This is a genomic window from Clostridium akagii DSM 12554 (assembly GCF_000686725.1).
Taxonomy (GTDB): Bacteria; Bacillota; Clostridia; order Clostridiales; family Clostridiaceae; genus Clostridium_I; species Clostridium_I akagii.
This window is the reverse complement of record NZ_KK366009.1, coordinates 57,672-115,342: the sequence shown is the minus strand read 5'-3', so window position 1 is coordinate 115,342 and position 57,671 is coordinate 57,672. Positions and strand designations below refer to the sequence as shown.

61 protein-coding genes, 1 pseudogene and 1 riboswitch (1 of these 63 only partly in view) are annotated in these 57,671 nt (G+C 30.2%); of the genes and pseudogenes, 10 read left to right on the top strand and 52 right to left on the bottom strand.

The features are described from left to right. From BR66_RS0121600 to BR66_RS0121580, 5 genes are all read left to right on the top strand, one after another. Positions 1-191, top strand: the end of a protein-coding gene (locus BR66_RS0121600; protein ID WP_026884779.1) for a response regulator transcription factor. 514 nt of this gene lie to the left of the window's left edge; the window shows 191 of its 705 coding nt (coding positions 515-705); its start codon lies beyond the left edge, outside the window; its stop codon occupies positions 189-191. Beyond that, entirely contained in the window at positions 192-1,127 is a 936-nt protein-coding gene (locus BR66_RS0121595; protein WP_026884778.1) for a sensor histidine kinase, read from the top strand. It abuts the gene before it with no gap. A gap of 191 nt (positions 1,128-1,318) precedes the next feature. Next, on the top strand, positions 1,319-2,242 hold the full coding sequence (locus tag BR66_RS0121590; protein WP_026884777.1) for an ABC transporter ATP-binding protein: 924 nt from the start codon (positions 1,319-1,321) through the stop codon (positions 2,240-2,242). Then, the gene (locus BR66_RS0121585; RefSeq protein ID WP_026884776.1) at positions 2,235-2,933 is read left to right on the top strand and encodes an ABC transporter permease; all 699 of its coding nucleotides are present in this window, start codon (positions 2,235-2,237) and stop codon (positions 2,931-2,933) included. The genes BR66_RS0121590 and BR66_RS0121585 overlap by 8 nt, the downstream gene beginning before the upstream one ends. A 64-nt stretch (positions 2,934-2,997) precedes the next feature. Then, positions 2,998-3,696, top strand: coding sequence for an ABC transporter permease (locus BR66_RS0121580; protein ID WP_026884775.1), 699 nt, complete (start codon positions 2,998-3,000; stop codon positions 3,694-3,696). A 154-nt stretch (positions 3,697-3,850) separates the two neighbouring features. On the opposite strand, the gene BR66_RS0121575 is transcribed toward BR66_RS0121580, so the two are convergent. From BR66_RS0121575 to BR66_RS0121545, 7 genes are all read right to left on the bottom strand, one after another. Beyond that, positions 3,851-4,453, bottom strand: a complete 603-nt coding sequence (locus BR66_RS0121575) for a DUF975 family protein (RefSeq protein ID WP_242841202.1) — start codon at positions 4,451-4,453, stop codon at positions 3,851-3,853. Between the two features lie 795 nt (positions 4,454-5,248). Further along, positions 5,249-6,604 carry a (R)-1-hydroxy-2-aminoethylphosphonate ammonia-lyase gene (pbfA, locus tag BR66_RS0121570; RefSeq protein WP_026884773.1) on the bottom strand — a complete coding sequence of 452 codons (1,356 nt, stop codon included), beginning with the start codon at positions 6,602-6,604 and terminating at the stop codon, positions 5,249-5,251. Beyond that, the gene (gene phnX / locus BR66_RS0121565) at positions 6,594-7,409 is read right to left on the bottom strand and encodes a phosphonoacetaldehyde hydrolase (protein WP_026884772.1); all 816 of its coding nucleotides are present in this window, start codon (positions 7,407-7,409) and stop codon (positions 6,594-6,596) included. The genes pbfA and phnX overlap by 11 nt, the downstream gene beginning before the upstream one ends. After that, the gene (phnW, locus tag BR66_RS0121560; protein WP_026884771.1) at positions 7,406-8,500 is read right to left on the bottom strand and encodes a 2-aminoethylphosphonate--pyruvate transaminase; all 1,095 of its coding nucleotides are present in this window, start codon (positions 8,498-8,500) and stop codon (positions 7,406-7,408) included. Before phnW ends, phnX begins: the two co-directional genes overlap by 4 nt. A gap of 25 nt (positions 8,501-8,525) precedes the next feature. Continuing rightward, positions 8,526-9,509, bottom strand: coding sequence for an ABC transporter substrate-binding protein (locus tag BR66_RS26545; RefSeq protein ID WP_026884770.1), 984 nt, complete (start codon positions 9,507-9,509; stop codon positions 8,526-8,528). A 1-nt stretch (position 9,510) separates the two neighbouring features. Continuing rightward, positions 9,511-11,121, bottom strand: coding sequence for an ABC transporter permease (locus BR66_RS26540; protein ID WP_026884769.1), 1,611 nt, complete (start codon positions 11,119-11,121; stop codon positions 9,511-9,513). Then, the gene (locus BR66_RS0121545; protein ID WP_026884768.1) at positions 11,114-11,866 is read right to left on the bottom strand and encodes an ABC transporter ATP-binding protein; all 753 of its coding nucleotides are present in this window, start codon (positions 11,864-11,866) and stop codon (positions 11,114-11,116) included. Before BR66_RS0121545 ends, BR66_RS26540 begins: the two co-directional genes overlap by 8 nt. A 229-nt stretch (positions 11,867-12,095) precedes the next feature. On the opposite strand from BR66_RS0121545, the gene BR66_RS0121540 reads away from it, so the two are divergent. Then, positions 12,096-12,866, top strand: a complete 771-nt coding sequence (locus BR66_RS0121540) for a DeoR/GlpR family DNA-binding transcription regulator (protein ID WP_026884767.1) — start codon at positions 12,096-12,098, stop codon at positions 12,864-12,866. 382 nt (positions 12,867-13,248) lie between these two features. Here BR66_RS0121540 and BR66_RS0121530 read toward each other — a convergent pair whose 3' ends face one another. From BR66_RS0121530 to BR66_RS0121500, 7 genes are all read right to left on the bottom strand, one after another. Then, positions 13,249-13,623: a hypothetical protein gene (locus BR66_RS0121530; RefSeq protein WP_026884766.1), complete on the bottom strand. Its 375-nt coding sequence runs from the start codon at positions 13,621-13,623 to the stop codon at positions 13,249-13,251. A gap of 181 nt (positions 13,624-13,804) precedes the next feature. After that, positions 13,805-15,130, bottom strand: a complete 1,326-nt coding sequence (locus BR66_RS0121525) for a replication-associated recombination protein A (protein WP_026884765.1) — start codon at positions 15,128-15,130, stop codon at positions 13,805-13,807. 100 nt (positions 15,131-15,230) lie between these two features. Then, positions 15,231-15,743, bottom strand: a complete 513-nt coding sequence (locus BR66_RS0121520) for a flavin reductase family protein (RefSeq protein ID WP_026884764.1) — start codon at positions 15,741-15,743, stop codon at positions 15,231-15,233. Between the two features lie 146 nt (positions 15,744-15,889). After that, positions 15,890-17,566 (bottom strand): glycoside hydrolase family 13 protein, encoded by a 1,677-nt coding sequence (locus BR66_RS0121515; protein ID WP_026884763.1) that lies wholly within the window; start codon positions 17,564-17,566, stop codon positions 15,890-15,892. 324 nt (positions 17,567-17,890) lie between these two features. Then, the gene (locus tag BR66_RS0121510) at positions 17,891-18,157 is read right to left on the bottom strand and encodes a YggT family protein (protein ID WP_026884762.1); all 267 of its coding nucleotides are present in this window, start codon (positions 18,155-18,157) and stop codon (positions 17,891-17,893) included. Between the two features lie 149 nt (positions 18,158-18,306). After that, the gene (locus BR66_RS24505) at positions 18,307-18,948 is read right to left on the bottom strand and encodes a DeoR/GlpR family DNA-binding transcription regulator (RefSeq protein ID WP_051624343.1); all 642 of its coding nucleotides are present in this window, start codon (positions 18,946-18,948) and stop codon (positions 18,307-18,309) included. 31 nt (positions 18,949-18,979) lie between these two features. Continuing rightward, positions 18,980-19,765 (bottom strand): HAD family hydrolase, encoded by a 786-nt coding sequence (locus tag BR66_RS0121500; protein ID WP_026884761.1) that lies wholly within the window; start codon positions 19,763-19,765, stop codon positions 18,980-18,982. Positions 19,766-19,924: 159 nt separating this feature from the next. On the opposite strand from BR66_RS0121500, the gene BR66_RS0121495 reads away from it, so the two are divergent. After that, positions 19,925-20,689, top strand: a complete 765-nt coding sequence (locus BR66_RS0121495) for a DeoR/GlpR family DNA-binding transcription regulator (RefSeq protein WP_026884760.1) — start codon at positions 19,925-19,927, stop codon at positions 20,687-20,689. A 150-nt stretch (positions 20,690-20,839) separates the two neighbouring features. Here BR66_RS0121495 and BR66_RS0121490 read toward each other — a convergent pair whose 3' ends face one another. Together BR66_RS0121490 and BR66_RS0121485 are read right to left on the bottom strand one after the other, a co-directional pair. Continuing rightward, the gene (locus BR66_RS0121490; protein ID WP_026884759.1) at positions 20,840-21,901 is read right to left on the bottom strand and encodes a MerR family transcriptional regulator; all 1,062 of its coding nucleotides are present in this window, start codon (positions 21,899-21,901) and stop codon (positions 20,840-20,842) included. Between the two features lie 73 nt (positions 21,902-21,974). Next, entirely contained in the window at positions 21,975-23,396 is a 1,422-nt protein-coding gene (locus BR66_RS0121485; protein ID WP_026884758.1) for an ATP-binding response regulator, read from the bottom strand. Between the two features lie 297 nt (positions 23,397-23,693). Between BR66_RS0121485 and BR66_RS0121480 the strand changes: the two genes are divergently transcribed. Then, positions 23,694-24,860 carry an iron-containing alcohol dehydrogenase gene (locus BR66_RS0121480; protein ID WP_026884757.1) on the top strand — a complete coding sequence of 389 codons (1,167 nt, stop codon included), beginning with the start codon at positions 23,694-23,696 and terminating at the stop codon, positions 24,858-24,860. A 287-nt stretch (positions 24,861-25,147) separates the two neighbouring features. On the opposite strand, the gene BR66_RS0121475 is transcribed toward BR66_RS0121480, so the two are convergent. From BR66_RS0121475 to BR66_RS26180, 8 genes are all read right to left on the bottom strand, one after another. Next, positions 25,148-25,393: a hypothetical protein gene (locus tag BR66_RS0121475; protein ID WP_026884756.1), complete on the bottom strand. Its 246-nt coding sequence runs from the start codon at positions 25,391-25,393 to the stop codon at positions 25,148-25,150. 592 nt (positions 25,394-25,985) lie between these two features. Further along, on the bottom strand, positions 25,986-26,432 hold the full coding sequence (locus BR66_RS0121470; protein WP_207641277.1) for a DUF2000 domain-containing protein: 447 nt from the start codon (positions 26,430-26,432) through the stop codon (positions 25,986-25,988). Beyond that, entirely contained in the window at positions 26,425-27,264 is an 840-nt protein-coding gene (locus BR66_RS0121465; RefSeq protein WP_026884754.1) for an AraC family ligand binding domain-containing protein, read from the bottom strand. The genes BR66_RS0121470 and BR66_RS0121465 overlap by 8 nt, the downstream gene beginning before the upstream one ends. Before the next feature lie 90 nt (positions 27,265-27,354). Then, complete coding sequence (locus BR66_RS0121460; protein WP_026884753.1) at positions 27,355-27,966, bottom strand: LysE/ArgO family amino acid transporter; 612 nt, start codon at positions 27,964-27,966, stop codon at positions 27,355-27,357. Between the two features lie 33 nt (positions 27,967-27,999). Further along, complete coding sequence (locus BR66_RS0121455) at positions 28,000-28,389, bottom strand: ACT domain-containing protein (RefSeq protein ID WP_026884752.1); 390 nt, start codon at positions 28,387-28,389, stop codon at positions 28,000-28,002. 162 nt (positions 28,390-28,551) lie between these two features. Beyond that, positions 28,552-28,962, bottom strand: a complete 411-nt coding sequence (locus BR66_RS0121450; protein ID WP_026884751.1) for a hypothetical protein — start codon at positions 28,960-28,962, stop codon at positions 28,552-28,554. Positions 28,963-29,051: 89 nt separating this feature from the next. Beyond that, positions 29,052-29,669, bottom strand: coding sequence for a hypothetical protein (locus BR66_RS0121445; RefSeq protein WP_026884750.1), 618 nt, complete (start codon positions 29,667-29,669; stop codon positions 29,052-29,054). Between the two features lie 256 nt (positions 29,670-29,925). Continuing rightward, complete coding sequence (locus BR66_RS26180) at positions 29,926-30,066, bottom strand: hypothetical protein (RefSeq protein WP_169738177.1); 141 nt, start codon at positions 30,064-30,066, stop codon at positions 29,926-29,928. A 543-nt stretch (positions 30,067-30,609) separates the two neighbouring features. Between BR66_RS26180 and BR66_RS0121430 the strand changes: the two genes are divergently transcribed. Beyond that, positions 30,610-30,888 carry a hypothetical protein gene (locus BR66_RS0121430; RefSeq protein WP_242841201.1) on the top strand — a complete coding sequence of 93 codons (279 nt, stop codon included), beginning with the start codon at positions 30,610-30,612 and terminating at the stop codon, positions 30,886-30,888. Between the two features lie 95 nt (positions 30,889-30,983). On the opposite strand, the gene BR66_RS25920 is transcribed toward BR66_RS0121430, so the two are convergent. The 13 genes and pseudogenes from BR66_RS25920 to BR66_RS24490 all read right to left on the bottom strand — a co-directional run. Next, the gene (locus BR66_RS25920; RefSeq protein ID WP_156946349.1) at positions 30,984-31,133 is read right to left on the bottom strand and encodes a hypothetical protein; all 150 of its coding nucleotides are present in this window, start codon (positions 31,131-31,133) and stop codon (positions 30,984-30,986) included. Between the two features lie 99 nt (positions 31,134-31,232). Continuing rightward, a complete protein-coding gene (locus BR66_RS0121420) occupies positions 31,233-31,862 on the bottom strand; it encodes an alpha/beta hydrolase (RefSeq protein WP_026884748.1) in 630 nt (209 codons plus the stop codon). A gap of 148 nt (positions 31,863-32,010) precedes the next feature. Then, complete coding sequence (locus BR66_RS0121415; protein WP_026884747.1) at positions 32,011-33,084, bottom strand: S66 family peptidase; 1,074 nt, start codon at positions 33,082-33,084, stop codon at positions 32,011-32,013. A 76-nt stretch (positions 33,085-33,160) separates the two neighbouring features. Beyond that, positions 33,161-34,009, bottom strand: coding sequence for a pentapeptide repeat-containing protein (locus BR66_RS0121410; protein ID WP_026884746.1), 849 nt, complete (start codon positions 34,007-34,009; stop codon positions 33,161-33,163). Between the two features lie 216 nt (positions 34,010-34,225). Beyond that, positions 34,226-34,465, bottom strand: coding sequence for a YdbC family protein (locus tag BR66_RS0121405; protein ID WP_026884745.1), 240 nt, complete (start codon positions 34,463-34,465; stop codon positions 34,226-34,228). Positions 34,466-34,574: 109 nt separating this feature from the next. Beyond that, a complete protein-coding gene (locus tag BR66_RS25915; RefSeq protein WP_156946348.1) occupies positions 34,575-34,751 on the bottom strand; it encodes a hypothetical protein in 177 nt (58 codons plus the stop codon). A gap of 104 nt (positions 34,752-34,855) precedes the next feature. Then, positions 34,856-35,218, bottom strand: coding sequence for a VOC family protein (locus tag BR66_RS0121395; protein ID WP_026884744.1), 363 nt, complete (start codon positions 35,216-35,218; stop codon positions 34,856-34,858). Positions 35,219-35,269: 51 nt separating this feature from the next. Further along, positions 35,270-35,989, bottom strand: coding sequence for a DUF4430 domain-containing protein (locus BR66_RS0121390; RefSeq protein ID WP_026884743.1), 720 nt, complete (start codon positions 35,987-35,989; stop codon positions 35,270-35,272). Positions 35,990-36,049: 60 nt separating this feature from the next. After that, positions 36,050-38,092: a hypothetical protein gene (locus BR66_RS0121385; protein ID WP_026884742.1), complete on the bottom strand. Its 2,043-nt coding sequence runs from the start codon at positions 38,090-38,092 to the stop codon at positions 36,050-36,052. Further along, positions 38,089-38,790 (bottom strand): ECF transporter S component, encoded by a 702-nt coding sequence (locus tag BR66_RS0121380; protein WP_026884741.1) that lies wholly within the window; start codon positions 38,788-38,790, stop codon positions 38,089-38,091. Before BR66_RS0121380 ends, BR66_RS0121385 begins: the two co-directional genes overlap by 4 nt. Next, the gene (locus BR66_RS0121375; RefSeq protein WP_026884740.1) at positions 38,787-40,418 is read right to left on the bottom strand and encodes an ABC transporter ATP-binding protein; all 1,632 of its coding nucleotides are present in this window, start codon (positions 40,416-40,418) and stop codon (positions 38,787-38,789) included. Before BR66_RS0121375 ends, BR66_RS0121380 begins: the two co-directional genes overlap by 4 nt. Then, a complete protein-coding gene (locus BR66_RS24500) occupies positions 40,405-41,277 on the bottom strand; it encodes an energy-coupling factor transporter transmembrane component T (protein WP_051624342.1) in 873 nt (290 codons plus the stop codon). The genes BR66_RS0121375 and BR66_RS24500 overlap by 14 nt, the downstream gene beginning before the upstream one ends. A gap of 104 nt (positions 41,278-41,381) precedes the next feature. Continuing rightward, positions 41,382-41,581, bottom strand: a riboswitch (cobalamin riboswitch). A gap of 579 nt (positions 41,582-42,160) precedes the next feature. After that, positions 42,161-44,044, bottom strand: a pseudogene (locus BR66_RS24490) (bifunctional metallophosphatase/5'-nucleotidase); the annotation flags it as partial. Positions 44,045-44,917: 873 nt separating this feature from the next. On the opposite strand from BR66_RS24490, the gene BR66_RS0121350 reads away from it, so the two are divergent. Continuing rightward, a complete protein-coding gene (locus BR66_RS0121350; protein WP_026884739.1) occupies positions 44,918-45,130 on the top strand; it encodes a hypothetical protein in 213 nt (70 codons plus the stop codon). A 201-nt stretch (positions 45,131-45,331) separates the two neighbouring features. Here BR66_RS0121350 and BR66_RS0121345 read toward each other — a convergent pair whose 3' ends face one another. The 15 genes from BR66_RS0121345 to BR66_RS0121270 form a co-directional block, all read right to left on the bottom strand. Then, complete coding sequence (locus BR66_RS0121345; protein WP_026884738.1) at positions 45,332-45,628, bottom strand: hypothetical protein; 297 nt, start codon at positions 45,626-45,628, stop codon at positions 45,332-45,334. Positions 45,629-45,709: 81 nt separating this feature from the next. After that, entirely contained in the window at positions 45,710-46,147 is a 438-nt protein-coding gene (locus tag BR66_RS0121340; protein ID WP_026884737.1) for a 2-thiouracil desulfurase family protein, read from the bottom strand. 18 nt (positions 46,148-46,165) lie between these two features. Then, complete coding sequence (locus tag BR66_RS0121335) at positions 46,166-46,867, bottom strand: aspartate/glutamate racemase family protein (protein ID WP_026884736.1); 702 nt, start codon at positions 46,865-46,867, stop codon at positions 46,166-46,168. A gap of 215 nt (positions 46,868-47,082) precedes the next feature. Next, the gene (locus BR66_RS0121330; RefSeq protein ID WP_026884735.1) at positions 47,083-47,682 is read right to left on the bottom strand and encodes a nitroreductase family protein; all 600 of its coding nucleotides are present in this window, start codon (positions 47,680-47,682) and stop codon (positions 47,083-47,085) included. 224 nt (positions 47,683-47,906) lie between these two features. Next, the gene (locus BR66_RS0121325) at positions 47,907-48,215 is read right to left on the bottom strand and encodes a PTS sugar transporter subunit IIB (protein WP_026884734.1); all 309 of its coding nucleotides are present in this window, start codon (positions 48,213-48,215) and stop codon (positions 47,907-47,909) included. A 234-nt stretch (positions 48,216-48,449) separates the two neighbouring features. Then, positions 48,450-50,441, bottom strand: coding sequence for a methyl-accepting chemotaxis protein (locus BR66_RS0121320; RefSeq protein ID WP_026884733.1), 1,992 nt, complete (start codon positions 50,439-50,441; stop codon positions 48,450-48,452). 230 nt (positions 50,442-50,671) lie between these two features. Further along, entirely contained in the window at positions 50,672-52,663 is a 1,992-nt protein-coding gene (locus BR66_RS0121315) for a methyl-accepting chemotaxis protein (RefSeq protein ID WP_026884732.1), read from the bottom strand. Positions 52,664-52,866: 203 nt separating this feature from the next. Continuing rightward, a complete protein-coding gene (locus BR66_RS0121310; protein ID WP_026884731.1) occupies positions 52,867-53,367 on the bottom strand; it encodes a GNAT family N-acetyltransferase in 501 nt (166 codons plus the stop codon). 31 nt (positions 53,368-53,398) lie between these two features. Further along, a complete protein-coding gene (gene arsM / locus BR66_RS0121305; protein WP_026884730.1) occupies positions 53,399-54,205 on the bottom strand; it encodes an arsenite methyltransferase in 807 nt (268 codons plus the stop codon). 12 nt (positions 54,206-54,217) lie between these two features. Further along, positions 54,218-54,658 carry a MarR family winged helix-turn-helix transcriptional regulator gene (locus BR66_RS0121300; RefSeq protein ID WP_026884729.1) on the bottom strand — a complete coding sequence of 147 codons (441 nt, stop codon included), beginning with the start codon at positions 54,656-54,658 and terminating at the stop codon, positions 54,218-54,220. An 86-nt stretch (positions 54,659-54,744) separates the two neighbouring features. Beyond that, the gene (locus BR66_RS0121295) at positions 54,745-55,497 is read right to left on the bottom strand and encodes an HAD-IA family hydrolase (RefSeq protein WP_035796851.1); all 753 of its coding nucleotides are present in this window, start codon (positions 55,495-55,497) and stop codon (positions 54,745-54,747) included. A 164-nt stretch (positions 55,498-55,661) separates the two neighbouring features. Beyond that, a complete protein-coding gene (locus BR66_RS0121290; protein WP_026884727.1) occupies positions 55,662-56,042 on the bottom strand; it encodes a hypothetical protein in 381 nt (126 codons plus the stop codon). A gap of 121 nt (positions 56,043-56,163) precedes the next feature. Continuing rightward, positions 56,164-56,730: a GNAT family N-acetyltransferase gene (locus BR66_RS0121285; protein WP_026884726.1), complete on the bottom strand. Its 567-nt coding sequence runs from the start codon at positions 56,728-56,730 to the stop codon at positions 56,164-56,166. Between the two features lie 68 nt (positions 56,731-56,798). Further along, on the bottom strand, positions 56,799-57,143 hold the full coding sequence (locus BR66_RS0121275; protein ID WP_026884725.1) for a cupin domain-containing protein: 345 nt from the start codon (positions 57,141-57,143) through the stop codon (positions 56,799-56,801). A 26-nt stretch (positions 57,144-57,169) separates the two neighbouring features. Then, on the bottom strand, positions 57,170-57,664 hold the full coding sequence (locus tag BR66_RS0121270; protein WP_026884724.1) for an SH3 domain-containing protein: 495 nt from the start codon (positions 57,662-57,664) through the stop codon (positions 57,170-57,172). Between the last annotated feature and the right edge of the window lie 7 nt (positions 57,665-57,671).

The following is a 57,671-nucleotide window of genomic DNA, read 5'->3' as shown; positions in this document are numbered from 1 at the left end:
TCAAAAATCCAAATAGAGTTTTTACTAAATCTCAACTTTACAATTTTATTTGGAAAGATGAGTACTTTGGTGATGAAAATGTAATTAATGTACACATAAGACGACTAAGAGAAAAGATAGAAGATGACCCATCAAACCCACAGTATATAAAGACATTATGGGGCATTGGTTATAAACTGGAGGTCACCTAAGTGATTACTTTATTATTAATTATAATAGTTATTTTAGTCCTAATAATAATTTTTCAATACAGATCTAAAAAGCAAATAAGTAAGGACTTAATATATATGAGAACTAAATTAGATAAAATCATAAATGAAGATACTAACGAAAAGCTTCTAGTCGTTACTGGTAACACTGAGCTTAAAAAATTACTTATAACGATTAATAGTCTTTTAGATTTCAGTCATAAAATACTAGTAGGATATAGAAAAAAAGAAATATCAATGAGCAAAATGCTTTCAAATATATCTCATGATTTAAAAACTCCCCTTACCGTAATCCTTGGATATATAGAAACTATAAAACTAGACAATGATATGTTAATGGAGGAAAGAGAACTCTTACTTACTAAAGTTCACAATAAAACTCTTGAAGTAATTGAACTTATAAATAAATTTTTTGATTTAGCAAAACTAGAATCAGGAGATAAAGAAGTTCCGTTAACAAGAGTAAATATGAATGAAGTTTGTATGAAAAATATATTAGACTTTTATGATAATTTAACAACAAAAGGTTACGAAGTGAATATTAGTATTCCTGAAACAAATATTTTTGCCTTTGGAAATCTAGAGGCACTAGAAAGAATAATGAACAATTTGATTTCTAATGCCATTAAGTATGGAAATCATGGCAAGTACCTTGGCTTAACTTTAAGTTATGATAAAAATTTTTGTTATGTGGAAGTTTTAGATAAAGGCAAAGGTATTGATGAAATTAATATAGATAAGGTATTTGAGAGGATCTACACTCTAGAAGACTCTAGGAATAAATTGTATCAAGGCAGTGGCCTAGGGCTCACTATAACTAAAAGGCTTGTTGAAAAATTGGGGGGCAAAATCTCTCTTAAGAGCAAACCCTATGAGAAAACTAGCTTCACCTTTAAATTGAAGAGAATAACTTATTAGTTTGAGATTACTTAATAAATTTGAGAGTAGCATGGATATGCACGTTGGGATGCTACTCGCTAAACTTAACTTTTGCTGAACTTAAGAATTTTGTAAGATTTGCTTAATAAAAAAGACAAGTCCATGCCATACAATGAAACTATAGTAATAACAAGATGAGGATGCCTTAAATAAGAAAGGGGTAATGCGGTATGGAATATATATTAAGAACAACTAATTTAGTGAAAAATTTCAAAGATAAACATGTGGTATCTGATGTAAGTATGAATGTTAAAAAAGGAGAAATTTATGGTTTTTTAGGTCCTAATGGGGCAGGCAAAACCACAATTATGAAGATGATAGTGAATCTTATTAAACCTAGTAGCGGCGAAATTGAAATTTTTGGTGATAAACTTAACAACAAATCCTATGAAACTTTGAAACGAATAGGATGCATAATTGAATATCCTGTATTTTATGATAACCTCACCTCTAAAGAAAACCTAGACCTTCATTGTGAGTACATGGGATATTACGATAAAAGTGCCATAGATAAAGCGCTGGACCTTGTAAATTTAAAAGGTATAGATGATAAGGCAGTTAAAGACCTTTCTCTAGGTATGAAGCAGCGGCTTGGAATAGCTCGTGCTATTCTAACTAAACCTGATTTATTAATACTAGATGAACCCATCAATGGTCTTGATCCAATAGGAATTAAAGAAGTTAGGAATCTATTCAAAATGTTAAGTAAAGAATATGGCATAACAATTTTAATATCTAGCCATATTTTAGTTGAAATCGAGCAAATTGCTGACACTATAGGAATAATTAATAAAGGAATGTTAATTAAAGAAGTTTCCATGGCAAGCATAAGAGATGATCATACTGATTATATCGAAATAATTACTAAGGATTATACCCAGGCTGCCTTTATTTTAGAAAATGATTTAAATATTTCTAACTTTAAAATTATAGACAATTCCATAATAAGAATATATGACTTGACACAACCTCAAAAGGATATTTCAAAAGCTTTAATTTTAAAAGGTATTGAGATTGAAGCTATAAATAAGAAAAATACTTCCTTAGAAGATTATTTCTTAAAACTTTTAAATGGTGGTGATTTAAGTGCTTAAATTGATGAAACTGGAAATTAAGAAGTTCAAATTTGGTGGAACCATAAAAGGAGTTATAATTGCAAATTTATTTATGTTATTTATTTTACTTATTTCTATTTATGCCTCGCAAACGGATAAGGAAATGACCCTTAATACTTATAATAATATTTTTTTATTTACAGGTATTTTGGTAAGAGCTACTTTCTCAATTTTTGCAGCTGTATTGATTTCAAAACTAATAATTGGTGAATACAAAAACAAAACAATAAACATTTTGTTTACCTATCCAATAAACAGGAAAAAGATGATGGTAGCAAAGTTAGCTATTGTATTGATATTCGCTTTTACAGCTATGATAATCTCAAATATTTTCCTGAACTCCAGTCTATTCATTTTAAATATCTTTACGCCTTTTATTAAAGATTCATTGACACCTAGTATTTTAATGAAAATTTCAATTAATACTGTTATATACTCAGTAGCATTTTCCTTTGTGAGCTTAATTCCTGTATATGTAGGTATGCAAAGAAAATCTGGCTCAGCTACATTAGTAACCTCAATTATAATCATAAGTTTATTAAATAGTGGATTTAAGGGAAATTCCTTAAGCTCCATTATCATAATTCCAATAATCCTTGCACTAATAGGAATTGTTGCTGCATATTTGTCCATAAAAGATGTAGAAAAATCAGATGTGGTGAATTTCTAATTGAAATAAAATATATATTAAGGACAACTAATTTAGTGAAAACTTTTAACTGGGAGTTGTTTAAGTGCTTAAATTAATGAAACTAGAAATTAAGAAGTTTAAATTTGGTGGAACAATAAAAGGAGTTATAATTGCAAATTTAATTATGTTATTTATTTTATTTATGAGTCTATTGCAATCGAAAACCACTCATGATATAGCACTTAGAACGTATACTGATGTTTTTTTGACTACAGGTATTTTAGTAAGGGCTACTTTCTCAATTTTTGCAGCAGTATTGATTTCAAAATTAATAATTGATGAATACAAAAACAAAACAATAAACATTTTATTCACTTATCCAATAAACAGGGTAAAACTTATGGTAGCAAAATTAACTATTGTTTTAATATTCTCTTTTGTCGCTATGATAATCTCAAATTTTTTTTTGGATTCCAGTATGTTTATTTTAAATGTATTTGTGAATTTTATTCACGATCCTTTTAAAATTTATACTTTAGTAAAATCATTAACTAATATTCTTATATACTCAATTTCATTTTCCTTTATTAACCTAATTCCTGTATATATCGGTATGATTAAAAAATCAAGTTCAGCCACAATTGTATCTTCTATTATATTGGTAACTCTACTCAACAATGGCAATAGTCAAAATTCCTTAAGCTCCATTACCATAATTCCAATAATCCTTGCACTAATAGGAATTGTTGCTGCATATTTGTCCATAAAAGATGTAGAAAAATCAGATGTTACTAATTGCTAGATAAAATACCCAAAATAAAGGCTATAGATATTAGCCTACTTGAAGAAGGTAATATTAAGGAATACTTGGAATGAGTGGATTTATTGTTGTAGCTTCTGTTTGCTTATTAAAATTTAAAAAAATCGAGCATAACATAAGTTATACTCGATAAATTTTATAATGTTTCAGCATTGTCACCGTTAACCATTTTTAAATTTTCATAAAAATCTGTGACAGCTGTCGTAATATATGGTGTTAACCATAGGAATCCAATCCCCAAAGTAATTATACTCAATAAATACCAACCTATAAAACTAAAGTAAAGACAAAATAGTTGCCATTTATGCCCAATCATCATTTCTTTGCTTAATCTTATTGATTCTAAAGCTCCTATTTTAGGACTATCGTTTAAAATATAATTTGCCATGGAATATCTAAAAGATGCTATAATTCCTGGTACTATCAAAAGTAATGACCATAAAAAAACAAATATTCCTCTAACAATATTTAATAAAAGAGCAGAAGCAAAATTATTAAAACCGCTAAACATGTCTTCAATTTTAAATTCCTCACCTCTAACTAATTTCATAAAACAAAGAGTAACTCCAAGTGCCAATGCTCCACCAATTACTATCTCAACAATTGCTCCAATATATGGGATTGCTGATATTCCAAGCAATATTCCATATATAAGCGTTATTAAAACAGCTGGTGTCCAGTTTCCTCTTAACTGATTACGTGCCTCGCTTCTAAACTCATGACTTTTTTTGATTTGCAAAATATTCCCCCTATGAATCTAATGTGTTTATTTCGACATAATATTTACATTACATCCTAAATTGTATACTAAGTTCCATGTTTTTTCAACCTGTACGTAGTGAAAATTTAATTATATTCATAGTTGTGACTAATTAGCAACAAATTAATCGAACAATCTAACCTGCTGAATTTAACCCTTACTAATATCTGCGGATCATTATCTCTAAAAAAGTCTTTTCTTACTTTCATTTCCTTGGTCATAATCTGAAAATCACTATTTTCAGGATTTTTAAGTCTACAGCTGTATACTATAGGGAAATAAGTTCTTATAAATTTCCCTTCTGCTAGTGCTGTAAGTTCAATAATTGAAATTCAAGTTGCTTTGCTATAAAAAACACTGGATCAAGTGCATGATTACTGTTAAATTACCTGATTTTCCATATTTTTTCAATTAGCCTCTTGAATATTTTTAAGTATAAAGCGTATAATAAGAATCATAAAGGATATAACGATTGAGCAAAAAGTTTATAATGTTGGAAAAGATTCTATTACAGTTGTTTTAACAATTCTAATAGAATTCCAACTAATTTATTAATTAAATAAATTTATGCTTGGTCGAGCAGAACATATTTATATGTTATGACCTACTTAATTATAGTCTGATGATTATAATAAGGTAATAAGCTATAAATATTTGTGCTTGAAAATCGTTATATCCTTTTTATAGCTGGGACTGAAAAAAGTTTTAGCGAAATTAATAGGAAATAATCTAATTAACCTTAGATTATTTCCTATTTTACTTTTTTGAGTTTATTTATTGGCAATTTAATATTGCTTCTTCAAGTAAATTAAACGCAAAAGACAATTGTTCTTCATTAACGATAAGAGGCGGATGCCATGTTATGCAGTTTCCATTTGATAGTTTAAAAGATAAACCATTTTTCAAACAATAATAAAGCATTTTTTCACAAATTTCCTCATCTTTTTCCTTTGTAGTTCTATCCTTCACCATCTCAAAAGTTATTAATAGCCCTATTATTCTTATATCACCAATGCACTCATATTTTTCATAAAGCTTCTTTGAACATTTTAAGGCAAAAGTTGATTGTCTCCTACAATTTTCTAGAAGATTAAAATCATCCATATATTCAATAGTAGCAAGAATTGCTGCAGAGCCTAGTGCTGGTTTTTCATGAGTGTAGTGACCAAGTGAAATATCTTGTGCTAAATCATATTTTGATTTTGTAAGTATGCAAGCTTGTGGAATCACGCTACCTCCAAGTCCTTTGCCTAGCACAAGAATGTCAGGCTCCACATTGAAATTTTTGTGCACATAAAACTCCCCACTTCTACCCAGTGCTGTGGGAATCTCATCAAAAATCAATAAAATCTCATTATCATCACAAATCTGTCTTAACCTTTCAAAATACATTTGTGGCGGAATATGAGTATCTGTAGCTCTAACAGGTTCTAATAATATTGCACCTATTTCACCTTCATTTTTTATTATGTACTCCATATAATCCAAACAAAAGTTTGCAACTGCTTGCTTGTCAGAACTATGAATAAGATTTCTGTAGGCATTGTAGGCAATAGACCTTATGCACCCAGGCATAAGTGGTCCCATATCCTTTTTGAAAGTATATTCCCCACCAACAGAAATTGAATCAAGTCCTGCACCATGAAAAGATTCCCATAAAGAAATCACCTTATATTTTCCTGTAACCTTTCTAGCTATTTTAAGCGCAATTCCCACAGCTGCACCACCTGAAGGAGTAAACAATACCTTGTAATCTTTAGAAATTGTTTTATCAACTAAAGCTTTTGCTGCCTTAACAACAATTTCTGATGTATATCTTCTTGGTATAAATGATAGTTCATCCAGCTGATTTTTCACGGCTTTAATTACATATGGATTTTTATATCCAACTTGATGCACGCTATTACCATGAAAATCCAGATATTTTTTCCCGGATATATCCTCTATGTAACAACCCTCAGCCTTTGTTATAACATTCATACAAGGTGTAGACATGGATTGTTTTATAAAAAAGTTTTCATCCCTTTTTAATAAAACTTTGGTCTTTTCAGAGAGAGTATTAAAAAAATTTGAGCGAAGTGGTGTGAAATTCACGTCTCCTTCTCTATTTAAACCGGCTTTATTTTGCATTTGGTCTTCTACCTTCCTCTATGAACTCATTTATCTTTTTTATTAATTCAGGTAGTTCCTTCATTGTATTTATTGTGAAATCTGCCCCAGCGTCTAAAAAAGCTTGCTCTGTAACTTTTATAACCTCATTTTTCTTTATTTGTGGCAAATTCTGAAACTCCGCATAATTTAATCCCATTTGAGAACTTCCAACAACAACTCCTACAGACCAAACTCCTGCATTTAATCCTTCTTCTATATCTGACTTTGTATCTCCAACCTTTACAACCTTACAAGTAGCCGAAAGTTTTAAGGCTTCAATATTCCTATATATCATATAGGGAAAAGGCCTTCCACAAGAATTCGTAGCGTCTGGAGTTATCCAAAAATCCGGTTCATAGCCATACGTTTTAGCATTTTCCAAAACTACCTCTAACATTTTATCTGTATAACCCGTAGTTGAACCAATTTTCAAGCCACTACGTCTTAATGTATTAATTGTTTCTACAACATCCGGTAATGGTTCTGAAAACCTAGCCAGTGAACTTATAAGTAATGGTTCAAATTTTGAATACAAATCATATACATCTTCCTCATTAAAATTCCTACCGTACTTCTCTCTCCAGAGATCATTTATCCGTTTCATCTCTAGCATAGTCTTAATATGATCTATCTTGAGCATTCCCATAGGTTTTCTTGCTTCCTCCACTGTTACTTCAATGCCATTATCCATAAATACTTGTAAGAATACATTCACAGGTGCAAAACATCCAAAATCCACAGTGGTTCCTGCCCAATCTAAAATTATTCCTTCAACTCCACTCATGATTTTTTCCCTCCCATATAGTCACCTATTATCCCACACAATTTTTTAATATCTTCCTCGTAAATCTCCCCTATATTACCAATCCTAAAAGTATCCGTTTCGGTTAATTTACCTGGGTATAAAACATATCCTCTTTTCTTTACATAGTTATAGAAATCATTAAAATCAAATTCCAGGTTAGGGAAACGAAAAGTAGTTATAATTGGAGATTGAAGATTTTCTCTAATATATGGCTCAAAGCCCATGTATTTTAGCATTTTTCTTAGTATAAAATTATTGTTCTTATATCTTTCATTTCTTGCTAGAACTCCTCCCTCCTCAATCAATTCATCTATAGCCTTAGAAAAAGCAGCAACTACATGAGTAGGTGAGGTAAATCTCCATTTACCGTCATTGTCCATATACTTCCACTGATCGTATAAATCCAAACATAAACTTTTAGAATTTCCTTCACATTTAAGAAGTTTTTCTCTCCTGGCAATTACAAAACAAAAACCTGGTACCCCCTGAATGCACTTGTTGGCACTGCTAATCAAATAATCTATGCTCAGTTTTTGAACATCAATTGGTATTCCGCCAAAACTACTCATTGCATCTATAATTAATATTTTGCCATATTCTTTAGAAATTTTTGCAATGTCCTCAATTGGATTTAATATTCCTGTGGTTGTTTCACAATGAACCATAACAATATGAGTTATGGACTTATCCTTATTAAGAATATCTTTTATTTCATCTATTTCAAAAATCTTGTCATATTCTGTATGATAATTAACATAGTCAATTCCTATATATTTAGCCATAGTTATAATTCTTTCACCATAAGCTCCATTGCACACAATTAGTAGTTTATCCCCTTTGTTTATAACAGAGTTTAAAATAGACTCCACCCCAAAGCTTCCACTTCCTTGCATCAAAACAGATGTATACGTTTCTTCCGAAGCTCCTGCAATCTCCAATAATTGTTTTCTGATTTTCTGAGTGATAGCTTTATACTCATCATCCCAAGTACAGCGGTCAAAGAGCATTTGCTCTTTCACCTTTTTAGAAGTTGTAAGTGGTCCTGGTGTTAATAATTTGTATTCATTCATATTATTTTATCTCCAATTTCTTACATTATTTTGCTGATTTAAAAAAGTCTATATGTTTTTGTAAAAGCTCCACTGTTAATGGCTGTGAGAATTTTTTAGAATTACTTGGTTTATTTAAATTACTAATATTTTCACCTTTATACAATGCTACAGGATAGGTTTTTATAAGATCACCTCTTGCTTTAGTAATAATAATTTTTGCCATTTCCTGTGCTAATTTTGTCGTAGCACTGTCACTTTTTTTAACTACTGCTATGGACTCTGTAAGAGAATAATTGCCTTCAATTGGATCTACATAATCTATTGGCTTACCAGATACTTTATCTTGTACTGCCTGATGACGAAGACCAAACCCTACTGCCACTTCTCCAACTCTTACTTTTTCTATTGGACCTGACCCTCCAGCTTCAAGATTCGCACCACAATTCACAATAATATTATGAAGGATGTCCTTGCCTTCAGTCTCACCGTACTGACTTATTATAGCTTGAACCATAAGCCAACCTGTGGATGAACTCATTATATTTGGTATAGAAACTAGACCTTTATACTCAGCTTTAGATAAATCCTTAAGAGATGTGGGCATAGTTAATCCTTTTTCTTTCATAACCTGTGTATTTAAAAATATTGAACCTGTATTTGCAAGTATTGGTGTATAAAAAGAAGGATATTTTTCTATGGCGTTTGTAGTAAAATCTAAATTTTCGTACATATTATTTTTCTTCTGTGAACTATCAATATAAAAAGAACTCATAGTAATTAAATTTGCTTGAATCTTATCTCCTTCAAGCATGAGCTTACCGCCAAGTTCAGAAGTTCCAAATGATTTCAATACATATTTATCACTATACCCTGCAGTATTTAAGCTCTTCTCCATTGCTTGCACCGCTTCCACATCTGCATTTGTATAAATTACAACTTTTTGAGCCTTAGTACTAGAACATCCTGATAACCCTACTAAAGTAAAACAAATAACTAAAATAGAAACAAATATCAAATTTTTTTTCATGTTATAATCTCTCCCTGTTTGACTGAATTTTTTTATTTGCTAGTTCGCAGCAAATTTTAATAATAATATTTGTTAGAAAAACAATAATTGACAAGATGAATATTTGATTATAATCCTCAAAGTGCTGAAGTTCTTGTATTTTGCTAGTTATGACAGAAGTTGTTGCACCAACAAGAAATATAATTGCACTAATTGTAACCATGGAATTAATAAAATAGTATCCAAACATCTCAATTATTGTAGATATGGAATTGGGAATTATAACTCTAATGATTGTTTTAATCCACGTATCTCCCATTAACTCTCCTGTAGTTTCAAAAGCTGGATTTATTTTTGAAAGTGAGTTTTTTGCCATTAAATATGGTGTAGTAAATAGATGAATGATATTACAAATAATAATTATGGTAAATGTTTCTTTTAAATCACTATTATTAAAAAACATTAGGTAAGCAATTCCTAGTACCATTCCAGGCACACTATTTGTGATCATAGAAAAAACATCGATACTTTTTGTAACTTTTTTACTAAGATTAGTTCTAACATTTATTAAGGCTGAAACATATGAAATTACTACGCCAAGTACCGATGAAATAATAGCAACATATAATGAATTTACATAAACCTCTTTTATTTGCCCCGTGGTAAACATTTGGAATATAAATTTGGTAGTAAATCTCATATCATAGGGATAATTAACAACAAAAGGAGCTATAAACATCACTAGAAATACAGATACAATTGAAATTATCGTTAATATAGAAATGCTAGCAAAACTTATATCTCGGAATTTGTTTTTAACTATCTCAGTTTTTGAAAACTTGTCATAATGAAAATTAAATTTTTCTAAATAGTTTAAAAATACAATACCTATAATAGATGGAACAAGCATTATAAGTGCAATGGCTGAACCACTATTAAAATTTGGTATAGATCCTAACATAACTTGATATAACATAGTGGATAAAACATTATAAGTTCCTTGTAGTGATGTAGGTATTCCAAAATCCGTAAAGCTCAGCATAAATGTTAAAACAAATGCTCCTCCTAAAGTACCTATAAGTGGATGAATTATGGTATTTATAAAACTTCTCAAAAAGTTGTCACCCATAAGCTTTGAAACAACCATGAATTTTTTATCAATATATCCAAATGAATTATTTACTAAAAGAAAAGCAAAAGGCACAGTGTATATAATGTAACCAAGTAACAACCCATTAAAACCATAAATATCAAACATTTGTCTTCCCAAAATTTTTGTTAATAATCCCTGTTTACCAAATGAATATATAATAACAAACCCATAGGTGATTGTAGGCAGAAGCATCGGAACTGATATTCCCACTTTTATTATTGCATTTATAGGTTTTAAAATATTTGTACAATTTACTGCATAAGCCAAAATAAAAGCCAATATTGTTGTTATTAAAGCTGCCACTACTGAAACTTGAATGCTATTTTGGGTTGCCGTATAAATTTCCTTATTGTGAAGCAAAGGAATAAAACTACTTAGCGAATTCCTCAAAAGTACAACTAAAGGTGCAAAAAGAAAGACCATGAAAAATAATGCTATCACTGTAAAAATAATTTTTATCTCTAATTTTTTATTATGCATAACACTCTCCAAACAAATTGTAAATATTATCTCGTTTTATTTGTAATTGATGCACTATAAATTCTTCCACAAAACTATTATTAGGTTTATTAATAACCTCCTTAGGTGTGCCATACTGAGATATAATGCCCTTGTCTATAATCAATACCTTATGAGAAATTGTCAAAGCTTCCTCTGGGTCATGGGTGACAATAATCGTCGTAATCTTGTACTTTTGAGTAATTGCTTTAATTCTATCTTTAATTGTTTCTTTTATTACTCCATCCAGTGCACTTAAAGGTTCATCTAAAAGTAGGATTTTAGGTTTTGTTACCAGAGTTCGAGCTAATGCTACCCTTTGTTTTTGACCACCTGACAGTTGCTCTATCTTTTTAGATAAATGTGGTCTAAGTTCTAAAAAATCTATAATATCCTCGAGTTCTTCCTTGCTTAATAAATCAGGCTTATTTTTAAGTCCATAAACAATATTTTTATAAGCATTTAAATTAGGGAAAAGTGCATAATCTTGAAATACAATATTAAATCCTCGTTTTTTCATAGGTACTTTACTTATATCTGTTCCATTATAAATAATTGAACCACTATCCATAGGTACTAGCCCTAAGATTATATTTAATAATGTGGTTTTCCCACTTCCACTAAGACCTAGCATTGAAACTATTTCACCCTCTTCTATTTGAAGACTTATTCCATCAAGCACAAGCCTTCCTCCAAATGTTTTTTTAATATTTTTCAGTTCTAACATTTTTCACCTCCACTGATTTACTACTCCATAAGTATAATCCACAGGTCCTGGATTTATATTATGATTGGGTTAATTGTATGTAAATCATTGCTATGTGTTTACAATATCATGACAATATTATTACCATATATATTCAAACCTTAACAATATGGGCTTGAATATTATCACCATTTATGATAATATTGGTATATTAAATTAGACAAAATCATAATTAAATAGGGTGGTTTATATGTTACCAAGTGAAAGGCAAAAAAAGTTTTTAGACTTATTATCCATTAAAGATGTAATTGCCATATCTGATTTTATGGAAGAATTCAGTATATCCATTGAAACAGTAAGAAGAGACTTATCCATTTTAGAAAAGCAGGGTAAAATAGAAAAGGTATATGGTGGTGCAAAACTAAAAAAGCCATTACTAAGTGAACCTGCCATGGAAGAAAGAATGGTACATAAATTAAAAGAAAAAGATTTGATTGGTAAAAAGTGTAGCGAATTAATCAATGATGGAGATTGTATTTTTATTGATAGTGGTTCCACCACATACCATATTGCAAAATATATTAGAAACAAAAAAAATCTCACAATTATAACTAATTCTATCGCCGTAGTAAATGAATTAATAACTACTGATTTTGAGATAATCATAATCGGAGGTAAAATACGACAGGAAGAACGTTCTGTTGTAACCTATGACTATATCTTCAACTTCTCAGAGCTTAACATACAAAAAAGCTTTATTTGTGCTGGTGGCATAACAGCTGAAAATGGTATTTCAGATTTTAATATGCAAGAAGTAGTTACAAGAAAAAAGATAATTGAAAGGTCAAAAACAATTTATGTAGCAGCTGACAGTAGTAAATTTGGACGAGACGTAATGATAAGCATAGCACCCTTAGATAAAATAGACTTTATTATCACAGACTCTTCTTTAAGCAAAAATTTAATAAATAGTTTCAAAAAATCTAAGACCTTATTAATATTAGCTAGCAAAGAGGGATAAAAATTCATTTTATTCATTCCTCCTTACAAAAAAAATTCTAGCAAATTAAATAACCGTTTTGTCATTTTTAATTATTTCTCTATTATTTTATGATAATGACAATCTTGCTTGAAGTTTGGTGGTATTTTATTTAAGTGAATTTCAAATTCATCAAATATAAAATAATCCACAATTAGTTTTGTTCTCCTTGACTACAGAAATTGCATCTAACTTTGTAAGAATATCTACTTGCCCCATGACATATCTCCCCCATAATCAATTAATCAAATTTATATTAGAGTTTAACTTCACAAAAATAAAGCATACCGATATTATATATCATCATGCTTTAAATTTCCATAATAGGCTTATAATTCTTATAATAATATGATTTCTACGCGCTTCAGGTAAATATATAAATACCTAATAAAACTATAGTTGTTGCTGCAAATCCAATTGTTTTCCAATATCTATAAAATGCTGCTTCTCCAATTCCATATATTGAAAATATAATTAATGAACTTAGCATTACTAAATCGAAGTATCTATGAGTCACATATGAAATTAAACCAACCACAAAAAACATAATACCAACTAACAGCATACAAATAACTTTAATCATCATTTCTTTATCCGTAGCATTATGAGGTAACTCCTGATGTTGCTTCCTTGCTAGGGTTATTCCATTTTTTTTAATCAAGTATTGTACATTTGTTATGATTTGTCCTGCACCAAATGCTAGCAAAAGCGCTCTAAATATTTCTTGTTTCCAAGTCATGTGTTATCTCCTCCTTTGATAAACTGAGTTCTTGGCATCTTTGATGGTTAGAACTCTTTATTCAGGGGCGTATCCATGGGATAAATTGCTTATAATTTTCCTAAGGGCATCGTATAATACTTGTGTATTATCATCACTTAATCCCACCAAAGCTTCTTTGTTAATTCTTTATTTCAAACGTTCATTTCAAACTCTCTTTTACTTTTTTAATATATTGTAATTTTTGAGAAACATCTTTTTCATAACCTTGATCAGTTGGAATGTAGTAATGTTTATCCTTAAGATTGTCCGGTAGACACTGCATATTTGTTAGTTTTTCATCTGCATTATGGGCATACTCATAACCTTTGCCATAACCAATATCAGCCATAAGGCTTGTTGACGCATTTCTTAAATGTAAGGGTACTCCTTCAGAAACAGTGTTTTGCACATCATGTTTTGCTCTTTCATACGCAATGTAAAGTGAATTTGATTTCGGAGCCATGGCAAGATATATGACTGCTTGAGTAAGATTCACCGTGCATTCAGGCATTCCTATATAGTGAGAAGCTTCATAGGCAGCTATTGTTATTTGTAATGCTACAGGATCAGCAATTCCAACATCTTCAGATGCGAAACGTATTAATCTTCTTGCTACATAAAGTGGATCCTCGCCACCCTCTAACATTCTTGCTAACCAATAAACTGAAGCATCAGGGTCACTATTTCTCATTGATTTATGGAGGGCTGAAATAATATTATAGTGTTCTTCACCTTTTTTATCATATAGTAGAACTTTTTTATTAAAACATTCTTCGATTATTTCTTTTTGTATATTGATTTTTCCTGCGATCATTGGTGTTGTAGTAACAGCTAGCTCCAATACATTAAGTGCAGTTCTTGCATCACCACTAGAGAATTTTGCTATCATTTTAAGCAATGAAATATCAATACTTATAGGTAATCCTTTATAACCTCTTTCATCTGAAAATACATTTTTTAAAAGTTTTACAATATCTTCAACATTCAAAGCTTTTAATACAAATACCTTTGAACGCGATAAAAGTGCAGAATTGACCTCAAAGGATGGATTTTCTGTAGTAGCACCTATTAAAATGATACTTCCTTTTTCCACATAAGGCAGAAAAACATCCTGTTGTGATTTATTGAAACGGTGGAGCTCATCCACAAAAAGAAGGGTTCTTATTCCCAAGTGCTTACTTGTTTCTGCTTTCACCATAACTTCCTTTATTTCCTTTATTCCTGAAGCTACAGCACTAAATGTTATAAATTCTGCACGAGTAATTTTCGCAATAATAAAGGCTAAAGTAGTTTTACCAACACCTGGTGGTCCCCAAAAAATCATTGAGGTAAGAGTATCCGTTTCAATTAAATTTCTAAGTAACTTACCTTTACCTAAAATTTCTTCTTGACCAACATATTCATCTAAGCTCCTCGGACGCACTCTATCTGCCAAAGGAGATTTATAAGCTAATTTATCAAACATTGAGTTTTGCATAAAATCCATTCTAACACCTTCTATTGAAATAGAAAGTACATAGATTTTTTGTAATAAAATCTATGTACTTTCCCTTATTTTATTATTCAAAACATAAACCAAATGATTATTACTTTTCGCTTTTCACGTATGCTTTTATAATTTCAGCTATATACATAGTATGATAATCGTTGTCTGTATAGCTTTGATCAATAAGTGCATGAACATCAAAGTTTTCTGGTTTTAGCTCTGTATGATAAAGCTTTCTGCATATTAGCACAACTTTAGCCTCTTCAAAATATGGAGTGTTCTCCTGAAATTCCACCGTAAGCTTACTCTCTTTTATTTTATCCTCATCTCTTCCTGATACACTTCCAAGTAGATTAAGAGCTGCTCGATATTTTTCATCATATACTGTTAGTGAAAATGTATCTTCTCTATCTATAAATTCTTTTGTATAACGTTGTGGTCTAATGTAAATAGTAGCTACATTTTTGTTCCATATTATTCCGAGTCCTCCCCAACTAGCAGTCATGGCATTGACCTTTTCTTTATTTCCTGCGGCTACTACTAACCATTCTTTTCTAATTGTTGTAAAAGGATTTAAATTTAAATCTGCTACTTTTATTTCTTTTAATGTCATAATGTTTCCCTCCCATTTTTAAGTGATACTATCTTTATCACTAATAAAATTTTATGCTTCTTTAATGTTAATCAATACAATAATCATACCACTTTTTAGATTTATATCATATTTTTATCTTTATTATTTTTAAGTACATAGAATTATTACTTTAATAAGTATACCCTAGCCTCGTATGGTCTTAATAAAAAATCACAAAACTCGTGATCTTTAACCTGGTAATTACTTATTAATAATTCTGCTTTTTCATACTCCAAATTTTTCTCTAATTTAAATTCAATCTCAGCCTCATAAAAATTAAGTACAACTAATAATTTCTCATCATTATAGCTTCTTGTATATGCAAATATACTCTCATGGTCTAAAAGCAAAATGTCTATATCCCCATAAACTATTACCTCATGTTCTTTTCTAAGTTTAATCAATTTTTGATAGTAGTAAAATACCGAATTTTTATCTTCTAACGCACTTGCCACATTTATCTCACTATAATTAGAATTCACCTTTATCCATGGCGTAGCTTTTGAAAAGCCTGCATTTATAGAATTATCCCATTGCACTGGCGTTCTAGCATTATCTCTTCCTTTTGCATAAATTGACTTTAGTAATACATCTTTAGGTACTCCCTGCTGTGATTTTTCTTTAAACATATTTTGAATTTCTATATCCTTGTAATCATCAACATTTTTAAATTTAACATTGGTCATGGCTATTTCTTCACCTTGATATATATATGGAGTTCCCTGCCATGTATGAATAAATGTTGCAAGCATCTTTGCAGACTGAGTTCTATATTCTCCATCATTACCGAACCGTGAAACTAATCTTGGCTGATCATGATTATTTAAAAATAATGAATTCCACCCCTTGTCTTTTAGTGCATCATACCATTTATACATTATGTTTTTGAAGGTAGTTAGCTTCCAAGCAGTAACGTCCCATTTACCGCCATCTCCAGAATCTATGTCCATAAGTTCAAATTGAAATAACATATTTAATTCATTTCTATCTTCATTCACATAAAGTTGTGCAATTTCAGGGGTAATACCTGGTGTTTCCCCTACAGTCATAATATCATATTTACTTAAAACTTTTCTGTTCATCTCTTGCAGATACTCATGTACTCTTGGTCCATTAGCTGTAAATGGAAAACTATTGCCGTAAAGATCTTTTTCTGCTTTTTCACCATCTGGAAGTTCTGGTACCTTTGAAATAAAATTAATAACATCCATCCTATAACCATCTATTCCTTTGTCCAGCCAAAATTTCATCATATCATATACTTCATTTCTCACTTTTACATTTTCCCAATTTAGATCCGGCTGTTTTTTTGAAAACAAATGCAGATAATACTGCTTTGTTTTCTCATCAAACTCCCAAGATGAACCACTGAAAAAAGATTCCCAATTATTCGGAAGATTTTCACCTTTTCCATCTTTCCATATATAATAATCTCTATAAGGATTGTCCTTAGATTTTCTACTCTTAGCAAACCATTCATGCTCATCTGAAGTATGATTTACTACCAAATCCATTATTAATTTAAGTCCTCTTGTATGCATCTCTTTCAATAATTCATTAAAATCCTCTTCTGTTCCAAATTCTTTCATAACTCGTCTGTAATTACTAATATCATAACCATTATCATCGTTTGGCGATTGATAAATTGGAGATAACCATATAATATTAACACCTAACTCCTTTAAGTAATCTAATTTTTCAATTATACCCTTTAAATCCCCTACTCCATCTCCGCTAGAATCCTTAAAACTCCTTGGATAAATTTGATATACTACTCCCTCTTTCCACCAAGTTTTTTTCATTTTTATTTCCCCTCCATCTAATTTATTTAAGCATAAGTATGTATGCCATTATTTTAAATTCATGATTCTATATGACTTGTATTAATCTTAATCTTTATCCTCTACTATGTAAACCATATCACAGCGGAAAGTTATGAAATAATATATCTCTATTGGAAAACTTGGAATTAATACACATACACATAAAAATTCGCAATAAATCCATTGATGGCTTTATTGCGAATTTTAGATATTTTAATATTTAATTTTAAAGATGGGCTGACACTAATTAACTGTTAATCACTACTTTGTAGTCATTAAACCAATTATTTTTTTGAATATGCCTTATATACCCAGTACTACCAATATACCAAACACAATCCTTTTTAATAGCGTTATAATAAAAATTGCTATTAATGGTGAAAAATCAATCATCATATTAGTAAAAAATCTTTCCTGAATCTTTCTACCAGGTAGGAGAAAGGGATTAGTAACTTTGTGTAATAATTCTATATATTGATTTGTACGGTTAGCATAAACCCAAGATAAAACCACTTCTAATATTATTGCATAATAAAGCACATTAAAAATCATGTTAATTAAGCTAATCATATTTTTTGTCCTCCCAAATTCCAGTAATCCATTTGATTTATATCTTTTCTTTATTATAGCAGACATTTGCTAAATATCTAGCTTATATTTACATCATAGATGATGTATTTAACTTTAAAGTCGAATGTGAGCCTTTAAAATCGAAAATATTATACCCTAATGATTTCAATATTTGATGAAATCAATTCAAATTGTTGTTCTTTAATATTTGTGTCAGTTATTAAATGATCAATTTGATCGAAAGACGCAAACCTATAGAGACCATCTATATTCAATTTGGAACTATCAGTTACTAGAACAACTTTTTTAGAATTCGTGATAATCCTCTGTTTAACTTCAAGTTCTCTATAAGATCGTGCGCAAGGACCATCTGAACGAAATCCATCACAACCTATAAATGCTATATCAGCCTGTATACTTTCAATAGCATTAGTTGCCCAATAGCCAACAAATGACATACTCTTTTTTCGTAATTCCCCACCAGTTACAAGAAGTTGGTTTTTAGTGTTCTCTAAAGCTTGTGCTACAATTAATGAGGTTGTAATAATTACTAAATCACTTTTAAGATTCAATAACTTAGCAATTTGTAGAACCGTAGTTCCAGAATCTAAAATAACAACAGCTTTTTCTGGTATCATTTGGGCTGCCTTTTGAGCAATTCTAAATTTTACCTCTATATTTTTCAACAATTTATCATCAAAGTAAGACTCTAAATAATTAGTGGCTATAATAGCACTACCATGACCTTTATTAATAATATTATCTTTTTCTAAACTTAAAGGTTTAACCAATATGTTCACCCCACTTAAAATTATAATATAATTATAAAATAAATTTTTCTATTTCTAAAGCTACTCCATCATTCTGTACAGAGCCTGTAACCTTGGTCGCGTAACTTTTAACAAAATCATCTGCATTTCCCATAGCTATTCCACATCCTACTATGGATAACATCTCGATATCATTTTTTCCATCACCAAATGCATAGCTATTTTCTATTGGAATGTTTAAGCGCTCCAGTATTTTTAATATTCCTGAAGCTTTTGTGTTTGCCTTTGAACATAATTCGAAAGATTTTTCTTCCATATTGTAAGTATGGTAAATACCCCCATTCCCTAATGATACACAATAATCTATTCCTTTTCTATCATTACATAACATTTCTATTTTATATGTGTCTATATTTTCAAGGTTATAATTACCTTTTAAATATTTTTTAGATATGCTATAAGAATCATAGAATGAATGTAATCTTTTATATTCATCCTTAATATATGAATATTTTTCACCCTGTAATATATATTGAATATTAAGCTGTTCAAAATTGTATGTAATCTCTTTTATAAAATCCTTTTTAATAGATTCTTTATATATGCATTTTTCATTTACTTTTACATAGGCGCCATTAGTAAATATAAAACCATCAAACCCAAAATTACGTATAGCTTCATTTAGAAAAGCATACGGTCTACCTGTTGCAATAAAAACATAATCCCCGTTTGTTTTTAGCGCACCTATAGCCTTTTTTACTCTATGGGTCATATCTGTCAATCCATTTAAACAGTCTATTATTGTTCCATCTATATCAAAAAATACTGCCTTTTTCATAATTTTTGCTCCCCCTCAATATTAATTCATTCTCATTCGCTACTGTTTGATATCATTTTATTCCGTTTATTGCTTATTGTCAATTGATTTAATTGCATTTTCATATTATAATTGTTAGAATAGAAGTAAATGAGAATAAAGTGAGATTTGGAGGAAGTTATGTTTATGGAAGAAAGGCACACGCATATTTTGGATTTATTAGAAAAGGACGGAAAAGTGTTAGTAAAAAATTTAAGTGTACAATTTCAAGTAAGTGAAAGTATGATTCGAAAAGATCTTCATGTTTTGGAGAAAAATAACCTATTACAACGTACTTATGGTGGCGCTATTATCCTAAAACGTACTATAGTAAATGCTGAAGCTTTATTTAATCGAATTGAAAAAGATACAGACTTGAAAGAAATCATAGCAAAAAAAGCCTACGAACTAGTCAGAGATGATGATACAATCTTTTTAGATGCATCAAGTATTTCCTATTTCCTTGCAAAGTTACTTATACAAAATGGTAAAAATATTACCTTAATTACAAATATGGTTGAAATATCATCAATGATTCATTCAGATTTAAAATTGCATGTTATCTTTATAGGAGGAGATTATAATGCTTATGTAGGCGGGAATGTGGGTTTTCATTCTATTGAACAAATTAAACTTTATCGTTGTAATAAATCTTTTATAGGATGTAGTGGAATAGATCTTATATCTGGAAGTATTAGTACCAGTATGTCTGAGGATGCAGGTACTAAAAAAGCAATTATGAGTATATCTAAAGAATTATATCTAATGGCACCAAATGAGAGATTCAATCTAGATGGAATCTTCATTTTTTCAAATATAACAGACTTTAATAGTATTATTACGGAAACTGATCCCAATAATACTATAGTGACTTTGCTTAATCAATACGATGTAAATGTAATTTAGAACCTTTACAATCAACATTCCACCATTTGTATATAACAATTTTCAAATCTTGTATAATACCTAACTAATACAAACTATTAGGTTATTATTTTTAGGTTCAAGAACTTATTTAACATATCCATAAGTTCTTGTATAACCTCAAATCTAAGATCACATGAGACCTTCTTTGCAGCAAATTTCCAACATCCATGTAAAATTAGCTATATGACTGTACTTAACTTTATATCCTAACTGCTGCGCATATTTCTTCATTTCTTCGATGTCTGTATAATATTCATCCTCAATTATGCCCCATAAATCCTCTCTACCCTTTTGAATCAAATATTCCTTTTCCTTGAGCCTCTCTTTATTGTTTAGAAACATTAGATCCGCTATAATAATTGTTCCACCTATTTTTAAGTATCCCATTAATAAATTTATTGCTTTCTGCTTTTCTACAAAATTCAAATGATGAAATGCAAAGGTTGAAGTAACAACATCGAATTCATTTTTTATAAAAGGTTCCTCTAAAAAGTTACCTAGCCTCAATTTAATATTAGGATATTTAACTCTAGCTTTTAAAAGCATTTCTACGCTTTGATCAACCCCTGTGTATTCCACGTTTTGACCCGTTTTCCCATAGAGATTTCCTGTGCCACATCCAATATCGATCACTTTTTCAGCCTTATGTTTAGATACTAATTTACTTACACCTTCTAATACCAAATCATAATTTTCAAAAAGATTTAAGTCACCACCCACATTCGCCTTAATTGAATCATCATAATTCGTAGCCCATGAATCAAAACCCCATTTATCCATCCAATTACTTCTTTTTTCTTTGTTTCCACTAAGGCATCTATCTATTTTATTGAAATAATCACTGTAATCTGTAACTCTATCTGAATTTAATGCTTCATTGACACTTTGCTCCAGCGTATTTTTAATATTTTTTAACTCATTAATTTTATTATCCACAGCTTTTAGCTGAAGATCTAGCCCATGTATTATTTTGTATTCATCAAATTTTTTAGCTAACAGCTCCTTAATATTCTTTAATGGTATCCCCATCTCCTTTAAAAGAATTAACTGCCTTAGTTTTAATATATTCTCCTCATTGTAGTTTCTATAGTTGTTCTCCTCACGATTTGGAACTATGATATCTAAATCCTCATATATTCTTAATGCTTTTGGAGAAATGCTAAATTGATTGCAAACTTTTTTTGTATTCATGTAAAATCACCTCTATAACAATATAAACCCTGCCCCTTGGGCAAGGTCAATAGTAAAGTTCATCTTTAAATCTCTATTTATATATATCAGAAAATTCTATATTGAGTTTCTGTATAAACCTTTCGCTTACTGATTCGGTAGCTGCAATTTCGTCATTAGCGTTCTCTACTTGTTTACATGGAAGATATATAATGAATTCGCTTCCATGCCCTACTTCACTTTTCACTGATATTTTTCCACCATGTAGTTCCACTAACCCCTTTACAAGTGAAAGCCCTATTCCACTACCTTCATTATCTCGTGCAAGGGATTTATCAACTTGTACAAAACGTTCAAAAATAGCATTTAATTTGTTTTTTGGAATGCCTCTGCCAGTATCTTTTACTCGCAGGCAAATATTTTCCCTGCCATCCTCTATATTAACCATGATACTACCCCCACTTGGAGTAAACTTTATTGCATTAGATAATAAATTCATAATAACTCTTTCTATTTTTTCTGGATCACAGGCAATGATTTTTTCTTCAACATCTGTATCAAATATTAGCGATAAACCTTTATTTTCTATGTAATCAGCTACAGATAGCGTTATGTCTTCCACCAGACAAATTATATTATTGTTAGTTCTATTTATATCAAAGTAACCCAAATCCATTTTTGTAATATCAATCAAATTATTAACTAGTCTCAAAAGTCGAAAACAATTTTGTTTCATTATGTTTGTATATTTGTATATATCAGCACCCGCATCTCTACATGCATAATCTTTTAGTTTAAGCTCATGTACCTGTAGTGCCGAAAAGATAACATTTATTGGAGTTCTCAATTCATGAGAAATATTAGAAAAAAACTCCGTTCTTATCCTATCATATTCTTCAATTTCATATAGCCTTTTACCTTCTTTTTCAGCTTTTTTTTGTAGTTCTAACGAATATTTTAGTTGTTTCTCACTTTCCTTTAAAGCATATTCAGTTTTCATACGATAAGTAGTTTCTTTTTCTAATATAAGATTAGATTCTTTAATTTCAGAAGTTATTTTTTTTAGTTGCTCTGCTCTTCCCTTAGCATTATTTTCTAAAACAATAATCTCTTGTTCCATATATGAAAGTTTTAAATATGTTTCAACCCTTGCAAGGATTTCTTTATTATTAAATGGCATAGATATATAATCTACACCTCCACAAGTAAATAGCTTATCCTTTTCAAAAATTTCATCGCTTCCAATGATGAAAATAATGGTTGTTTTACTAAAAGTTTTATCGGATTTTAAAATATTACATACTTTATATCCATCCATACCAGCCATCTTGATTTTAAGTAAAATTAATTTTGGTAGGTTTTCTCTTGCAGACCTCAGTGCCAATTCACCATTTAAAGCAATTTTAACATCGTATCCCCTATGCTTAAGTATCATAGTCAATATATTCACATTTGAACAATCATCATCAACAATAAGCACATTTACTTTACCTAAATAATTTTGTAAAATATCCATAATTCATGGCTCCATTTCATATTGATAGTTTGTTTTTTTAATTAAATTTCCACATAATTTTTTTGTGATTTATCCCCATAGTTCTATTAAAGTTATGATACATGCCAGTATTATCATTATAATCCATATTTTATAATATTAACATAAGTATAATATATTTTATTTTTTATTTATACTTATTTATGCTTTTAATGCTAAATTATTGTAATTCATATTGATTATTTCCGGATTACTTGATATCCTATATATGTAAATGCAATATTTTACAATTTTTTTGATTAGGGGTGAGGATATATCATGTCAAGATTTACATTACCTAGAGACATATATTTTGGAGAAGGCTCACTAGCAACGTTAAAAACCTTAAAGGGTAAAAAAGCAGTAGTGGTTGTTGGTGGCTACTCTATGCAAAAATTTGGTTTTTTAGATAAGGTGGTTAATTATTTAAAAGAAGCTGATATTCAAGTTAAGCTAATTGAAGGTGTTGAACCAGACCCCTCTGTGGAAACAGTTATGAATGGTGCATCTATAATGAGGGATTTTCAGCCCGACTGGATTGTATCAATTGGTGGCGGTTCACCAATTGATGCTGCTAAAGCTATGTGGATATTTTATGAATACCCAGACTTTACTTTTGAACAAGCTATTATCCCCTTTGGTCTACCAGAATTAAGACAAAAGGCAAAATTTATAGCTATTCCTTCTACTAGTGGTACAGGAACAGAAGTTACAGCTTTTTCTGTTATAACAGATTATAAAAAGAAGATCAAATATCCTATAGCTGATTTTAACATAACTCCCGATATAGCAATAGTTGATCCCGAACTAGCTCAAACTATGCCACAGAATCTTATAGCCAATACTGGTTTGGATGCTTTAACCCATGCTATTGAAGCTTATGTTGCTGTATTTAACTCAGCTTTTTCAGATCCACTTGCACTACAAGCTATTGTTATGGTAAAGGAATATTTATTAGACTCTTATAATGGGGATAAAAAGGCTAGAAATGAAATGCACTCAGCTCAATGCTTGGCTGGGATGGCATTTTCAAATGCACTACTTGGTATAACCCACTCAATGGCTCATAAAACAGGTGCTGTTTTCAGTATTGCCCATGGATGTGCTAATGCAATTTATTTACCATATGTAATTCAATATAATTCTAAAATATGTAGTCACAGATATGCAACTATAGCTAATAAGCTTGATCTATCCGGACAAACTGATGATGAATTAGTTGATTCTTTAGTCAAATGGATACAAGCTATGGATAAAAAGATGGATATTCCTCTTACTCTTAAAGATTACGGAATATCCGAGGAAGATTTTAAGTCTAATATTGAATATATTTCTCATAACGCAGTATTGGATGCTTGTACGGGTTCAAATCCAAGAGAAATAGATGACAAAACAATGGAAAAACTATTTACTTGTATCTACTATGGTGAAAAAGTAACTTTCTAAATATAATTTAAAGTCACTTTTTCACCAAAAACTACTGGCACTATTTTGATATAGTGCCAATATTATTAAATATCTTCCCTACCTCTTCATCTATGATCATATGACCGCTATAATTAATAAAATAAATCGTTGTTTTTGTCAGAATTCCAGACATATTCAATGCTTTGTGTTATCTCTATTGCTTTTTCCATACCAATTCTATCGGCAACAAAGCCTAATGCCGTGTACCTTGTCCGCCTGGAACCTATATTCTTCAACTCGGCCGAGTATTTCAACTACCCCATTAATCAGTTTTTATTCTTTTTTCTTGTTACTCTTTTTGTAACTAAAATCAACCCTTCTAAAAATAATAATATAAACCAAGCTTCTTTATACCTTTCATTGTAAGTAAAAAAATATGCTATTAAAAACACAAATGCTTCCACGCAAAATATATAAAATATTGTATCAACCTTATTTGTAGTGGTAGATTTTTTTCTACTTATAATCAAGCATACAAGTGCAACAAAAATACCTATAATCCAAACATCCAATTTAATTACTCCCTTTTATCACATCACTTATACTGATTTACCCCTATTTTATAATATAAGTGATTACCCTAATTTAAAATATATTTTCCCAATGCCTCATTTGTATCATAGAACCAGTCATCAATATTATCTATAGTAATCTTATTCATATTCTTATAATAAGCTAGCCTCAGTTGTTTTCTGTGTTTATAAATAATATCTATAGAATAATCAATTTTAGCAGAGTTATTAACTACAAGTTTTTCATTATCACAATGAGACAGGATATTAAGACAAATTTCCCTTTTACTTTCATTTGGAACTTCCTTTCAAATATCTACTATTTTTTTATAGAGAGTCAATGAGGATTTTTAAGCATCAGATTAAGAACATATCCAGGCATTGTTCCCTTCATCACCACATCACCTAAAATGATAACTTTATTAACATTTAATTTTTTTACTGTTCAATGGTGATGATTCACAATTGCAATTTTACAATATTATACCATATTTAGCTATAATGTAACATAAAAAAATACGAAGGAAATGCAGATTTAGTGCATTTCCTTCGTACCCTAACGCAATATTTATGTAATATTTTAATCTACTCCTCACCTTAACAATGGCATACTCCCTGTTAGCTTGTTTACCTTTTTCTTATTACCACAGATAGCAATACCCAAATAAGTGTGTTCTACTTCCAATATAGTTGATACTTTCTCTATATATTCGTCATAAATATTGCACCCTTGGGCAATATCAGAAAAGTCCACCACAATAATATCATCAAAATCAGAAGTGTATAATCTTTTTCTAAGTTGTCTAAGTATTTCCTTGTCTCCTTTTAATATTGGTACAGGTATTTTAGTGATCCCTAGGTGTTTTTCACCAGAAGCATCAGTAGCATCATCACCCACTATTTCTGGGATATGCTTTCCTAAGGTAATTCCTAATATTGCAGCTGTATTTGCAATTATTCCTAATGGAAGATCTTCATCTATTACTATAACGCATTTTAAACCTTGTTCTATTATCAGCGGTATTCTTTTGTCAGTCATTTTCTTTCCTCCTACATTCACCTATAAAAATATTCATGTATTGTTTTGGAGTTAGTCCAATTAATTTTTTAAAGAAATTTGTAAAATGGCTCTGATCTGTAAAACCTGTTCGTAGTGCCACATCTATTGGCATTATTCCCTGTTCTAAAAATTTTTTTGCCTTACCAATTCTAATTGTTTCAAGATAGCTGTATGGTGATATTCCTTTTTGTTTAGTAAAAGAGCGTACCAAATAATATTTGCTTAGCCCAGTTAAAGTACTTAACTCATTTAATGTGATATTTTTCATGTAGCTACTTTCAAAAAAATCACATACAGACTTGATTTCTGAATTAGATTGTTGCTGTGATTTTGCCTCAAAAACATGATCATATTCAGATATCAGTTGTTCAATTATCAGCAAAAATATTTCCTCTTTTTTAAAATCTTTTTCCTCTTGCATCACCATGATATGTAATTCTCTCAAAGAATGGACTAAATCGTTGCGAAACAGAACAGTTTCCATAAAATAAGGCAGATAATCTTCCCCAGTTATTTCAAGTGCAATTTTTCTCATTACTTCAGGTTGAATATTAATGCATCGGTAATCAAGTGTTCTGCCATCAATTTGTCTGCATGTATGAGCATCATGAGGATTAAACAAAATTAAATCACCGGTTTCAATAGTATATTCTTTATTTTTGCAACATAAATGTCTCTGACCACTCTCAATAAATCCAATTACATAATATTCATGAAAATGGTTTGGAAACTTTTGCTTAATACCTTTAAAGCTATAAGCTTCTATATTTAAATCTGTATCAAAACAAACAGTTCGAGTTTCATTTTTCATCTGCTAACCTCCTTCAAAACTATCTGCTTTAAAGATACCATTAATAATTTAATGCATATTGTATGATGTTGCTTATATAGCAATATTTACTCATTTTATTAATTGAATAAAAGAATATCCTAATTTAAAACCATAAAATATTAATATTATGCCACAAATTATATTTATCCATTTTATTATTCTATTGAATTTGTTTTGAAACATCGAAACAAAAGTTGCCAAAACATTAAACCATAAAAATGATGCCAAACATACTCCCAGTATAAAATATATTGCCATTTCAGAAGGCAGAGAAGTGCGTAGTCCTCCTAATAACAAAGATCCATCAATTATAGCTTGAGGATTTAGCCAAGTCACCGCAAAGCAAGAAATAATAGTTTTAATTAAAGAATTGTCTGCCATTTCAGAATCTGATGATTGTGAGTTTGAACGAATTAGTCCAATTCCTATATAAACTACAACGACACTACCAAATAAAAGTATTATGCCTTTTAATATAGAAAATTTATCAACCAAAAATCCTATTCCGAAAAAACATGAAATGGCCAGGGAAATGTCAAAAAAAATAGTTATAAATGCAACTTGATATGTTTTGAATTTACTTTCTCCCATTGCGGTATTTATTAGATATAAATTTTGCGTTCCTATAGGTGCAACATATGCAATTCCAAATATTAAACCCTGTAATATATATTTAAACATGTTTTTACTCCCATCTATAATTTCCATTGAAATTTAATTAATAATTTCATATCCTTCATTTGATAGTGCATTTGCTGCATTATCGATATCCTTATCTTTCACAAGTATATAATCTGTATCAAAGGTAGAAATTGCAAATATACTGATTTTCTCATGTGCTAGGATTGTGCTAATTGAAGAGATAATCCCAATTAATGAAAAATCTAATGTTCCTTGAACCTTTAGAACTCTCCAATCTTTTTCACATTTGATATCCCTCGGAATACAATCTTCATAGCATACAATTGATAGTTCATCTACTGTTTTTGTTATAGAATAAAAAGGACTATTTTTTCCCCATTTGGGAATTGATTCTTCAGCACTTAATCTACATACTCCATATTTTTCTTTTAGTAATTTTAATGTTAATGTTTTTTCTAACATACAACTTCACTCCTTTTCCTTAAAGGCATCTGAAATAAAATATCAAGTAAAAGATGCCCTAATATTTTATTTTGCATTTATAAATCTATTTTATAAATAAAAATAGAGCCTTTCAGCTCCATCCTTTTAGTACAAGAACCAATCATATTATAATTTCTAATTTCACATGTAAGAATCATAACTTTCCTTTGAACCAATTTCCTTCACACAATTTATTAAAGATACTATATCTAAATTTTTATTTTTAATATTATTTTCTAAACTTTCAAAATATCCTTTATCTACTTCACTGTCTTCAATCTTAGATTTTGAAAGCTTAAATTTCCATTCTATCAATGAATATATTTCATCAAATGATATTATGTTTTCGATTTTATATTTTATTGAATTCATTATTTCTATATTCTCATCTGAAAATAATTTTATAAGTTCAATCTTTTCATTGGCAAATGTTAAAAATAAAATACACTTGTTTTCATCATTATAAATTGTATCAATAGGAATATAACAGACACCTTTTTCTGTGTAACTATACCGATTATCAACTATTTCGTCTACTAAGAAATCTTCCAATGTAAAACACCTCACTCTCTATAATTATATACTCGAAATAAAGGCATTTTTCTTTATGAATTATTTTACAAAGAAACAAATTTTTCTATTTAGCCTATCAGTGCTAACCTTTTCATCCACCACTCTTTATTAAAATTTAAAGGCTTAACAGGAACTATAATCATATATTCGCTATTTACTTCGATAATTTCGTTAACACCTGCGTATACCGTATCTATGTATAAATTAAATGGTTTCACTTTTCGTTGCACAGTGTTTTCATAATCATTAATATATTCATATAATTTTTCATTTCCAAATGTCTCAAAATGTGAAAGGGCATTATTACCCCCACCAACCATATACCACCATTCTATAAAGGGTTTCCAAGCATTTTTGCAACAATCTTTTAGCTCCAAAAATGAGAATCCCGAAAAATCAGGTGGATTAAACATATCATTTTTCAAATCAAATCTTTGTTTTGAAATAACTTTTTCTCCCCTATCCCTTATAATATTATTAAACCACTGGCTCCATTGTTCTTTTAATATAATTATTGAAGACTCAAACAACTTGTTACTCCATGTTTTAGGTGGCCAAAGCTTATTCTCACCACTTAAGCTACCGTCATCTATTAATCCATATATACACCCAGTATAAATAGCAAAATTTAATGATAAATCACTGGATACTGTTATTTTCCATGATTCAGCATCTTTTTTATGCATAATTTGCCTCCTATTGCTTATCTTTATATCTTTATATCTTTATATCTTTATTCAATTATACAAAATTTCAATATAATTTTCAAACCTAGAAGCTGGTGCACCGTATGCCCTATGGGATTTACTTCAGGTAATATTCGTAACCTTTTGAGCAGAACAAGCACTAAAGATTAGTAACATAATTTTAATTATAGTTATATCAAAAAAAGTAAAAAGGCCATACTAATCTTAATATGGTCTTACAATAGTGAAATTCAAATTAATCTTTATCTACAGTTTTGATTACAAAATTGCAAGGTTCACCGTCACAGTTCAATACTTCCTCATCATCTTTGCCTACATATATTTCTTCATTTTTAACAAAATTACCTTTTACATTATTAGTTTTTTTATCTTCCATTATTAATTCCTCCTCAAATACAATATTTTTATTTGATCTAATATTTATTAATTAATGTCTATGTACTTTCTATGTATTAAATATAACACTATAATACATAGTAGTCAATACTTATTGTTAATTAATATTTATTATTGCTTGTTCTTTGCAAATGCCTACCCTTTAGTAAAATTTTTATTTTTATCATAGCAATCAATGCATCCTTCTGCTGTATTCTCATTCACTCCATCCATGGCGCAAAATTTTGTATTTAGTATGCCTAAAGACAAAAAATATTATCTGTTACAAAACTTGGATATTCCTTTTTCTATTAGGCTCTGTTTTAAATAAGTGTTGATATATGCTGTTTTTATGAAAATATGTTATAATATAGATACGATCGGCTTTTGGATAGTTCACAGTAACATACACCATAGTTATACTATGGTTATGGATTTTAAGACAAGACAGGCGATATTTATGTAAATTATGTATAATAAGAATATATGGTATTAAATAATCGTATTAAATTGTAGCCATAAATTAGAATATATAGGAGGTACAATGAGCAAAGTGAGAGGTAGATGGAGTCAAAAACAAACAGATGAGAAAGTGCTGTCTGTAATTAACAGTATTTGTTCTATAAGCATAATAATATTGGTATGTATGCAGATTTTAGGTGTTTGGAAAAGTGCGACCAATATATTTTACCCATTGGTTGGTGTGTTAATGTTAATTCAAACCATTCAGTATTGGAAGAAAAATAAAGAAGTTGGTAAACTTAGTTTATGTGCTACGATACTTTATTTGGGGTTTTCAATTTTTATATATGTAATAAGATAAAATCAAATTTGTAGGATGGATTGGATTAAAATATTACTTTCAAAGGAAAACGCATAAATAACGAGGTTGTTCCTCAAGTTCGGCTATGATAAAAATTAGTTATTGCTTTTAAGTGCCTCATTAAAAAATGCTACGATCTCATCCAAAACGTTCTTGTCCAATTCTTCTGAAACAGAGTAATCATAGGTGGCATAATAGTTATCAATTTGTTTTTTAGAAATATTCTCGCCATAATCACTCTTCATCTTATTCAATACATTCTGTTTTGATGCTCTGCAGGACAGTGCATGCTCTGATAATGACAAATTATGATTTTTATGTTTGAAAATATGTACTTTTACGAATTAATTTGTGATTTTAGAAGCCTTATTTACAATAGATAACTTATATGGCACATCTTTATCATCTTCACTATGCATAATGAGAACAGGTATTATAGACCGATTGATACCATTAATAGCTGTATAGTTAGAATATTTTCCAAACCTTATCAGCTCATTTAAAGAAATAAACGGTGATAATACGTAGATTAAATTACCAACCATTCCTTTGCCTCGCTCAAGCACCATCTCTTTGCCAGAATTAAACCCAGAACTCTCAACTACTGCGACAACATTATGATTTATATTCAGTATAGATGATACTACAGTAAATCCTCCCCAGCTATGCCCATATAGAAGAATCCTCAGTTTCTGTTTATGTTCAATAAATGTAAGAGCATGGTCTAAATCAACAATTGACTGACTCAAGCCTACTATATTGATCCCTTGGCTAATTCCACATCCTGTATTATCATAAGAGAAAACCAAATAAGCATTGTCAATGAGATATTCAAACTCCCTTAAATATTGTCCCCATTGATGAGTGCCACCAAACCCATGAACAAATACGATAACAGCTTTCGGGTTTATTGTATTTGTGCCAGTATAAATATAGCCTGATAATTCTACTCCATTACTTGTAGGAAAAGACACTGATTCACGATTTATATTGGTAAGACTCTCAAATGTGGTTTCATTGCTGCTAATAAAATTCCTATTCCAATAAAAAGCAAGATTACTAATCCAGTATCTTTTGAAATGTTTATGCTATGATTGTAAAATATATGCTCATATAATATAATTATGCAAACATAGATTCCTTTAGCATAATTACCTTTTTGTCTAAATCAACCTCTGCCTCAATTCCATATGGAATGATACATCTTGGTTCTGCATGTCCAAAATTCACATTATATAATATTGGTAAATCTTTATTTTCAATAATTTTATAATAAATTTTTTTGTATTCCTCATAATATTTCTCGCCCTGTGGCTTTCCAACGATTATTCCACTAATGACATCAAATATACCTGTATCTTTTAAAGCAATTAATTCCTTTTCCAATATTTCTGGTTTTGGTTTTTCTTCACAAGTTTCAATAAACAATATTTTATCTTTCCATTCATTTAACGTGGGGAATAATCCATACTTGTCACATATATGTTTTTCATCGCAATATCGTATACTAGTTAATATATCATAAAAGCTTTCAAGGCACCCACCCAAAAGTCTTCCATTAAATTTCCCTTTCCCTTGTAGAACTTCATATCCTTTTTCCTCTAAATGCTCTACTCTGCTTGTGCCAATTGCATCTATAGAAAAATCTGTACGATCCTCATACCACACATTACTTGATTCTATACAATCTTCATTATGATGCTCAAAGTATTTCAAAAATGTTTTTCTCGTATATGGCAACATTTCTTTATTAAGTTCAGCTAAATCGCAAACAAAGGTAGGCCCATAAAAAGTTCCCATTCCCAGTTTATAGAACATCAAATGATTAATTGTTGTATCTGAAAAACCTGTAAATAATTTAGGATTATTTTTAGCAGCACTAACAAAATCACTATCATCTAATAAATAGGGTAATGTTCTATATGTATCATCCCCCCCAATTGCACATATAATGCCTTTTATGGACATATCATAAAAAGCATCTTTTAAATCCTGTGCTCTAGCTTCTGGATGATTTTTTAAATACTCTATTCCTTTTAATGCATTTGGCATTACAACTGGTACTAATCCAAACTCATTTATTCTCTTTAGTCCCAAATCTAATTCATGTTTTGCAAAATCTTCACCAAGCATACCACTGGACATACTTACAATTGCAACTTTATCCCCTTTTACTAATGATTTTGGCTTTTTCATAAACATCACTCCATATATCAATTATTCATATGACTATTTGCATCAATTCATGTTTTTTTATCCATCAATCTATTAATTACTTTGCCCAATATGCTGGGCGAATCAGCATATTGGGTATCTTTGTATAAGAATCGCCCTTGGCAGTGTTGAGCTGGGCTTGTGTAACAAAGATGCTATTTGTGAGATTAGCTCCACAAATATCTGCATCTCGCAAATCAGCTCCAATGAGATCAGCATTACTCAAATCTACTCCTCTAAGGTTCGCCGCAATAAGATATGCACCCCTTAGGTCTGCACCTATAAGATTAGTTTTTCTCAGGTCCTTACCAAAATAATCTAATTTTCCAGATTTGACCTTCCCCTTTTTTGAAGAACTATTCTTATATCTACGGCTTTTACTTCTCACCAGTTCACTTGTATTTTTAAGAATCATATTAACTCTAATCCTATGTTTTTCCACATCCAGTGCTAATAGAGAGTAAGCGTCAACAATTGTAAGCCGTTCAGTATCTTCCATCAATGAATTTATCTCCTCTTGTATACTCTGGTCGGTTTGCAGCACAAATGCTTGAGTAAGATACCATAACATTTCGTGAAGTTGCCTCATAATCAGGAATGCCTGAAACATTTCATTTGCATATTTTGGGTGTTGTTGCCAATCACGTTCAACATAAGTTACCTGAGCTATCTTTTGACCAGCACCAAAGCAGTCATAAGCAGTACAACCCTTAAGTCCCTTATTCCTAAGATTTTTGTGAACAGAGCAGTTAAAATCTGATTGCAAATTTATGCACGGCTTACCGGCCTCTTTATTGGTTGGGAAACCTTCTGAAGCTGAAAAGTACAATGCTATGCAGCATAGACCAAAACATTTTTTGCAGTCACCCCTCAATTCTTTATTCCCTTTTTCTTCATATGTATTCATATTTATTTACCTCACACTATTCTCATCTTTTTACTAAATACTTTAACTATTATATCATTTATTACAAATAAATTCTATATTTTCAAGTTGTATTGTGGTTAATTGCATAATAATATTAGTAAGCATAGGTTAATTTCTTACAAAATAGCATGACAAAGCCCTACACTAGGTCAGCTAAGACTAAATGTAGGGCTTCTTTTTTTATATCTTTAGTAATTAATCTATTTCTAATTCGTCAATATCAACTTGATTTAAAACCTCTTTTAATTTTATTAATTCTTCTTTGTTTAAAGTTATTCCCTTGCCCATTTTCTCATGGTTTTCATCCCACTCACGAATATCTATCTTAGCCTTTTTATTATTCCAAGTCATTACATTGACTTCTCTTTTCCATCCTTTTGCATTTTCTGATATAGTGCCTATAGTTTTTTTAATATCAAATTTAAACTCTGCCATTTTTATCTCTCCTCATATGTGATCCTATGGTATATTTTAACCTGTTCAAGGATTAAATTCAAGTTAACTATACTGTTACCTCAAACTTATAACTTGTCACTTATCATCATCATATACTTTTCATTTTATATAGCTGCTTCATCAAACTAAATATATACTCAATATCTTCATCGTTACTTATTTGTATTTCATAATCCCCATTTCCCCAATGTCCTGTATTTGAAACATCTCTGGCAATTTTTCTAGGATCATCTAGAGTTCCAACTTTCGTATTTAACTCCCTCATCAGTAACCTTTGTATACTATTATTATACACAAAAAAGAAGTCTAATTTGATTTTAGACAATTAACTATTAAAAAATACCCATATTTGTTTTATTTATTTGCTTTTCAATCTACGCTACAAGTAATTTCGATATCATTTCCTTCACTGTCGGTAAACTCTAAAACCTTATTTTTACCTATAATAGTTAGCGGAAAAACAATTTTACAATTTAATTGTTTCAGCTTTTCTTGTACTAAATTAATATCATTAACCTCAAAACTTGGAATACAATTATCTCCCCATCTAACTTCTTCATTAACTTTTTCATTAGCAAACAATCCGTATCTGAACCCATCGATATCAAAAACACTGTATATTGCGTCTGCTTCAGTAACCTTTTGACCTAACAGTTTTTCATAAAACTCAATAGCTCTCTCCATATCTTTCACACATATATATAATGATCTTATCCTTAAATTCAATTTCATAAACTCCGCCTCCAAAAATTCCTTCAACTAGCTTAGCTTGTCACTTGTATTTTAGTTGTTAATCGCGTCCGCCCAAAATTGCCACTCCAACTTATCTCCTGAATTCAGCTTATAACTAGATGCTCCAACGCTTGCTTTTTTGCCATTAACATAATACACCCATCCGCTACTTGGACCTTTACTTTTCTCATGTTCATGGTTTATATCTGATACATAAATCCCCGTAATGCTATTTGTATACTGAATATATATGTCCTGTCTTTTTAATGCACTTATCGTTATGTCTGCAACGGACATTCCCTCTAAGTTTTCATGAGAGCTGTAATTTTTACTACTATCTTCATGATCAATGATACTGAAATTAGGTTGCTCGGTATTATTCACTGAACTATTAACTTGTGATTTTTCATCTACTGATGCTATATTTTTAGAGTCATTTTTGCTATTTCCAGCTGTAGCGCTTGAAGAAGCTACCTTTGAATCAGTAGTATTTTTAGATGTATTAGCTGAAGGATTATCCTCCACTTTAGATTTATTTTCTCCTACTATAGTATTGTTATCGGAAGAGGAATTACTCACTTGTATTTTGTTAGAATTTGTTCCTGATCCATTTTTTTTAGTACTAGTCAAATTTTTTGATGACGCCACATTTTTACCTGCCGCAGTTTCAATTTGCTGTGATGTTATCTTTTGCTGAATATGATTTACCAGTATTCCTAATATGCAGCAGATAAATATAACAAGTATTATTAATACAGTCTTTCTTTTCAATTTCTATGCACCTTCTCTTTTTATAGAAACAAACCAACTAGGTTCCAAGATTTCAGTTTTTTATTTTACTACTGCTTTTCTTTTTCCTCTTAAGACTACTACACCTACTGAAACTAAAGCTATTACTATAAGCAATAAACAAATGACAATTTCCGAATCGATAAATCCCCCTTTAGTAGCTAATGTTTTTGATGAATTTTTCACTAGTTTTTCTTCATTTTTCTGTGGACTTGACTCCTTAGTGCTTGATGACTTACTAGGATTTGATAAAGATACTGCTTCCCCCGAAAGCGTTGTTTTCTTATCTTGAATCTGAGAATTTTGTAATAATGCAGTTTGTACTGGTTGCATTGTAGTCTTTCCTGTTTGGGTAGTACTCCGATCAATAGATGCTACCTCTTTACCCGGCACTACTGCTACTAAACTAGGCTGACCTCCTTGCTTAGCTGGCTCCTCATGATTTCCAGAAGTATCCTGCTTAGCATAATCGTAAACAGAAAGTTTACTTGCATCTATATTACTAGAATAAAAATTATAACTACCAATATCATTAAAACTTTTAAGTGCGATAAGTGCCCTTAATGCTTCTTCTGTTGATAAATCCGTACCTAGGGGATCATCTAAAGTATGTTTATAATTCCCGTTTACTCCTTTAAAGGATAGTAGTGCCTTTACTAAATTTCCATTAGTTTTAAGAAAATCGCCTTGCCCTGGATCTATACCAATTGATGTAAGCCCGAGTATTACCATTGAAAGAGTTTCACTAGTTTTACCATTGTTTGACGAAATATATCCACTAATGTCTTCGGCGTTTGTTAGGTAGTTAACTGCACTATCTATTGAAGCCTTCACCTTATTATCACTATTATAATAAGGTGCTAAGGCATAAAGTGCCATTCCTGTTATATCAGGGTCTGCTAAATTCCCAGTAAATGTCCATCCCCCTGTAGGTATTTTCTTGTTTATTATAGTATTTTTAAGGTCATCTTTTGTGATCTTATACTTGCTACTAGAAATATTTCCATAGTTATATGCGCTTAAAGCAAATATTAAATCATTAATCTGAAAATCATTTATATCTCTGTTATAAAGCTCCTGCACCAGATCTTGTCCCATAAAATCATATGGTGTATATCCTATTGAAGTAAGTGATATAATTTCTTTTTCAAGTTCCGTGTTGCTTATATTTTTAACTCCACTGTCATTTATGGTATTTGCAAAGTCCAGTGCAAATTGCTTATTTGAATTTAGCCCTAATTTTTTCATATCAACAGCAATCCATGGGTCAGAAATTTGTGACAAAGCATTAGCTGTAGATGAAATTTCCTTGTCTACATCAGCTAAAATTCCATTATTATCTATAGTATTACTATAACTTGAATCTTTATAACTAAATCCTGGCGCATTTTTACCATCAATATTGAATGTACCTTCATCCATTACCACTGTGGGCGGTTGATCTTTGTTATATCCACTTATCTTATAAGTGTGACTGCCATATTTAAGACCTTTTACCTGTATGCCCCCATTACTATTAGTAACATAATTTTCATTATCAATAGTAACCTGAGCTCCAACAATTGGTGAATTTGTTGGTATTGGATTCCAATTATCATCATAGGAATCATGCTTCCAGCTAAATGTCATTGTAAAAGAGGTACCAGGTTGTACCACTTCAGGACTAAACTTTAATGAATTTAAAAAAGCAGTGTTCATATCCTTATTCCCATAATAAAATACTATTTCATCACCTGAAACTGGCGTATATGGATAAGGTGCATCCACTGTTTTTCCATCTGCATGTTTTACATAATTCATCCATCCATCATAGCCGTGCTGAATACTACCTGATTTTATATTATCAATTTCTGATAAATAACTTTTATCTCCTGAATACTGAATTTTATTTTGCTTAAGAACATCAATTGCAACTTCTTCTGCCGTGTTTCCTGTTCCGTAACCTTTAACTATTGTTCCACTAAGTCCTTCTATTCTAACAAGACAATTTCCCTTAGTGTCAGCCTTTGCTACTGCTACCAAATTGCTAAAAGAAAGTGTTATTGCCATTAATAATATAAGTATAATCCTTCCGATTTTTTTCAATTTTTCTCCTCCTCGTATTTCTTTATATATGTAATTTCAAGTCTTCTTTTAAATCTGTCCATCACCCTATAAAATACATCAAAAAATATTATGCAGAATACAAAACTGCTTGCTGCATGTGCTAAATCAAAAGTTATTCCTGTAAGATATGCGAAAATAATGCTTTTTAAAGTAAGTGGTTTTATAAAGCCTACCACATACCACAAATCCATAATCCAATCAAACAAGAATCCATAAAAAAAGCAAATGAATGCAAAAATTTCCCCAGAAATATGACTTTTCTTTTTTCCAATAATTCCAGAAATGAAGCCAACCATACCCCAAGCAAACATCTGCCAGGGAGTCCAAGGTCCCTGGCCTAAAAATATATTTGAAACAAAAGCTGTTGTGCTTCCAATTAAAAATCCTTCATAAGGTCCAAATACAAGCCCTGAAATAGCTACAATAAAAGTTGTTGGTTTTATATTGGGAAAAGGTACAAATACAACTCTTCCAATTGCACCAAAGGTACTTAATGTAGCAATCAGTGCAATCTCCTTATTGCCAAGAGAACTTTGTTCAAAGTATATATAACTTAAAACTAATATAATCATAACTCCTAGGGTAATAATCCAGGAAAAATCTCCCTTTAACTTAAATGTTAAAAACCCAAGTATAACAAAAATTAATATGGTGAATGCTATAATTATCTTCTTCATTTTGTTTCCTCATTTTCTACGTACAATTCCTGTGCTTGTTTTAATGTGAAAATATTTTTCTCACGGCTTCTAATTAATTTGTTTATGGTTGTAGTATAAAAAATTCCATTCCCAAGGACCTCTTCACGACTTCCTATAGCTACTTTTTCACCACTAAACATAAGCATAAATTCACTACAAAACTCGCCTGCAAAGTCTGTGTCATGGGTTATTAACAGCACTGTCGTCCCCTGATTATTTATCTTCTTAAGCACTTTGCCCAGGTTTTCTTTTATTTTTATATCTAGTCCTCTAGTTGGTTCATCTAACATTAATATTTTTGGTTTTACCACCATAATCGAAGCAATGGCAACTCTTTGTCTTTGCCCACCACTTAAATCTCTTGGATTCTTGTCTTTTACATCATATATATCAAAAGATTTTAGTATTTCATCAATTAGGGTGTAATCTTTAATATTAAAGTTATCCAGCGTGAATTTTATTTCTTCGTATACTGTCTCTTTTGTTAGATAATCATTAGGATTTTGTGACACATAGCCTATAGTTCCAGCCATATCCCTTAGTTTCAACTTAGCCACTTCTCTCCCTAAAACTTTAATGCTACCACTATATTTTTTAATGCCCATTATTGCTTTCATAAAAGTACTTTTGCCAGCGCCATTGGCACCAAGAATTCCAATAAAATCGCCTTTTTTTATGGAAACATTTAAATCCTTAACTGCCTCGTAATCTTCATAAGTACAAAAAAGGTGTTTTATATCAATAATTATGTTACCACTATTTTTAACTTCATCTATTGGACTTTTGAATTTTAATTTTTTTATACTATTTCTCATTTGTTTCAAATCTCCAGGTATTTGTTCCATTTTTAATAATTTCGCAAACTTAAGATATGTTGGCATAAAATCTAAAAGCCTTTTATCTAAACTTTTATAATAAGATTCCTTTTCACCATAAAAAATTATATTCCCATCCTCCATAACTGAAATTTCATCAGCCAAATCAAACCATCTATCAACCCTTTGTTCAATTACTATAATTGTTATGCCAAGTTCTATATTTATCTTTTTTATAATTGCACACACTTCATCCGCAGCTGATGGATCAAGCTGTGAGGTAGGTTCATCTAAAATAATGCAATTGGGCATATAACTAAGTGCAGCAGTAATTGCTACTTTTTGTTTTTCGCCACCTGAGAGGGAGACTATGTCCCTATATGCAATATGTGAAATATTGGTAAATTGAAGTGATTCAAAAACTCTTCTTTTTATTTTTTCCTCAGGTGTACCAACGTTCTCAAGTCCAAATGCTATTTCCCTATGAACTCTATTCATGGTAAGCTGCCGTTCAGGATCTTGAAACACCATAGTTATTTCCTTTGCTCTTTCTTTTTGGCTAATATTTCTTATGTTTTCCCCTTTTATATAAACATTTCCACCCACAGTACCCCCATAAAAATCAGGAACTGCACCTGTTATACATTTTGCAAGAGTAGACTTGCCCGAACCAGATTTTCCTGTTATAAGTACAATATCTCCTTGATCAACAGCAAAATTGATATTATTTAATGTCTTCATTTTTTCTCTAGGATAATAATAATCTAAATTTTCAAGCTTAATGTATGACATATTTTTTCTCCTTTAGAATACATAGCAGTTCACCTGCTAATACAAATGTTAAAATAAAAATTGTGATGGATCCTTTATTGATTATTTTGCTTAGATTAATATCATCATAAACATTAAAATTATCTTTTCCTAAAGCTTTAATTATGATAAATGCCCCAAGTAAAATCATTGATGAAAAAAGAATGATATAATCGTTATTAATAAATTTCTTCCTGTCATATACTGTTCTCTTTGAACTTAAAAACCCTCGTACGAAGGACGATTCTCCAATATCAAAAGCGCTCTCTAGTGAGTCTTCAAGAATTACTGACAAAAGTGGAACATAGGTTTTTATTTTATTTTTCAGACCTTTCGCCTTAAAATCTACACCCCTTATACTGTAAATTTCCCTTAATGAAGTCATCCTTTTTTTCATTTGTGGAAACATTTTTAATGAAATCATCATTGTTACTGTAGTTTTTGGCATAACACTAGAAAAAAATGAAACTGCCTTATCCGAATCTATCATAACCCCAAGTAACATAAAAATTAAAATTACCAGTAGTAGCTTAAAGGAAAGAGATAATGCGTATATAAATGCTTCAAGCGTAAATGCTCTATTAAATAAAATAAATATTATTGTTTTGCCTTGGGTTACAAAAATCAAGTTAATAATGATTGTTAAAATTGCAAAAGGAACAAACAATAAAATGCTTCTTTTTAGTGATGAAAGTTTACTGGCTACCACCAAAATACACATAATAGGTATAAATATTCCACCTACTATTAGTGGATTGTCTGAACATATCACCAAAATAAGTAACACAAAATTAAGTACAAGTGTTGAAAATACATGGATGTTATCAAGTTTTTTTCGCATTTTCCTCCAAAAAAATATGCCAGACGTCTGTCTGGCAAAGTTTATTTATGCGGACCACAAAAAATCCCACATAATATAATCCCATGCCTTCCCTCCGAAGGTGGATAAATCACGAAAACATAAAAGATATCCTGACTTGTACTTCATCTTAATGGCACTCTTCCCAGAAAAAATTTTCCAGTGATAATGTGCCCTTCATCTGTACTCACAGTAGCGGGGGCTGCTGCGGATTTAAACCGCATTCCCTTATATGTTTTCATATTTGATTTTAAAATTTAAAAATACTCTACTATCTTCAATTATAATTTATGTTAACACAATGTCAATATAATTATTGCTTATTTTTTGTTATTGTAATATTATGGCATTAATAATCATCCATAAACCTATTAATATAAGGAGTATAAATTTATGAAAAATAGAAACTGGATAGAAAATTTTATTCACACCTTAATACTACTATTTTATATTATATTAACTAATAATTTATTGAATAATTTATATGAGAAATCCCAAATCACTTACAATATTTTACCATACCATATTTTATATATTGTTATATTTATAATATTGGGTTTTTTAGTTGGTTCATTAAGTTTTTTTCACGAAATTACGAAGCCTGGAATATGGAAAATAAATTTATTCAAACTAATATTTTTGGGAATACCTACAGCATACTTTGTTTTATGTTTACTTATAACTTATTTTAATATAAACTGGCTATCATTTATTACAAATATGTATTTGGTTGTTTCTGTATCTTCAAATATGTGCAGTGTGATATGTTTATTATTAGGTTATACACTAATAACAAGTTTTTATAAAATTGATAATAAAAACTGTTCTAAATCAATATATAAATGATTTAGAACAGTTTTTTTATCTATGCTACTTTTTTCATCTTTTTTCTGTATTTCATTGTAACTAAAAGTGCTATCCCTAATGAAATACTTAACGCACCCACATCCATAAGCACACCAAAATCTAATGCTGAGCCTGTTTGTGGCAAATTTTTCACTGCTGCTTGTACAGCTGGAGTTGTCACTGCCTTTACAGGTGTTACTATTGGTGTTACTACTGGTGATGTTACTGTGGTACTTGTATTATCTATCTGCTGAGTTACTGCCGTAGTGGAAAGCTCCCAATTATTTGAGCAAGCTGGAGTTATTGTCTTATTATTTGTAATATAGCTCATCATTAGGCTTCTCACTTGTCCATCATCGCCCATTGCCTTAGTTGAGCTATAGGTCACAATACTTGGATCAGTATTACTTAGTCCTGCAGCCTTCATAAAACCCCCGCCGCCATTATATCTATAGTCATTAATTGCAACGGTAAATGTATCGGTATCCCTAACTAATTTTCCATTTACCTTGAGATTCTTTATCCTGTTATCAGTAGCAACCCTTCCTGTGTTTGGATCTAATGAACACCCTGGTTGTGTTAAATCCACATCATAGGTTGCTCCATATAATTGGTCTAAATTGTAGTCTGGAACATTTAATGCCGAATCCTTAGCAATTGGATCACTGGAATTTTTTACTTGCTGGTAATATCTTACTGAGAATTCCATCCAATCCGTAAGTTGCTTACCAGTCATCTTTACTCCATAAAGATAATTTTCATAAACATATACGGACATTATATCCTTTATAGTTACGTCACCCTTTGGAATATAGGCTGCTGAACTTAATGGTGCTGCTATAGAAAGCTGTGTTCCTGCAGCATTTTGTTGTACCTTATTTATTAATTCCATTATAGGAGTAGGCTTTACTGTTTGTCCATCTCCTTCAAATTCACCAGTGGAGGTTCCAAGTTTAGTTTGTGTATAGGTTAAAGTCTTAGCCTGATATGGCTGAATTAATTGAACTATTGTAGGATCTTCAGTAATAGTATTATCCATTTGTACATTCTTTGTGTTCAATCCAGTAAAAGTTCCATTGGCATCTAGGCTTATATCAATTTGTGAAACATAGGCCCCCCATTTATTAGGTTCAACTACTGGTACGACTTTACCAGCTGGATCTTTTAAGGTTAAATCATTTACCGTATTATGAACATGACCTGCTACTATAGCATCTATACCATTTACACTAGTAGCAATTGCTTTTACTTGATTTTCAGGTATAACATCAGATGCACTTTCTTCCCCACTATGCGCCGCTACAATAACTATATCAGCTCCAGCAGCTCTTACCTTTGGTACCCATAATTTAGCTTCATCTACTAAATCATTAAAATGAAGACCTGCATAGTGTGTAGGATCTTCCCAATCTGGTATACACTTTGTTGTAAGTCCCAGTATTCCTACTTTAATTGTTTTTCCATTTACAATAAAGTTCTTAATATAATATGGTTTAACAAAGTTTGTATTATCACTATTATAGGTATTGGCTGATAATACGTTAATTCCTTCTTTATTTGCATCATTTATAACTCTATTAAGAGTTGGTAATCCATAGTTGAATTCATGGTTTCCAAGGGTCCATGTATCATACTTCATTGCTCCCATAGCTTTCATCAATGGGTACTCAGAAGTTGTATCTATCTTATCAAAATAATAGGAAAGTGGTGTTCCTTGAATAGTATCACCATCATCAATAAGCATAACATTGGAATTTTTTGCTCTTACACTATTAACATAAGTTGATACCTTTGCGAGTCCTACAGAAGATGATGGTGCAGCATTTGAAGCATAATCATAGTTAAGCACATGTCCATGTATATCTGAAGTTGCTAGTACTGAAATAGTTGCAGAAGAAGGTGTTGGCACACTTCCGCCGCTAATCTTTGTTACATTAGATGCCTTATCTACAGTAAGTTCATATTTTGCCTGATATTGTGAAACTGTAGCTATTACATTTACTTTATCCCCTGCAGAAATTCCACTTAATGATGGTACTTTATAAATATCAATATTACCAGTGGAATCAGTTAGTGTGGAATCAGCCGTTGGATCGTAAGTGGTTAATACTAGGTTATCTAATTCAACCAATTGGCTTTGTAAATTTGAGTTGATGTCTGCTATCTTTACAACTTTAGGAGTTACAACATTTCCTGAACTCAAAGTAGTGATATTACTAGCATCCTGTGGTGTGATTTCTAAGAGACTGTTATAAACTGATAGAGGCCCAGTAACTTGAATTTGATCTCCTTTTTTTACTGCAGATTTTGCCTTAGAATTAAAAACACAAATCCCCGCAGTATTGTCTTGAATAAATAAATTATCCCCACTAACTGTTGTTACAATTCCAGTAATAGTAACATTCCCTGAAGTTAGCTTTCTTGCATCTGCTATATTTATAGAGGTGGTAGCTAATGAAGTTACCGATGCATTTGCAGTAGAAACATTAAATAAATTGGACATTACTATTAGCGCTACTAAAATTGTTAGTAGTCGCTTTTTAGATTCAACTAATTTAAACAATATAATCCCCCCTTTTATTTTTACCATTTAAAGGATATCATATTATACAATTAATTTCGTTAAATTGGCATTAATTTAATGTTAAATATTGTAATCAAATACTATAGTTTCTTTTCACTATTAGTGGTATACTTGATTGTATAATATTGTAAATTAAGGCTTGGTATAAACCATATAGAGATTATTAGAATTTATTAAAAGGAGATGCTTATCATGGATGGTACTATAATTTCTTATTCTATCAAAGCTAAAGCCCACGAACTAGCAATTATTAAATTAAAATCACAAAATTTATCAGAGACTTCTCCAACAGATTTAGCTAATCAATATTTGAAAATTTATAATGAAGTTTTTACCGCACTGCAACTAGAAGAAAATAATGATAATAAATTAAGCAAAGCGAAAAAACATACCAAAAAGAAATAAACTAACCTTGATTTGTACAAAAAAAAGAACTCATTACGAGTTCTTTCTAAATAAACTATTATTTTAAATCTGTATTTTAATTGTTAGTAGGTGATTATATTTTATACATTTAAAATACGTGAAAAATTATCTTATAGCTACTAAAACAATTGATACTCCAGACAAACATATTTATTCTGAACCTAGGTAGACAAAACCTTGTTATGAATTATCGTCGCTTATTTTGTATGCTTTTTTTATCTTTATTATTGCCTCAAGCTTAGTATATATTGCTGCTTGTGCATCAAAAAGCTTTTCTTTTTCTAATTCAATCTGTGATTTTGTAAATTTGGGATCATAATAAGTTTTTGTACTTATTGCTAGCTTTTCGCTAATTTCATTTTTGATAATTTCTTTATCCCAAGCAAGCAATTGATCTTCAATACTTTTATACTTTTCATTTTGTTCGTCCTCAATCTCTTTTATAACTTCTTCTCTTAACTCAAAATAATTTTCCATATTATCAACCACCTTTAAACATATAATTCTATATGTAAACGATGATATCCTTCTTTTTTTGAATAATATAAATAAATATATTTATATTTTATCTAAATCATTTTCTGAGTAGACTTTAATCCCATTTTCCATTAGTATTTCTGCTGTTAAACCAGTACCTTTTATTAGTTTTCCTGAAAATGTTCCATCGTATATAAACTCATTTCCACAAGACGGGCTTTTAGATTTTAATATCGCTTTTTTTATACCAATAATCTTGGCTATATCTAAAGTTTTTTCTGCTCCATTAGTGAATCTTTCAGTTAAATTTTGTCCATCCTTGCTAATAACTTGCTTATTCCCACTTTTATCTATAACAATTTCACAACTTATTCTTGGGGTAGATAGCCCTGCTAACTGTTCTGGACAAATAGCTATAGCTTTCCCTACCTTCACTAATTCGCATATAACCTTGTTTTCGCTATTTTTACCATCATACCTGCAATTTACTCCCGCTAAACATGCACTTACTAAATACATAATAAACAATACCCCCTATTAAACCTTATTATCTAAGGCAAATTCAACGGCAGAAATAGCGTGTATTGTGGTTGTATCAAAAACTGGTATATTAACATCTTCTTGTTTTATCAATATAGGTATTTCTGTACATCCGAGCACTACACCTTCCGCACCATTCAGAACTAAATTATTTATTATATTAATGTATTTTTTCTTTGAAGTTTCACTTATTATACCTTTACATAACTCATTATAGATAATTTCATGAACAATTTTTCTCTCATTTTCTTCTGGAATTATTACATCAATATTAAATTTTTCTTCTAATATCTTTTTATAAAAATCTTGTTCCATAGTAAATTTGGTTCCCAATAATCCTACCTTTTTCATTCCCTTTTTAACTACTTGTTGCCCCGTTACTTCTGCTATATGCAAAACTTTAATTTCTGCCCTATCTTCTATATCACTTGCCATTTTATGCATAGTATTTGTACATATTATAATAAAATCCGCACCACCTCTTTTGAGTTTTTGTGCAGCATCAACCATGATATCAGTTAATTTATCCCATTTTTCTTCATGCTGTAATATTTCTATTTCTTCAAAATCCACTGAATACATTAAACATTTTGCAGAATGAAAACCTCCCAGTTTTAATTGAGCTGTTTGGTTTATGATTCTGTAATACTCAAGTGATGATTCCCAGCTCATTCCGCCTATCATTCCAATTATTTTCAAATTTATCCCTCCTACCTTCATTCACAAAATATTATATTAACATTATATTTCTCTGTTAATTCATTATGAAATGTTTCCGCTTTTGGCATATTCTGAAATTCTTATATTTAATTATATCAGATTTCATTATTGCAAATCACAGAAATCCAAAAATTTAGCATAATAAAAAGCTCCTGTAAAAACAAGAGCTTTTATTATACTAATTAAATTTTCTATTATTTAAATATCTTAATACGTTCTTCTAATGGTGAAAATTGTTTTTCATCAGGTTTAGCTGTTGGGTTTCCAAAAGGCATTTGTGCAATTAATTTCCAATTATTTGGTATTTTCCATTCATTTTTTACGTCAGCTTCAATAAGCTCATTATAATGTTGCAAAGATGCCCCTAATCCTTCAATTTCTAACGAAGTCCAGATAGCGTATTGGTGCATACCACTTGATTGCTGAGCCCAAACTGGAAAATTATCTTTATAAAGAGAAAATTGTTCTTGTAACCCTTGAATTATAGCACTATCCTCAAAGAATAAAACTGTACCATACCCACTCTTAAATGAGTTTATTTTGTCTTCAGTAGCGCTAAATTGATCAGCAGGAACTATCTTCCTTAAAGCTTCTTTTGCTATATCCCACAATTTATCGTGATGTTTTCCTAGTAATAAAACCACTCTTGTACTTTGAGAATTAAATGATGATGGCGTATACTTTACAGCATGTTCAATGACCTCTTTAATCTTCTCATCTGTTACCACTACCTCTTTGCTAATTCCATAAATTGAACGTCTCTCTTCTGTTGCAGTATAAAAATCTTTTGTCATATTAATCATTCCTTTCAAATTTAACTATTTTTTATTTATTTGCATATTGGTGTTTGTGTATTCTTATTTAACAAAATTAAATGATTTCAACTTGTAAATATTTATTATCATTGTTTTCGTTAGTTGATTACATTTAGTAACTATCTCTATATTTATTATCACATACTAGTTTTCATTAGTCAATGATTATTTAGAAATTTTTTTAAATAATAAATATATCTCTTTTAATGTGTAATTTGTTTTAATGCAAATTCTAAAACCTTTTCACCGTTCATCATTCCATAATCTACTGATGGTATTATAGCAACTGGAATTCCTTTTTCATCACATAATTTTTTAGCTGCGGGTAACCTAAATCTTATCTGTGGCCCTAGTAATGCCACATCTAAATTATCTAGCTTTTTAGATATCTGTGATACAGCAAAAGCTTTAATTTCAGCCTCTATTCCTTTTAATTCTGCCGTTTTTTTCATTTTTGTTGCCAAAATACTTGTTGACATACCACCTGCACAAAACAAATAGATATTAACCATAATAAATTTCCACCTTTCAATTATTATTAATTTTTTATAGGTATAACTTATATTCAAGTCCTAACCATTATAATATATCATTTCCTTCATTGTCTGGATAAATCATATTATATCCTTATACTTCCTAATATTCCATATATAAATAATAAAAACGTTATATTTAGGCGATAATTCCTAAATATAACGTTTTTATTTAATCAACAAACATGAACATAAATTTTTGTAGTACAAATATTAATTAATTTTAAATTTATTTATTTCATCACCTAATTGTTCTGCTAATGTTTTAAGATCACTTGAATATTTGGTGAACTGTTCCATTGTAGCTGAAATTTCTTCTGTTGAGGCCGTAACTTCCTCAGTTGCTGATGCTGTCTGTTCAGATATATATGAGATATTCTGAATTTCTGATACTGTTGATTGTTTTTTAGCATCTATCTCCACAACTGATATTTTTACTTCATCAACCTTTGTAATCATTAAGTTGATTGATTTTAATATTTCACTAAATATATCCTTGGTTTGCCCTACTGCCAAGTCTTGTTCATTTACTACAGATTCAGTAGATTTAATAGCATTTACCGCTGTGTCCGATTTCATCTGTATACCTGTTATAATTCCTTTAATCTCCTCTGTTGATTTTTTTGACTGTTCAGCAAGTTTTCTTATTTCTCCTGCAACTACAGCAAATCCTTTACCAGCCTCACCTGCACGGGCAGATTCTATACTTGCATTTAATGATAAAAGATTAGTTTGTTCTGTTATACTTGCCAATGTTTCAGAAATATCATTTATTTGCTTAGTGCTTTCATTCATATCTTGAACAATGTGGTTAACTTCTTTAGTTGACATTTTAGTTTTATTTGATTTTTCAATTAAGGTATCTATCATTGATAGCCCCTCTGATCCCAATTTTTTAGTATCTCTTGAAATGGCATCCATTTCTTTAGAGTTAGTAGTAATTTTATCTATTCTACTAGATAGATCATTCATTTGTGAAACACCATTTTGAGCGTTCTCAGCTTGTTCAACTGCTCCTCCAGAAACTTGTTCTATTGCACTTGCAACCTCACTTATAGACGCTGTTACTTCCTCAGACATACTTGCAAGACTTGTTGATGTATCTAACACAGTGTTTGAGGAGATTGTAACATTTTTCATAAGATTAGAAATATTTTTCATCATTAAATTAAATGATAAAGCCAGATCTTTGAATTCGTCTTTTGTGGAAACACTTATATCTACGGTTAAATCACCATCTGAAGCTTTTGCAAATACTTCTTTTAGCTTTTTGATATTTTGTGCTATACCTTTACTCAATATAAACGCCATAGAAATTGATATTAGCCCCATTAATACCAATATTAATAATGTAACATATAGTATTGAGTTTGTATCATTAGTCAATTCACTGCTTGAGAGTGTAGCTACTAATTTCCACCCAGTAAGGTTATTTGTTTCATATACTCCAAAGTTTTTTGCACCATTATATGTATAATTAACAAATCCATTATTCCCTGTTTTAGCTTGATTCCAAAATGATAGTTTGGCTGCTGCATTTGTGCCTATAACACTTTTTTCAGGATGAGCTATAACATTACCATTTAAGTCAGCTATAAATACATATCCTGAAGTTCCTATTTTTTTTGTTGCAATTTTATTTACAAGTGTATCTAGAGAAATGTTCACAGCTGCAACACCAATTATTTTTCCATCTTTTTCAACTGTTTTTGCTAAAGCCACAACCATTTTTCCTTTTTGAGCATCTTTAAAAGGTAAAGTTATTATTAATTTCCCCTTACTAGCCATTGCCTGTTTGTACCAAGCCCTTTCAGTTGCTTTATACCCATCTGGCATTTTTTGACTAGGATATATGTCAAACTTACCACTTTCAGTTCCATAATATGTAGTAAATATGTCCTTATCGCTTTCTTTTATGTTTTTTAATACATCAGGCACATAATTAGAAGCATCACCTGTATCGATATTTATGAAATTATAATTGTTTGACATGGTTGAAACCATATCAGTAAATCCTTGAAAATATGAAGATAACCCATCATTTACTTCTGTTAATGTTTGTGTACTTGTAACCGTCAATTTTTTATTAAGAATTGACTGTGACTGAATGTATGAACCAACCCCTAATATAATTAATGGAATTACACAAATTGACACTAAGCTAATAATTAATTTGCCCCTAATGCTGTTTAAATTTAATTTCATAATTATTCCCCCTATTTATCGCCGCACAATACTTCACAATATATTCTTTTTCGACTTAAATTAATATTACTTTACTTGTTTTTATAAAATATTAAGTTATAATACAATTTAATTCAAATTATCCGAGAATGATTATAGCTCCAAGTTTAACCATATTATAATGATTAAACTTAGAGCTATATAATTTTGTAGAAAATAAATCAATAACCTTGCTACTAATATTAGATTTACTAATTAATTTTGAATTTATTTATTTCAGCCTCTAATTGTTCTGCTAATGTTTTAAGATTGCTTGAATATCTTGTGAATTCTTCCATAGTTGCCGTTATTTCTTCTGTTGATGCTGTAACTTCCTCTGAAGCAGAAGCCGTTTGTTCAGATATATATGAGATGTTTTGAATTTCTGATACTGTAGATTGTTTTTTTTCATTTATATCTATAATAGATAGCTTTACTTCATCAACTTTTTTAATCATTACATTAATGGATTTTAGGATTTCACTAAATATATCTTTAGTTTCACCAACTGCTATCTCCTGCTCATTCACTATGCTTTCAGTAGATTTAATTGCTCCAACTGCTATATCTGATTTTTTCTGTATACTCGTTATTATGTTTTTAATTTCCTCTGTGGATTTTTTTGATTGGTCAGCCAGTTTTCTTATCTCACCTGCAACAACAGCAAACCCTTTACCTGCCTCACCTGCACGGGCAGATTCTATACTTGCATTTAATGATAAAAGATTGGTTTGTTCTGTTATACTTGCTAGTGTTTCAGATATAGCATTTATCTGCTTAGTGCTTTCATTCATATCTTCAACAATATCGTTAACCTCTTTGGTTGATTTTTTAGTTCTGTTTGATTTTTCTATTAATGTATCTATCATATGCAATCCTTTTGATCCCAAATCTTTAGTATCATTTGAAATTTCATCCATTTCATTGGAGTTTATACTAATTTTATCTAATTTGCTTGATAAATTCTCCATGGATGATACTCCCTTTTGAGCATTTTGTGCCTGTTCCGTTGCTCCATTAGCAACATCCTCTATTGCCTTTGCGACTTCACTAATTGATGCCGTTACTTCCTCTGACATACTTGCAAGACTTGTAGATGTATCTAGCACCGTGTTCGATGACTTTGTAACACTATTCATAAGATTTGATATGTTTTTCATCATAGAATTAAATGATATAGACAAATCTTTGAATTCGTCTTTTGTGGATACACTTATATCTACGGTTAAATCACCATCTGAAGCTTTGGCAAATACTTCTTTTAGCTTTTTGATATTTTGGGATATTCCTTTACTTAATATAAAAGCCATAAATGTTGCAAGTAATCCCATTACTACTAGTACCAATAATGTAACATAGAGTATTGAATTTGTATCATTAGTTAATTCACTGTTGGCTAATGTTGCTACTAATTTCCAGCCCGTGAGACTATTTGTCTGATATAATCCGAATTTTTTTGAACCATTGTATGTATATGCAACAAATCCATTATTACTAGATTTAGCCTGATTCCAAAATGATAGTTTAGATGCTTGATTTGTACCAATAAGGCTTTTTTCAGGGTGAGCAATAATATTCCCATTTACATCAGAAATAAAAATATAACCTGAAGTTCCAACTTTCTTCGCAGATATTTTATTTACAAGTGTATTTAATGAGATATTCATGGCTGCAACGCCAATTACTTTACCATCTTTTTCAACTGTTTTTGCCAAAGAAACAACATTTTGACCTGTTTGAGCATCTTTAAAAGGTAGTGTTACTATCACTTTGCCCTTATGTTCTAACGCCATTTTATACCAAGGCCTTACTGTTGCACTATATCCAGCTGGCATTTCTTTACTTGGATATATGTTGAATTTTCCACTCTCGGTTCCATAATAAGTACTAAATATATCCGAATTACTCTCTTTTATACCTTTTAGCAGATCCGGTACGCCTATTAAATTATTACTTGAGTCAATATTAATGAAATCATAATTACTGGACATGGTTGAAACCATCTCTTTAAATCCACCAAAATATGAAGATAAACCATCATTTACTTCCGTAAGCGTTTGCACGCTTGTCACCGTTAATTTTTGACTAAGAATTGATTTTGATTGAATATATGAACCAACACCTAATATAATTAGTGGAATCACACAAATTGATACTAAACTAAGAATTAATTTACTCCGGATACTATTTAAATTTATTTTCATTATTATCCCCCCACTTCACATTCGGCTCATGTATATTATATATCATGATATGTTATTTTTCGACATAAATTGATATAACTTTACATGTTTTTTTGAAAATACCAAATTATAAAAAAGGTTGATTAATTTATTAATTACATTTTTTTCCATCTTTCAATATTGAAGTTATTTTTATATGTTTTTGAAATTACATTGCTTTGTTGTTAATCTCTTCCAATTATCTTGCTTCTTCGCTCCATTAAAATCACATCATGCCACTCACCACTACTCATTTTACTTATTTTTTCTCTTATTCCTATTTCTCTAAACCCGCAGCTTTTATGTAAAACTATGCTACCTAGGTTTTCTTTAATTATTCCTGATTGCAAAGTCCAAAATCCATTTTCTTCAGATAATTTAACTAAATTGGTTAGCAGTGCCTTTCCTATGCCTTTTCCTCTATATTCTTCCCCTATATATATGCTAACTTCCGCAACTCCTGCGTAAACACATCTGCTAGAAGTTGGGCTTAATGCACACCAACCAATTACTATATTACCCAAATGTGCTACTAGCCTGCAAGTTTTAATATGACTATCATCCCATTCTTCTAAGCTTGGTAACTCAGTTTGAAATGTAGCTTTACCTGTATTTATACCTTCTGAATAAACCTTTACTACTCCCTGCCAATCAGTCTCAGTCATTTCCTTAATATTATAATCCATTTGTATTCCCTCCTCTATTATTATCGAACTTTTAGAGCTTATATGCCTTCACATGTGCTCCTGCAAAAGCTCCGTCAACAAGATCAGAGTCTATTTTACTATATACATCACCTAAGTTTTTCTGCTTAGCTATATCTTCTATAATTTCCTTTGTATATATATTTACTGGCGTAATTTCAATATCTTTAAACCCTATCTTTGCAAGGATTCTATTATACTCTTTAACTGGTAATGCACCTGCAATGCAACCTACCCACATTTCTACACTCTGCTTTATACTTTCCGGTATATCTTTAAGCATAACAACATCAGCAATTGCAAGCCTTCCACCCTTTTTTAATACTCTGTAAGCTTCCCTTAAAGCATCTTCTTTACTTTCACAAAGGTTTATAACACAATTTGATGTAACAACGTTTATGGTTTCATTATTAAGTGGAATATCTTCAATGTATCCTTTTATAAATTGTACATTGTTTACTCCAATTTTTTCTTTATTATCATTGGCTAATTTAAGCATTTCATCTGTCATATCAAGACCATAAACTTTTCCTGTTTCGCCTACATATTTAGATGAAATGAATACGTCAATTCCACCACCACTTCCTAAATCTAAAACAACTTCTCCCTTTTGTGGATTTGCAAGTACAACAGGGTTTGCACATCCAAGTGAAGCATTAACAACTTCATCTGGTAATCCTTGAATAAAATCTTTTGTATATAATTTTGAATTATTTGTAGTATCACTTCCACACCCACATGCGTTTTTGGATTTAGAATTTACTCGTTTAGCTATATTTCCATAATATGATTTCACTTCATTTTTAATATTAACCTTCATAGATTACTCCTCCTAACAATTTTTGTTTATATTTACAGCTTTTGTTAATAGTTTTAAACTCTCAAGTACCTGCTGCCTTTTATCCTCTTGAATATTCATAAAAATGTCATTGTAGTACTTCCCCATAGTTGCTTCTATATTTTCGAATATTTTTGTTCCACTACGGGTTAATTTTATGGTTATATATCTTCTATCCTCTTGGTGCAATTCCCTGGCTACTAAACCGTCTTCCACTAGTTTATTTATAGTTCTACTCATTGTGCTTTTATCAAGAGTTAAAATTTCAGAAAGTTCATTTAATGAAATTTCTCCTGATCTTCCAACCTCCACAATAGCATGACATTGTGATATGGTAACTCCTGAGCAGTTTGAGTCTCCCTTTTCTAAAATACCTAATTCTCTTACCAATAATCTGATTAACTCACGTAAATAATTACTCTCTTTGTTCTCCATTTGCTCACCTCTATTTGATTGTATCATGAAACTGTTGTATATTGCAGCTATTATATATAAATAATATTCACTAATAAGCCTATAATTTAATTTAATAGTTTTCTAACATCTTTTAGATTTCTAATAATATTATAGTCTCTATGGGTAACCTTGTTGTAGATATATATTCTCCAATCTCTACACAATACAAATGAGCTAATACCAAGTTCTATTGCTCCATCACAATTTTTTATACTATCATCAATAAAGATGGCTTCTTCAGCAGAAATTTTAAGTTCCTCAAGTGCTGTCTTATACATCAACTCATTTGGTTTTGTCACTCCCTTAACTGAAGATATAACAAACGATGAAAAATACTCCATTAAATTAGCTTTCCTAAAAACAGTCTCAAGTGATGGCCATGCATCTGATACAACTGCTAATTTGTATTTTTTACTTAATTCCGGTATGAACTTAAAAACATCCTTATAAAAACTATATTTGTAGTAGTTATACACCAAATCCTTGGCAATAGCTTGTATCTGTTTATTATGTAGTTGTAATTGAGGCATGTACTTAGAAAATATCCTGTAATATTCAACAAAATGTTTGTATTCTTCTTTTTCATTAATAATAAGATTTTGATCACTAATATATTCTCCTGCTTTTATAAATGCTTGCCTCTTTTGTGAGGCTGATATTGAATTGTAATTTTTTTTATCTACATAGCTAAAAAAATTAGGTGATATAAACCATTCACCGGTCACTGGTGCATTTAACACTGTACCTGAATCAATTAAAATGGCTTTAATTTTATGTTTATCAAAAGATAATGTTTTTTTACCTTTATTTAATTGCATTATTCTCACCTCTCGTTGTAATATAACTTATTGTACATTTTATCCTTAATGTTGTATTTGTTTTTTCTGAAAAAAATAAAGCTACAGAATCCTTGGCATTCACCCGAATTTTCTGTAGCTTTATAATTATGTTTGCTACTGCTTTTTCTCTTAGTCCAGTAACTCTATATGTTTAAATGATTCTTAATTTCCTTGTCTAGTCTATTAAGCCTACCATCCTGTATAATAGTTTTATTAGCAATATAATTAACATCATCTTTTATTTCTGATAAACCCATATTTAAATCATAAATGCCTTTTGAATTTTCTTCAACTTTACATCTTATTTCAGCAGTTATTTCGTAATTAACTTTATAACCATCCACAAGGGATTTTAACTTATCATCTATATCAACTTCTATTTTAGTATATATATTCTTTATATCTTGTTTAACACTATCCATATCATGCTTTACTTCACTCATACTTTTTTCCATTGAGTCAAAACGATTATTGATTTGTCCATACATCTTGGTTAAAAGTTCAAATGTTTTATCGCTTTCCATTTATTCACCGCCTAGCTATCATTATAAACTTTTTGTATTTTAATTTCAATTATATCTTTATCATATTTATTAGTGTCCCTTATTATAATGTTTTTATAATTATAACATTAATTTGATTTTTTTATATAACTTCCTTCTGTTTTTCTCTATTTACGAAATAATCATTATATATCATAAATTTTCTATTAATTGGTCTGTATCCTTTTTTTAATAGTGAGTGAATCCTATTAGTAGCATCTGGAATTGCTTTTGTAAGAATAGCTTCCACATTAAACACCTCGTAAAAATTTTCATTAACAGTTTCTAAAATATTTTCAATAACTAATTTTGTTTCATAATTAGTTTTCAGATCAATTCGAAGTACTCCATAGTGATTAAATTCATCCTCTTCAACTCTATGAAACATTTCGATAGTGCCAATTTTCTCCCTTGTATCATTGAAAATTATTGTCCATCTTACAAAATATTTGTTTTTATACGAAAACTCCCAAAACTCGATTGCCTGTTTCATTGTTTCAATTGTAGTATAGTGAAAATCATCTCCATCACAATTATCAGAATTCAAAAACATTACTCCTTTTTCATCTGAATAACACTCTAATAATTCCTCAGCATCATCCATCATTGTTTGCCTTAATGTTATTATGTTATTTTTATATATCGGACATTCTTCATAAATATTTCGCATTATGCCCTCCCCCAATTTCTGCAAACAATTCGCAGGTTAAATATATGGATTTAAAAATATTTGCTATTTTAGTCTTCATGAATTCTTTTTCCTCCAAACGCATGAATTGTCCTTGTACCCGCAATGCATTTTCCACCTTGCATTGTACCTTTTGGAATAAATATTTCATCACCTGCATTTAAAACAAAATCTACTCCATTCATAGTAACAGTATATTGTCCACAAACACAAACCATATACTCATCAAATTCGTGTTTATGTTCTTTAGAAATTTTATCAGAATAACATGTCCAAAAAGCCATTTGACTATCATCTTTACCCTGAAAAAAATAGCCATCAATATCTTTTGTATTTTGCTGATTACCGCTGATATGGTTATTTTCATTCTTCATAAACTCTGGAAAATCTTTCATATAATCACCCCATTATATCAAACTCATTACTTTGCACCTGCTTTTATTATTGGACCTCCAGAATTTATTATAAATCCTTTATAATCTCCGGATTTTTGTTTTTGTACAGTAACAAAACTATATCCAATTGAAGGATAAGTATCAGTTTCTTTTTCCTTTGAAACAAAATACACTTTCCAAGTATCCCACCAAGTTTTTTTTGCATCCATAATAAGTACATAATCATTACTTCTGTTTTTAAAAATATTATCTTCCTTAGATTCGTAATCAAACATACCTTGCACAGCTGCATTTATAATATCAGAATTAACACCACTTATTTTATTTAAAAAGGTAATTCTATAAGAAATGCTAATATCTTTATTTTTCTTATTTATCGTCTCCTTGGTACCCGCTTCAATTGCATTTTTCTGATAATTAATAGCTTTATAAATCCCCAATACAGACAAAGTAATTAAACATAATAAAACTACCATTATTGTTTTATTAAGTTTAATCAATTTATAATGTTTTTTATTCATAAATCAA

Coding starts and splice junctions, on each gene's coding strand:
- BR66_RS0121515 (WP_026884763.1), bottom strand. CDS start 17,566: ATGAAAAAAACTTGGTGGAAAGAGGGAGTAGTATATCAAATTTATCCA.
- BR66_RS0121500 (WP_026884761.1), bottom strand. CDS start 19,765: ATGAAAAAGGCAGTATTTTTTGATATAGATGGAACAATAATAGACTGT.
- BR66_RS0121350 (WP_026884739.1), top strand. CDS start 44,918: ATGGATGGTACTATAATTTCTTATTCTATCAAAGCTAAAGCCCACGAA.
- phnW (WP_026884771.1), bottom strand. CDS start 8,500: ATGAATGAATACAAATTATTAACACCAGGACCACTTACAACTTCTAAA.
- BR66_RS0121290 (WP_026884727.1), bottom strand. CDS start 56,042: ATGGAAAGCGATAAAACATTTGAACTTTTAACCAAGATGTATGGACAA.
- BR66_RS0121325 (WP_026884734.1), bottom strand. CDS start 48,215: ATGGTTAATATCTATTTGTTTTGTGCAGGTGGTATGTCAACAAGTATT.
- BR66_RS0121510 (WP_026884762.1), bottom strand. CDS start 18,157: ATGATTAGCTTAATTAACATGATTTTTAATGTGCTTTATTATGCAATA.
- BR66_RS0121405 (WP_026884745.1), bottom strand. CDS start 34,465: ATGGCAGAGTTTAAATTTGATATTAAAAAAACTATAGGCACTATATCA.
- BR66_RS0121415 (WP_026884747.1), bottom strand. CDS start 33,084: ATGAAAAAGCCAAAATCATTAGTAAAAGGGGATAAAGTTGCAATTGTA.
- BR66_RS0121540 (WP_026884767.1), top strand. CDS start 12,096: ATGTTACCAAGTGAAAGGCAAAAAAAGTTTTTAGACTTATTATCCATT.
- BR66_RS0121470 (WP_207641277.1), bottom strand. CDS start 26,432: ATGACTGACAAAAGAATACCGCTGATAATAGAACAAGGTTTAAAATGC.
- BR66_RS0121445 (WP_026884750.1), bottom strand. CDS start 29,669: ATGCATAAAAAAGATGCTGAATCATGGAAAATAACAGTATCCAGTGAT.
- BR66_RS0121340 (WP_026884737.1), bottom strand. CDS start 46,147: ATGTATTTAGTAAGTGCATGTTTAGCGGGAGTAAATTGCAGGTATGAT.
- BR66_RS0121310 (WP_026884731.1), bottom strand. CDS start 53,367: ATGGATTATAATATTAAGGAAATGACTGAGACTGATTGGCAGGGAGTA.
- BR66_RS0121285 (WP_026884726.1), bottom strand. CDS start 56,730: ATGCGAAATATTTATGAAGAATGTCCGATATATAAAAATAACATAATA.
- phnX (WP_026884772.1), bottom strand. CDS start 7,409: ATGAGTGGAGTTGAAGGAATAATTTTAGATTGGGCAGGAACCACTGTG.
- BR66_RS0121300 (WP_026884729.1), bottom strand. CDS start 54,658: ATGGAGAACAAAGAGAGTAATTATTTACGTGAGTTAATCAGATTATTG.
- BR66_RS0121275 (WP_026884725.1), bottom strand. CDS start 57,143: ATGAAAGATTTTCCAGAGTTTATGAAGAATGAAAATAACCATATCAGC.
- BR66_RS26180 (WP_169738177.1), bottom strand. CDS start 30,066: ATGGAAGATAAAAAAACTAATAATGTAAAAGGTAATTTTGTTAAAAAT.
- BR66_RS0121530 (WP_026884766.1), bottom strand. CDS start 13,623: ATGACTTGGAAACAAGAAATATTTAGAGCGCTTTTGCTAGCATTTGGT.
- BR66_RS26545 (WP_026884770.1), bottom strand. CDS start 9,509: ATGAAAAAAAATTTGATATTTGTTTCTATTTTAGTTATTTGTTTTACT.
- BR66_RS0121395 (WP_026884744.1), bottom strand. CDS start 35,218: ATGAAATTGAATTTAAGGATAAGATCATTATATATATGTGTGAAAGAT.
- BR66_RS25915 (WP_156946348.1), bottom strand. CDS start 34,751: ATGAGGGAGTTAAATACGAAAGTTGGAACTCTAGATGATCCTAGAAAA.
- BR66_RS0121465 (WP_026884754.1), bottom strand. CDS start 27,264: ATGAAAAATGAAACTCGAACTGTTTGTTTTGATACAGATTTAAATATA.
- BR66_RS0121590 (WP_026884777.1), top strand. CDS start 1,319: ATGGAATATATATTAAGAACAACTAATTTAGTGAAAAATTTCAAAGAT.
- BR66_RS0121345 (WP_026884738.1), bottom strand. CDS start 45,628: ATGGAAAATTATTTTGAGTTAAGAGAAGAAGTTATAAAAGAGATTGAG.
- BR66_RS24500 (WP_051624342.1), bottom strand. CDS start 41,277: ATGCGAAAAAAACTTGATAACATCCATGTATTTTCAACACTTGTACTT.
- BR66_RS0121380 (WP_026884741.1), bottom strand. CDS start 38,790: ATGAAGAAGATAATTATAGCATTCACCATATTAATTTTTGTTATACTT.
- BR66_RS0121520 (WP_026884764.1), bottom strand. CDS start 15,743: ATGACATTAAAAGAAATAAAAGTAGCAGATTTAAATTTAAATCCTTTT.
- BR66_RS0121330 (WP_026884735.1), bottom strand. CDS start 47,682: ATGACAAAAGATTTTTATACTGCAACAGAAGAGAGACGTTCAATTTAT.
- BR66_RS0121315 (WP_026884732.1), bottom strand. CDS start 52,663: ATGAAAATAAATTTAAATAGTATCCGGAGTAAATTAATTCTTAGTTTA.
- BR66_RS0121295 (WP_035796851.1), bottom strand. CDS start 55,497: ATGCAATTAAATAAAGGTAAAAAAACATTATCTTTTGATAAACATAAA.
- BR66_RS0121430 (WP_242841201.1), top strand. CDS start 30,610: ATGAGCAAAGTGAGAGGTAGATGGAGTCAAAAACAAACAGATGAGAAA.
- BR66_RS25920 (WP_156946349.1), bottom strand. CDS start 31,133: ATGAAGAGTGATTATGGCGAGAATATTTCTAAAAAACAAATTGATAAC.
- BR66_RS0121410 (WP_026884746.1), bottom strand. CDS start 34,009: ATGAATACATATGAAGAAAAAGGGAATAAAGAATTGAGGGGTGACTGC.
- BR66_RS0121375 (WP_026884740.1), bottom strand. CDS start 40,418: ATGTCATACATTAAGCTTGAAAATTTAGATTATTATTATCCTAGAGAA.
- BR66_RS26540 (WP_026884769.1), bottom strand. CDS start 11,121: ATGCATAATAAAAAATTAGAGATAAAAATTATTTTTACAGTGATAGCA.
- BR66_RS0121455 (WP_026884752.1), bottom strand. CDS start 28,389: ATGTTAGAAAAAACATTAACATTAAAATTACTAAAAGAAAAATATGGA.
- BR66_RS0121525 (WP_026884765.1), bottom strand. CDS start 15,130: ATGGATTTTATGCAAAACTCAATGTTTGATAAATTAGCTTATAAATCT.
- arsM (WP_026884730.1), bottom strand. CDS start 54,205: ATGAAGGTTAATATTAAAAATGAAGTGAAATCATATTATGGAAATATA.
- BR66_RS0121480 (WP_026884757.1), top strand. CDS start 23,694: ATGTCAAGATTTACATTACCTAGAGACATATATTTTGGAGAAGGCTCA.
- BR66_RS0121320 (WP_026884733.1), bottom strand. CDS start 50,441: ATGAAATTAAATTTAAACAGCATTAGGGGCAAATTAATTATTAGCTTA.
- BR66_RS0121270 (WP_026884724.1), bottom strand. CDS start 57,664: ATGAATAAAAAACATTATAAATTGATTAAACTTAATAAAACAATAATG.
- BR66_RS0121460 (WP_026884753.1), bottom strand. CDS start 27,966: ATGTTTAAATATATATTACAGGGTTTAATATTTGGAATTGCATATGTT.
- BR66_RS0121490 (WP_026884759.1), bottom strand. CDS start 21,901: ATGAATACAAAAAAAGTTTGCAATCAATTTAGCATTTCTCCAAAAGCA.
- BR66_RS0121485 (WP_026884758.1), bottom strand. CDS start 23,396: ATGGATATTTTACAAAATTATTTAGGTAAAGTAAATGTGCTTATTGTT.
- BR66_RS0121495 (WP_026884760.1), top strand. CDS start 19,925: ATGTTTATGGAAGAAAGGCACACGCATATTTTGGATTTATTAGAAAAG.
- pbfA (WP_026884773.1), bottom strand. CDS start 6,604: ATGCAAAATAAAGCCGGTTTAAATAGAGAAGGAGACGTGAATTTCACA.
- BR66_RS0121545 (WP_026884768.1), bottom strand. CDS start 11,866: ATGTTAGAACTGAAAAATATTAAAAAAACATTTGGAGGAAGGCTTGTG.